The organism is Mycobacterium sp., assembly GCF_035633495.1.
Lineage (GTDB): Bacteria > Actinomycetota > Actinomycetes > Mycobacteriales > Mycobacteriaceae > Mycobacterium.
In genome coordinates this window covers 1-41108 of sequence record NZ_DASQEU010000191.1, presented here as the reverse complement: position 1 = coordinate 41108, position 41108 = coordinate 1, and the positions used below count along the sequence as shown (strand labels likewise).

Sequence of the window (41108 nt, the reverse complement as noted above, 5' to 3'; positions counted from 1 at the left end):
TCGACGACTCCTGCAGGCGTTCGCCGTTCAGGTCGAGACTGATGCCGATCGTGTCGGGAGCGCCGGCCTCGTCGATGGTGACCAGGGCGGGGCCGCAGGGAGCGGAGCCGTCGAAGACCTTGCCGGCCATCCACTGCGGCGTCAGGAACTGGAGGTCGCGCGCCGAGAGGTCGTTGAGCAGCGTGTAGCCGGCGATGTGGTCGATCGCCTCCTCGAGCGGTATCTCGGAGGCACGTTTGCCGATCACGAAAGCGACCTCGGCCTCGTAGTCGACCTTGCTGCTGGCAGCCGGAAGCTTCACGGTGCTGCCGTCCGCGACCAAGGCATTCTTGTACTTGCCGAAGATCGTCGGCGCCTTGGGGGTCTCCATGCCGGCCTCTTCGGCGTGGGCGCGGTAGTTGAGGCCGATGCAGATGATCTTTTCCGGGTCCGGGACCGGCGCAAGCAGCTCCAAACCGGCACGGTCGATGGCCTCACCGTTTCCTTCTTCGAGGGCGGCGGCAAGGTCGGCAAGCCGGTCGCGGGCGAGCAGGCCGCGCAGCCCGGAGTCGCCGTCTTCACCGAGCAGATCCCAGGCATCGATGATTCCGGATCCGGTCTCTACGCCGGCTCTGGGACCATTGCCGGCATCAAAGGTGACAAGGCGCATGGACGCCAGCTTACGCTGAAGAGCCGTCACCTGAAACAATGCCCGCCGGTCGTAAATACGGCCACTGCCTCACGGGGGCGTAGCTCAGTTGGTTAGAGCGCTGGCCTGTCACGCCAGAGGCCGCGGGTTCGAGTCCCGTCGCTCCCGTCTCTTTGATGTCTCGGGCGGTCCGCTGGCTGAACCAGCGGTCCGCCTGCGGCGTCGACGCTCAGGGCCTCGGGAACGCACCAAAGTGCGCCCCCTTCGGCGCCTTCGCTCACTCCTTGCAGGCAAACCGCTGGTTCTACCCAGCGAAGCGCCCTCAGTCAGGTTGTCAGCCCTGAAGGAACGTGGGGGCTATCTTGGTCGCGATGGACAACCAAGGAGATCTCATCGAAGCGTTAGGGGAGCTGTAAGCCTTCATCGATTCAGGCCCCTTGACGGACACGATTGCACAACTCGAGTTTGATCTCGACGGCTGCGATAAGGAGGGAGTCGGCCAGCGCCTGGATTCCAGGGGCGTTTCACCAAGCCTGTTGGAGGCCGCCTTCTTGGTCCGGAGTAAATTCGGTCGTATCAACGACATTGTCCACGCGGCATCGATCAGTTTGGCCTTGCCCGAATTGCTTGACGACGGGGAGATCCTCAAGAGACCATCGTTGGCTGCCGGCAACGATCCAACTAGACCTTTTGACGTAGAGACGGACCGGCGAGTTGCCGAATTCAAGCTAGCCCAGTGGCTCGGAAATGACACCGCCCGCAAGAACCAGTTGTTCAAAGACTTTGTACAACTAGCGGCCGCTCCACCCCATCTGAAAGCTGAGCTTTACGTACTGGGTGATCGACCTTCCAGATACTTGAAATCGAAGGTCGTCACCGTAGAAACGGCTCTCAGCAGCTTTCCTCAGGTTGCAGAACTCTTCTCAGAGCATTTTGGAAACTTGGATACTTCGATTTCCGATTTCGCCTTGGGTCCCGGCACCCGAGTTGAAGTCATAGATCTGCAAGTGCGGTTACCTCACCTATTCGCGACCCCGGCTCCGTGATCCGTCAATCGACGGAGGGACAAAGTCACCAGGGCGAAGGTTTGAAGTCCTTCAGGAAGACTCCGAAGATGTCATTTCCTTCTTCTCCCTGGATGATCGGGTCGTAGACCCTCGCTGCTCCGTCGACAAGGTCGAGGGGGGCGTGGAAGCCGTCATCGGCCAGGCGCTTCTTCATGGTGTGTGGTCTTTCGTCGGTGATCCAGCCGGTGTCGACGGCGGTCATCAGGATGCCGTCCTGCTCCAGCATCTCCGCCGAACTGGTCCGGGTCAGCATGTTCAGCGCAGCCTTGGCCATGTTGGTGTGTGGGTGTCCGGGACCCTTGTAGGCGCGGCTGAACTGACCCTCCATCGCCGACACGTTCACGACGTACTTGCGGCGGGCGCTCGAGGCGGCCATCACCGGGCGCAGGCGGCTCACCAGGATGAAAGGCGCCGTCTGGTTGCACAGCTGGACTTCGAGCAGCTCCATCGCGTCGACCTCGTGGACGCGTTGGGTCCAGCTGTTGACCGACGCGGTGTCGGGCAGCAGACCTCCGGCGTCGATGGCGGTGCCTGCCGCGATCCGGTCGGGCGATGCGCTGCGGGCGGTCAGCGCCAGCTCGGTCAGGGCGTGGGGCGTCTGATGCTCGGCGAGGCTACCGGCGAGCGCGGCCGGATGCGCGTCGCTGACGTGGTCGAACGTGATCACGTCGACGAGTTCGGGCGGGATGCTGCGCTCGGCCTCGACGAGCGCCGCGTAGGAACCGGGGGATCGGCGGACCGTCTGGGCGGCGTTGTTGATCAGGATGTCGAGGGGTCCCTGCGCGGCCACCGCGTCGGCGAGCGCGACGACCTGAGCCGGGTCGCGGAGGTCGATGCCCACCACCCGCAGGCGGTGCAGCCAGTCGGCGCTGTCGGGCATCGCGGCGAAGCGGCGCACGGCGTCGTTCGGAAAGCGGGTGGTGATGGTCGTGTGGGCGCCGTCGCGGAGCAGCCGCAGCGCGATGTACATGCCGATCTTGGCGCGGCCGCCGGTTAGCAGGGCGCGGCGGCCAGTCAGATCGGTGCGGGCCTCGCGCTTGGCTCTGTTGAGGGCGGCGCAGTCGGGGCAGAGTTGGTGATAGAAGGCGTCGACCACGGTGAAGTGGTTCTTGCACGCGTAGCAGGCCCGCGAGCGGAGCAGCGTGCCCGCGGTGGCGCCGGCCGCAGTCGAAACCAGGGGCAGACCTTGCGTCTCGTCGTCGATGCGGCCGGGCGCCCCGGTGGCGGTGGCCGCGATGACCGCGCGGTCGGCGGTCGCCACCGCGTCCCGTTTGGCGTGGCGGCGGGCCTGCTTCACGGCTTTGAAGATGCCCGCCGTGGCGCGACGGACGGCCACGGCATCGGGGTGTTCGGGAGGCAGCGACTCGATCTCGGACAGCACCCGAAGGCACGTCCTGAGCTTCTCCGGATCGATCGCGGTCACGGAGGAAGGGTACTGGCACGCTGCGTCGTAGCCGATTCCTACAGGTTGACGACGGTGCCCGCGGTCGGGTCGATCTTGCCGTCGAGGAGCTCGAGGTAGGCCTGGATGTCGTCCTCGGTGGAAACCGCCTCGACCCTCAGCCACCCGGCTGCCCACCGGGCGAACGGCAGCCAGGCCTCGGAGACGTTCTGGTCGAGTGTCGCGGTGCCCCAGTCCGCACCGCGCTTCTCGATCCGGTCCGGTGCGAAGAAGAAGACCGGACTCGGGCCCTCGAGTTCGGTTGACCCTGCGCCATCTGGGTCCAGTGGGTCATGCCGACCGCGGCGCTGTGGGCGAGGCGGTCGCCGTAGTGGGCGTGGACGTCGGTGCGGACCTTGCCGTCGCCGGACACGTCGACGTAGACGGCACGCTCGCCGGGAAGCCGAACCGGTCGACGACGTGGTCGGCGAGCACCCACTCGACGAGATCGCTGATCTGCATGGCGCACGCGTCGGCGATGTTGATCTCGCCGATCTTCGACGATCGCGCCGCCTCGGACAGCCGGGTGCCGTCGCACTTCGGGCAGACGGCGAACGTCACCGCCCGCTCCACGAAGGCCCGGACGTGCGGCTGGAGCGCGTCGATGTCCTTGGCCAGGTACGACTTCTGAATCTGCGGGATGAGACCCGCATAGGTCAGGGTTGTTGCCGTCGACCTGGATCTTGGTGGACTCCCGGTAGAAAAGGTCGTTCAGTTCCTTCCTGGTGAACTTCTTGATCGGCTTGTCCGGGTCGAAGTATCCGCAGCCGCGGTAGATGCGGCCGTACCAGCCGTCCATGCTGAAGCTGGGGATCGTGATCGCGGCGTCGTTGAGTGACTTCTCCGCGTCGTAGAGTGCGGTCAAGTCGATGTCGCTGACCGAGCCGCGGCCCTCGCACCGCGGGCACATGCCTCCGACGATGCTGAAGCTGCGCCTCTCCTTCGTCTCTCTAGCCGCGCTCGATGGTGACCGCGCCGGCTCCACTGATGGAGGCGACGCTGAACGAAAACGCCTGGGGCGAGCCGATGTGCGGCGTGCCGAGCCTGCTGAAGAGGATGCGCAGCATTGCGCCCGTGTCGGTCGCCGTGCCGACCGTGGAGCGCGGGTCGGCGCCAATTCGCTGTTGGTCGATGATGATCGCGGTCGTCAACCCGGCCAGGAGATCGACCTCCGGCCGCGCCAGCGTCGGCATGAAGCCCTGGACGAAAGCGCGGTAGGTCTCGTTGATAGTCCGCTGCGACTCGGCGGCGATCGTGTGGAACACCAGCGAGCTCTTGCCCGAGCCGGAGACGCCCGTGAACACCGTCGGCCGGCGTTTCGGGAGCTCGACGCTGACGTCCTTGAGGTTGTTCTCCCGCGCACCCTGCACACGGATCACGTCTTGGCCGTCGGCTGCGTGCGTGCTCAGCGCAACTCCTGAATCTTGATCATGTTGCCCGCGGGATCCCGCACGGAGCAGTCCCGCACCCGGTACGGCTGCTCGGTGGGCTCCTCGACGATCGCCGCACCGCCCGCCTGAAGCTTCGCGAAGGCGCCTTCGAGATCCTTGGTGGCCAGCATCAGCATGGCGTAGGTGCTTCGTGCCAGATCATCCTGCGATCGAGGCGTCGTAGATCGACTGAATCGCCGCGTCGAGTGTTGCGTTGAACTGTTGATCGGACTGCTGGACGGACAAGCCCTCGGTCAGGGCGCGGCTGAAGCTTGCGACGAGACCGGTGTTCTTGGCGAGCAACGCGTCGGCCTCGTGCCGCGAGTATCCACCGGAGAGCGCGACCACGCGCATCACCTTCGGGTGCTCCAGCAGTGGTAGATAGTGGTTGGGCACTGTCGGCAGCGAAAGCTTCAGCATCACCTGCTGGTCGTCAGGGACGCCGTCGAGCTGGGCCGCGATCGCGTCCCGCAGGAGGTCCTCTGCCTGCGTCTTGTCGGGGATCGTGATGGTGACCTCGGGTTCGAGGATCGGGATCAATCCGTACGAAAGCACCTGGTGGGCAACATCGAACTGCTGCGTGACGATGTCGGCGATGCCCTTGGCATCCGCCCGGCCGATCACGGATCGCTCCTTGGTGCCGAAGATGCCCTTGGCGACCGCGCGGGTCAGGAGGTCATCGAGATCCGGGATGGGCTTCATCAATTGCACACCGTCGGTGGCGTCGGCCAACCCCTTGTCGATCTTCAGCAACGGCACCACGCCCTTGTCGTCCCAGAGGTAGCTCGCCGAGGGTTTGCCGCCAATGTCGCGGTTCATGGTCTCTTCGAACAGGATGGCGCCCAGTACGCGATCCCCGCCGAAGACCGGTGACGTCACGATTCTCGCGCGCATCGCGTGAATGAGATCGAACATCTCGGCATCGGAGGAGTAGGCGCCATCCTCGATTCCGTACAGGCGCAATGCCTTTGGCGTCGATCCACCACTCTGATCGAGCGCGGCGATGAAGCCCTTGCCCGACGTCATCCGGTCCGCCTGCGTCTGATTGGTCATCTCGCCGTCCCTCGTGGCGTTCGCTCGTGCCGCCGACACGAGCATATTCCTCAGGGGAGGAAGATGGTGTCGATGTACGTGCCCAACCACTTCGCACCCGACGACGATGCAGTCCACGCACTGCTGTCGCGTCATGGCGCGGCGGATCTCGTCACCGCGGGACCCCACGGTCTCGAGGCGACGATGTTGCCGTTCATGTATGACCCCGAACGCGGAACGCTGCAGGGACATTTCGCGCGCAGCAACGATCATTGGCGCCACGTCGACGGTCGGGAAGCGCTGGTGATCGTCCGCGGGCCGGACTCCTACGTCACGCCGAGCTGGTATGCGTCCAAGGCCGAGCACGGGCGGGTCGTACCGACGTGGAACTACGTAGTCGCTCACGTCCACGGCACGGTGACCACCCACGACGACCCCGCCTGGCTCGGCGACCTCGTCCGCCGACTCACCGACCATCACGAGGGACGACGATCGGCGCCGTGGTCGGTCGATGATGCGCCGGAACGGTTCGTCGCCGGGCAGTTGCGCGCGATCGTCGGGATCGAGGTGGCGATCAACCGCATCGAGGCCAAGTTCAAACTCAGCCAGAACCGCCCGGTGGCCGACGTCGACGGCGTCATCGAGGGCCTGCGAGCCGACGGCGACGAGCGTGGCGCCGCCGCGGTGGAGGCGCACCGGCCGTCCGAGATTGGGTAGCGCGACTGCCATCGATCGTCACACCCGAGAAACATGAACGGTATGCCGTTTGGTCATCGCCAGGCGAAGTACGACCTCGCGCTGTTCTCGTACCTGCAACTGCCAGCATCCATGATGCGCGACGCGCTGGACACGGTGGCGGTGCTGCGTCGCGTCTGACAGCGCCTCGGGGCTGCCGGCTCAGTCGCCTGGCTGGCCCGGCAGGTTGGCGTGGATGAACGCGATGACGTCACCGAGAACCTCATCGAGGTTCGTCTCGTTCCCGAGCTGGGTCGCGATGTCGGCCCAGGCCAACCCGCTCACCCTGGCTCGGCGCACGCGCCGCGGCGAGGGCGGCTCGCGGGTCCTCGTCGCCGGTCACCTGCGCCAACCTCATCACGTCACCCACCTCCATGTCGGCCAACCTCCACTCACTGTCAACCGGGGTCGATACGTCAACCTTGATTGACACCCAAGTGCGATCTCCAGGACCACGTCAACGGAGGTTGACGACACGGAATCTCGGTGAGGCGGCGGCCACCAGGCCGGTCGACGTTCTAAGCTCGCCGCATGTTGATCATCGGCCTGATCCTCTTCGGCATGCTCGTCGGCGCGGCTGCCCAGCTCATCCTCGGCAAGGGATCGAAGGGCATCGACTGGACGATGGCCATCGTCGCAGGCCTCGTCGGTTCGTTCGTGGGTGGGCTGTTGGCCAGCCTCCTCGCCGGTGACGGCCTCGCGTTCCGACCCAGTGGGGTCGTCGGCTCGATCGTCGGCGCGGTCATCGTCACGGGTGTCTGGCGCTGGAACGCCAACCGGCAGCTGCGCTGACTCAGCGTGGCTCGAGCGTTGCTTCAGCGCTGACGCGGAACAATCGGGTCGCGTTCAACTCGGTGCGGCCGCGACACTGACGGCATGACTCTCGAGCTGTCGCACGCGACCATGAACGCGCGCAACGCCCACGTACAGTCGGTGTGGTGGGCCGATCTGCTCGGCTACCGCGAGGACCCCGAAGATCCGAACCTGCCCGGTCACGAGGAGTGCATGATCTTCTCGGCCGACGACTCGCACCGCATCCTGTTCATCGAGGTGTGGATTTGCGGGACGAGGCCCGCATAGGTCAGGTTGATGCCGTCGACCTGGATCTTGGTGGGCTCCCGGTAGAGCAGCTCGTTCAGTTCCTTCTTGGTGAACTTGTTGATCGGCTTGTCCGGGTCGAAGTATCCGCCGCGTCCCCCTCCGGGAGGCCGTGCCGTGGCTGGAGCGCGATGGTTTCGTGCACTCCCGGCTTCGGCGGGGAGAGGTGGTGCAACATTGGGACGCCAGGGCGATCGACGACCTCTTCGACGTGCGGCTGTCCCTCGAGGTGGGGGCGGCCCGCTATGCGGCGCGGCAGGTCGCAATGGGCGGTCCGATGGAGGTGTTGAACCACGCGCTGGACGAGGCGCAGCGGACGGTGGTCGGTGGTCGGTGGTGACGCGTACGCCATCGCCACGACGAGCACGGCTTTTCACGAGGCCGTCATCGAGACATCCGCGAACGAACTGATGGTCAGGTTGATGAAGTCGATCTCCGGCCGCATCACCTGGCTGTTCTGCCTCACCAGTGGGCTGCCCGCCGATGAGGCGTTCCACGACCACGTGCTGCTGCGCGAAGCGATCGCGTCGGGAAACGAGCGCGTCGCCGAGTCGGTGGCCTACGCGCACATCGAGCGGGACCGGCAGCCCACGTTCGAGGCGATGCGCGACAAGATGGACGTGTGAACGCCGAGACCTCTACGGCGTAGCAGCCGAGGCCAATTCGTTGGTCGCGTGGGCTGTCGGGTCCGACGGCTCCTGGCTTGGCGCCGTGGGCGGCTCGGGTGTGGGAGTCGTAGCACTCTGGGACGACTGGCCCGTCGTTGTTTTCGGGGGCAAGAAGTGGCGCAGCAGGTCACCGGGCTTCCAGCCGCCCTTCGAGACGCGCGGCGGCTCGAATTTCATCGGAGTCGAGTTCGGGGCATCGGGTGGGTCTGGCTGCTGCGTTAGTTTTGAGTCGACGTCGACGTCGAGCTTCTGCGAGACGATCGCGCTCCGATTGCTCCCCACGTGGTTGGCGACGACGGGGCCCGGCGGAGTGATCAACCCCGTCACGTTCTGACCGGTCTGTGCAGCACCCGCGGCGACCGATTGTGCGTCCGAGATCCAGCGGGTCGGGGGTGGCAACAGTTGGAACGGGACGGGCTCAGACGGAAACGAACCCGGCCCGACGGGCCGGTCGTAGCCAGTCTCGATGACGGCCCGCAGGAACGGATCAAGTGCCTCGACAACGGATCTCGGCACACCGAGTTGCAGCAGCGGCATGGTCAACGGCAGTTCACCGACGGGTGCCTTGATGAGCACGTCGGTGATTCTGCCGTCGGCACTGGTCGAGATGATGCGGTCGTCCGCGGGCACCGTGCTCGGATCGATGGTCTTGTAGTAGCCGGGGTGCAGGTAGTAGTAGCCCATCACGGCGTTCACATCGGCAACGACGTTGAACACGTACGTCGGTGCATCCGCCACACCGTCGTACTGCTTGCTCACCTGCAACAACTTGGTGTTTTGACTCTGAGAGCTGGTGCCGTCGCCAAACGTGACACCGAGGACCGGCACGTAGACGCCCTTCGGAAGCCGCGTCAGAATGCCGCCATCGTTGCGCCGGGGATCAGCCGCCAAGACGAACTCGACGTTCTTGGTGTAGTCGACGCCGTCCGTTTGGCTGTCGGCCTCGAGTTGCGTGATCGCCTGCGATGCGGCGCCTGCACCCTGCGAATAACCGACGACATAGATCGTCGCGTTGGGACCGTTTGCCGTTCGAGCTGCCTTCACCGCGGCCACCGTCTTGGCCGTGGCCTCGCCCTCGGACGCGTCGTAGGTGGGATCGCCGAGGCCCGTGAGGAGGCCGAGGCTGCGTGGATAGACGACGAACTCGTTGTTGTTCGGGTCAACCGAGGACTGGTCGTAGGCACCCCCGAGCGAACCCGTCATCCGATACGGCGAGATCCCCTCCTCGTTGCCGGTCATTGATTTCGTCCCGTCGACGAAGATCGAGGTGGTTGCCGTCAGGAGGGGATTCAGCGCGACGTGACTGTCGGTCGCGTAGGTGAACGCGAACAGCGTCGCGGCCTCCAGTGCGATCCCGGTGGTGACATACGGTCCCCACTTCGTCGTCGCCGACTTCCGATGCCTACCCACGATCAAGCCCCCGGCTGTGTAGCTGCCTCTTTCGCGGCACACGCCGCAAATTGTTCGCCAGGATAGGGGTGCCAGTGACGGAACGGAAGCCTTTGCGCCCAGCCGCGGAGATTTGCTGATGGCTAACGTCAATGGGCCGCGACGGCCAGCCGCACCCGTACGCGACGAACCGCGGGAAGACGTCTGCGACACCTGCTGTCAGTGCCAGGGTCGAACCGTGGACCGGCACCCCGATCCCGGCCCGGCGTTGATCGCTTCGAAGCGCCACCAACGTGTGCTCGCTTGAAGCGCCGATCAGAGCGCGAGTTTGCCAGATCGCTACCGTGCGTCGTCGACGGGTGCATCTGCGTCGAACGGGTAAACGCTTCCCGCAACATCGCTGTCATCAACTGGGATTCCGCACGGAGAGAAGACAATGCGACAACCAGTGGCCGTCATTGCCGCCGTGATCGCAGTTCTCCTGGCCGTCTCCTGCTCACCTGCCGAGCGCGTCGACCTCGGCCAGGGGTCGGGCAACTTCATCGCCGCCATCGAAGGCGCGGGTCCTCGAGCTAATGGCTGACCTGCAACGTCGGCTCGGTTTACCTACCTCGTCGTCGGATACGACCTGGCGGTCCAGCAGGTTAGCCATGACGTGCTCGTCATGCGTGACGGAGAGGCCGTCGAATACCGTCCCACCGCCGAACTGTTCGCCGCGCCGCAGCAGGAGTACACCCGCGCCCTGCTCGCGGCCGTGCCACCGGCCCGTCCGCGGGTGTAACGAATCCGTCCGCAAACCGATGTTCCGTAGGAATGACACTGTGAGGCCGCTGGTCCGCGACCAGTGTCGGGGGATTGGATCGAAGGAGTCGATGCACGATGGGTGCACCGTTGGAGATTTGTCGCAAGCGAACCGTGTGCGCCGTGCTGGCGTCCGGAGTGGTCATTTCATTGACCGCGCTCACGGGAGGTGTCGCGCCCGCCTTCGCCGAGCCGGGCACCGAACCGGTCGTTCCCACGACCACGATCACGCCCGTGCCGGCCGTCGAGGCGACCGAGGCTCCCGTCGAGAAGACCACGGCGGCGGACATCCCGTCACCCGTCGCGACACCGATTCCCGTCGTCGGGCCCACGGTGCCGCCGACCGTCGAGCCGCCGCCTCAGACCCGTGCCCCCGCGCCCATCGCGCCCACCACGGCGGCCACCACTGCGGCACCGTCCAGTACGCCACCCCCCGTGACGTCGACGACGAACAGCCCGACGATGTCCAGCCCGGTGACCACGAGCGGCTCGACGGCGCCACCGCCGTCGCCGGGGCTGGTCGCCCCGACCTCGAGTGCGAGCGCGACGTCGGGGACGAGCAGTAGCGCGCCCTCCTCACCGAGTGGAGCGTCCGAGTCGTCGTCGTCTTCTTCATCTTCGTCCTCGTCATCGGCGGAGTCGGAGTCGGCCGACTCGTCGGCGGCGGAGGCGACGCCGCGGGTGATCGAGAAGGTCGCACCGCAGACGCTCGTAGCACCCGACGCGGACGTCCAGATCGCCAAGGCCGCGAAGATCGTCGAAGAGAAGCCCGCCGAGGCGCCCAAGCAGGAGATCGCGGAGATCTCCCGCATCATCGACCTGCCGAACCGGGACCGCAATCCGTTCGACCAGAACGGGCAGCGCAACGACGATCAGGTGCGCCTCGCCGGCAACTGGGACCGCAACGTGCGTCAGTGGCGCCCGGACTGGGTCGAGTACGACCAGTACTACCGCCCGGTGCTGAGCAACCCGTACCGCGACCCGGTGCGGATCGTCTACGTCTATCGGAACGCTCCCCGCGTGGTGTGGATCCCGCCGCTGGCGAGGATCGTCCTCGAGGTCGCCCAGTACGCCGCGTACAGCTTCACCGCCATCGTCACCAACACGATCGACCAGGCGGTCAACGTCGCGGTCGGCAGCTTCTTCGGAGGTGGGTTCTTCCCAGGGGTCGGGCTGCCGTTGCCGCTGCCTCCGCCGCCGCTGTTGAACTTTGCCAACGTGCCCGTCCAGGTGCGCTATCCCAACGCCACCTATGAGCCCTTCCGGGTCTCGAAGATCGTCGACGTGGGCCGCGACCCGCAGTTCGGCGAGCAGAAGGTGCTACTCGACGGCGTCACGCCCGCGTGGGGCGAATGGAAGCAGAGTCCCTCCGGCGAGCGCAGTTTCGAGGTGCACAAGACTCAGCAGTTCCCGGGCCTCGATGATCCGCAGCCGGGACCGCTGCCGGGCGACTACCAGCTGACGCTGGCGTCCGACGAGTCACCGTCGGGCATGAACAAGCGGGACGTCTACCTGATCGCGGTAGCCGTGGCATGCGGCGCGCTGAGCATCGGCGCCGTCGTCCTGGCCGTCTTCATGGGTCGAAGGCGGCGTCCGCTGCACTAGCGCGCGACGGGCCAGGCCCAGACGGACATGTCGCCGGGCGCGTAGTTCATGCAGACGTCGGTCGCCTTGGCCACCACGCCCTTGTTGTTGAAGAACACCTTCGCCCAGTTGCCCCAGCGCGTGGCCACCTGCTCGTAGTAGACGTTGGTGGCGGTGTCCTCGGAGTACTGGCGGCGAGCGGCGGCGTCGAGCGAGAAGAACCAGTGGATGCGGTCCTCCGCCATCTGTTGGATGTCGGTGGGCCGGTTGCTCTTGTCGATCATGTACCGCTCGAAGTACACCGGGCTGGTGTCACGCGCCGCGGCCAGGTACTGCTCGGTATCGCACGTGGTGACGATCATGCGATGGGGGATCGGGAAGTCGTCCGTCGCATCGGCCGCGGCCGTACCGGCCAAAGTCGTTGCGGCGAAACCGCATGCGGCGGCCGCCAAACCACTACGAATCGCGATGTTGCGCAAGGCCTTCATCATGAACTGTCTCCTCAGGCTGTCGGGGCGGGTTCGGATTCCTTTGCCGGACTCGGCCATGGTTCGGGCTTGGGTCGCTGCCTCACGTGCGTCGGCCACCAGAACCACCTGCCGAGCATTGCCGCGATGGCGGGTGTCATGAACGACCGGATCACCAAGGTGTCGAACAGCAGACCCAAACCGATCGTGGTGCCGACCTGCCCAATGACGGTCAGACTGCTCACCGCCATCGACATCATGGTGAAGGCGAACACCAGGCCGGCCGAGGTCACCACGGACCCCGTACCGCCCATGGATCTGATGATGCCGGTGTTGATACCCGCGTGTATCTCTTCCTTGAATCGAGACACCAGAAGCAGGTTGTAGTCGGCGCCGACCGCCAACAGGATGATCACGGACATCGCCATCACCATCCAGTGCAGCGGGGTGGCGAGGATGTGCTGCCAGATGAGCACCGACAACCCGAAGGAGGCGCCGAGAGACAACACCACCGTGCCCACGATCACGGCGGACGCCACCACGGCCCGCGTGATGAGCAACATGATGATGAAGATCAGGGCCAGCGAAGCGATGCCGGCGATGATCAGGTCGAACGTGTTCGCGTCGGACATGTCCTTGAACGTCGCCGCGGTGCCCGCGAGATAGATCTTGGAGCCCTCCAGCGGCGTGCCCTTGATCGCTTCCTTGGCCGCCTGCTTGATCGCGTCGATGTGCGAGATGCCCTCTGCGCTCATCGGATCGCCCTCGTGGCTGATGATGAATCGCACCGAGTGACCGTCGGGCGAGATGAAGTTCTTCATGCCCTTCTTGAACTCGGCATTGTCGAAGATCTCGGGGGGTAGGTAGAACGAGTCGTCGTTCTTCGAGGCGTCGAAGGCCTCACCCATGGCGGTCGAGTTCTCCTGCATCGCCGCCATCTGGTCTGACATGCCCTTTTGGGTCTGGTACATCGTCAGCATCATGGTCTTCATCGACTTCATGGTCGCGAGCATCGGTGGCAGTGACGCACTCAACTGCGGCATGAGTTTGTCCAGCTCGTCCAGGTTCACGACGAGGCCGCCCAGCTGATCACTCAGGGCGTCGATGCCGTCCAGGGTGTCGAAGATCGACCGCGTCGCCCAGCACAGCGGGATGTCGTAGCAGTGCGGCTCCCAGTAGAGATAGGAACGAATCGGCCGGAAGAAGTCGTCGAAGTCCGCGATGTGGTCGCGCAATTCGTTTGTGGTGGCCACCGTCTCCTTGGTCTTGGCCGTCAAGTCATGGGTCACTGCGTTGAGTTGGTCCATCAGCACCAACATGCGCTCGAGGTTCTCGATCATGCCCTGCATCTCGTCGGCCTGCTTGAGCATGCTGGCGAACGAATCCTGCTGGTACTTCAGGTTCATCTGCTGAGTGGTGCCCTGCATGCTGATCTGGAACGGGATCGAGGTGTGCTCGATTGGGGTTCCCAGGGGCCTGGTGATCGCCTGGACCCGCCCGATTCCCGGTGTCTTGAAGACCGCCTTGGCGATCTTGTCGATGACCAGGAAGTCGGCCGAGTTTCGGAGGTCGTGATCGCTCTCGATCATCATCAGCTCGGGGTTCATCCGGGCCTGCGAGAAGTGTCGATCCGCGGCGGCGTAGCCCTCGTTGGCGGGAAGGGACTCGGGCAGGTAGTGGCGGTCGTTGTAGTCGGTCTTGTACCCGGGCAGGGTGAGCAGGCCGATCAGGGACAGCGCGATCGTCGCGACCAGGATCGGACCTGGCCAGCGCACGACCAGGGCGCCGATCTTGCGCCACCCGCGGGTGCGCAGCGCCCGCTTGGGCTCCAGCAACCCGAAGCGGCTGGCGATCGTTACGACCGCGGGCCCGAGGGTCAACGCGCAGAGCACGACGATGAACATCCCGATCGCCAGCGGGACGCCGAGGGTCTGGAAGTAGGGCAATCGCGTAAAGCTCAGGCAGAAGGTCGCACCTGCGATCGTCAGACCAGAACCCAGCACCACGTGGGCGGTGCCGTTGAACATGGTGAAGTAGGCGTCTTCCCTACTCTCGCCCAGACTTCGTGCTTCCTGATATCGGCCCAACAGAAAGATGGCGTAATCCGTCGCCGCGGCTATCGCGAGGGTGACGAGCAGGTTGGTCGCGAAGGTGGAGAGTCCGATGATCTCCTGGAAGCCGAGGAAGGCGACGATGCCACGGGCTGCCGCCAGTTCGAGCACCACCATGACGAGCACGATGAGCAAGGTGATGATCGATCGGTAGACCAGCAGCAGCATGATGATGATCACCGTGAACGTCACCGTCTCGATGAGCTGCATGCTGTCGTCGCTGGCGATGTGCTGATCGGCGGCGAGCGCAGCGGGCCCCGTCACGTAGGCCTTGACCCCGTCCGGTGGCATCATGCCGTCGACGATCTTCTGCACGGCCTCGACGGAGTCGTTGGCCAGTGCCTCGCCCTGATTGCCCGCGAGGTACACCTGGAAGTACATGGCCTTGCCGTCGTTGCTCTGCGAGCCCGCCGCGGTCAGGGGGTCACTCCACATGTCGTTGACGTGTTCGACGTGGGTGGTGTCGGCCTCGAGCTTCTTGACCAACTCGTCGTAGAAGTCGTGCGAGTCTTGACCGAGCTTGTCCTGGCCCTCCAGCACGATCATGACGGAGCTGTTGGACTTGAACTCCTTGAACGTCGCTCCGATGTGCTGCATCGAGATCACCGACGGCGCGTCGTTGGGGCTCATCGATACCGACCGGAGTTTGCCGACCTCCTCGAGCTGCGGCGTGACCTGAGGGATGTTCATCACGGCGATGATGACGATCCAGCCGAGGATGACCGGAAGCGCCAGAGTGCGGATCAGCCGGGGGAGCCGGTGGCGGACCGGTTCCGCGTAATGCTTCGCGGTTGGGATGGTGTCGGGCGTGCGGTTGTCGGGCGGAGTCATGCGTTCTTCACCAGGCAGAAGGTCTGGGCGTTCACACCGTCGGTGGTCCTCTCGTCCTTGACCTCGTCGTCGACGGTGATGCGGCAGGAGATGGCACTGCCGTCGCCCTGCGCCACGATGTTCGGAAGGACCGATGGTGCGGTGGTGCTCAACGTCAGCGACCACGGCAGGGCGGCGCCGTCCACCCGGACCGGCTTGGAGTCCAGGTCGAGATAGTTGATGTCGGCGTAGCTGCCCGACCCGAAGACCTCGTACTTGACGACCTTGGGGTTGAAGGGTTCGGCGTCATCGGCGAAGTTCTTGGGGGTGACCATGATTCCCTCGGCGCCGAAGAAGGTCCGCACGCGATGCACGGTGAAGCCGGCGACCACGAGCACGATGATGATCACGATGGGGATCCATGCTCTTCGCAAGACCTTGGTCATAACCCCTACCCAAACCGGCTACCTGAGATTGAAATGAGAGATTAGCCCATATAACTGTATTGTGGATAACCGCGGCGTGCGGCCAAACGACCGAATGGGCGCGACGTCGAGCACAACCGCTTCACCGTGTGACTCAGCCGACTCGGGTCACCTACTCGCGCAACACCTTTGAGATCGACGATAGGATCCGGCCATGAAGGCTCTGATGCGAACTGGACTCGCTGCGGCAATTGCCGCCTTCGCGCTGGCTGCGGTCGCGGCGGGGCCGGCCCATGCGGATCCAGACAGCGATTTCGCCAACGAGTTGCACTCGTACAGCATTTACGGACCCAAGGACTTCAACGCGTGGATCGGCAAGATCCAGTGCAAGCGCCTGCGCACCGGTCTGGACGCCAACGCGGCCGAAGCCGCGGTGTTCCTCAAGACGAACCTGCAGCGCGGCACCTCCGAGCAGCAGATCTACCAGTTTCTCTCGGCGGGCATCAACTACTACTGCCCCGACCAGCGGTTCGTGGTGGACAGCCTGGCCGGACAGCCCCAGGCGGGATCTCAGCCCGTAGGCGAGCCACTTCCCGCCGAGCAGGGATGACACGCGCCGTCGCGGCATCCTTGATGGGTGCCGCGCTCGCGCTGTTCACCGTCCCCGGCCAGTCCGCCGCCGAACCGATCGACGCAACCGCCTACGCCATCGGAAAGTGCTTCTCCCGCGGTGACGTGCCCCAGGTCAAACCCGCCCGGTTCGCCTACAACTGCGACGAGACGGGCGTCATGCAGGACATGACCTGGTCGGCGTGGGGTTCGGACGGGGCACACGGCACGGGCACCGACAACGCGATCGAGTGTCAGCCCAACTGCGCAGAAGGCGCCCGGCTGATCAACCCCATCGTCGTGCACGCGTGGAACCCGCAGGTGCCCACGACGCCGGGGTGCCCGCCCGGTGTGGAGTTCTACGCGGACATGACCATTGCCTACCCGGAGGGCGCGCCGCCCTGGATCGATCCGGGCACGACGTGGGACACCGGCACCGACTTCACGACCGTGGACGACATGCCCGCAGTGCACTACTCCGGGCTGACGCCCGTCTGCTCCTGACCGTCAGAGCTCGACGGTAACGGGCCCCACGTTCCAGATGTCGTCGCAGTACTCGGTGATGGCGCGATCGGACGAGAACCTTCCGCTGCGCGCGGTATTGAGGATCGACATCCGCGACCAAGCGTCCCTGTCCTGCCACGCCGCCGCCACCTCGTCCTGGCAGTCCACGTAGGACTTGTAGTCCGCCAGGACGAGGAAGGGATCGTCGTGCAGCAGTTTGTCCACCAGGGGGCGGAACACCTCGGTGTCCCCGTGGGAGAACTGCCCGGAGGAGATCAGCCCGAGCACGGCCTTCAGCTCGTCGTTGTCGTCGACGTAGTCGGCGGGCCGGTATCCGTCACAATTGAGCCGTTCGACCTCGGACTCGGTCAAACCGAACAGGAAGAAGTTCTCGGGCCCGGCATTTTCGCGAATCTCGACGTTGGCGCCGTCCAGCGTGCCGATGGTCAGCGCGCCGTTGAAGCATGAACTTCATGTTCCCGGTGCCCGACGCCTCTTTGCCCGCGGTCGAGATCTGCTCGGATAGATTCGCCGCCGGATAGATGAGGTGCGCGTTCTGCACGTTGAAGTTCGGCACGAAGACGACCTTCATGAACTTGTTGACGTCGGGGTCGTTGTTCACCATCTCGCCGACCGCGTTGATCAGCTTGATGATGCGCTTGGCGATGAAGTAGCCGGGTGCCGCCTTTCCGCCGAAGACGTAGGCGCGCGGCGCGACCTCGAGTGCGGGATCCATCTTCAGCCGGAAGTACTGCCTGATGATGTGCAGGACCGACAGATGCTGGCGCTTGTACTAGTGGATGCGCTTGACCTGGATGTCGAACATCCAGGTCGGGTCCAACTCCACGCCAGTGGTGGTGTGGAGGAAATCGGATAGCCGAGACTTGTTGGCGCGCTTGACGTCCCGCCACTTCTGCCGAAACTCGGGGTCGTCGACATTGGCCTCGAGTCCGCGTAACCGGTCCAGGTCGGTCAGCCAGCCGTCGCCAATCGTGCTGTCGAGGAGCTCGCGCAGGCCCGGGTTGGACAGGGCCAGGAACCGTCGCGGCGTGACGCCGTTGGTCTTGTTCGAGAAGCGCTCGGGCCACAGCTCGTAGAAGTCCTTGAGCACGCTGGCCTTCAGTAGATCCGAGTGCAGCGCCGCGACGCCGTTGATCGCGTGACTGCCCACCGTGGCGAGGTAGGCCATGCGCACGGTCTGGCCGCCGATCAGCGGCTTCGTTCCAGTCGAGTCGACGTTCGTCGACGAGGATCCGCATCAGCTCGGCAACGCCGATCGACGGGTGGGTGTCGTTGAGCTGCAACGCAAATCGCTTGGGGAGCTCGTGCAGCGACATGTCGGCGAGGTCGTCCATGATGTGCACGACGTGTTGCAGCGAGCACGAGACGAAGAAGTACTGCTGCAGAAGCCGAAGCCGCTTGCCTGCCTCGGGTTCGTCATTCGGATACAGCACCTTGGTGATCGTCTCGGAGGTGACTTCCTCTTCGACCGCCTTGTAGTAGTCGCCGGCGTTGAAGGCGTCCAACGCAAACGACTCGACGGCCCGGGCGCTCCACAACGTCAGCACGTTGCACGTGTGTACGCCGTACCCCTGGATCGGCGTGTCGTAGGCGACTCCCTTGATCACCTGTTTCGGCACCCACCGGATGCGGGAGGCGCCGGCGTCGTCGATGTAGTGCTCGGTGTGACCACCCCAGTTGACGAGGTAGTTCACGTCGGGATTGGCGATCTCCCATGGGTTTCCAGTGGCCAGCCAGTTGTCGGTCAGCTCGATCTGCCAACCGTCGGAGAACTCCTGCTTGAAGATGCCGAACTCGTAGCGGATGCCGTAACCGATGGCCGGTCGCTCGAGGGTGGCCAGCGAGTCCAGGTAACACGCGGCGAGCCTGCCGAGACCACCGTTGCCGAGACCCGGCTCCTGTTCGCAGGCGAGCACCTCGTCGTAGTCCTGGCCGAGTGAGTCGAGCGCAGCGCGTGCCGCATCCTCGATCTGGAGGTTCAGGAGGTTGTTGCCGAGTTGCGGGCCCATCAGGAATTCGGCGGACAGATAGCAGGTGACCTTGCTGCCGAGATCGAGAGACGTCTGAGTGGAGGCGACGCGGTTGTCCTGCATACGGTCCCGCACCGCAAGGGCGAGCGCCCGGTAGTAGTGATCGGGCCCCAACGCAGCTGCCGGACGGCCGATCGAGTACCGCAGGTGATCGGTGATCGCTTCCCGCAGGTCGACCGCATCCAATCCGGAGCGGAGGTGCGGGGCTTCTGCGGCTGCTGAATTCACGGCGTCGGTCACCGCGCGATTGTGGCAGCTAGGCGTGCACGGCGCACTCGCAGCGGACATCGACTCGGTGAATGCCCCGCCACTGGTGTGTGACGGCGCCCTCGATCACCCTGCGCCCTTGCCGTTGTCGACGCGAATCACCGCACCGTGGATCGCCGCGGCGTCGGCACTGGCCAAGAACGCGATGGCCTTGGCGACGTCGGCGGTGTCCATGAATCCGCGGGGCGACGCGATCCGCATGATCAGATCCCAGTCGGCGTTCTCCGGCGCCTGGAACTCGGTGGCCTGCGCGGTGGGCATGCCGCCCGGGCAGACCACGTTGACCCGCAGGGTGTCCTTGGTGAACTCGACGGCCAGCGCCCGGGTGAGCCCGACCAGGCCGTGCTTGGCGGCGCAGTACCCCGCCGAGTACACCTCGCCCTCGACCCCCGCGATGGAAGCGACGTTGACGATGTTGCCGCCCGCTTCCAGCAGATGCGGCAACGCCGCGCGACACAGGTAGAACGGGCCGTTCAGGTTGACCGCCAGGTCGCGTTCCCAGTCCTCGTCGGACATGTTCGGCGTGTGGCGCATCTGATGAAAGCCCGCGACGTTCACCAGGACGTCGAGCCTGCCGAACGCCGAGACACAGTCGGCCACGGCCTGTTTGCAGGCGGCGGGCGTGGTGATGTCCACCGACGCGTACTTCCCGTCGGGCACCTCGGCGAACACCTCGGCCATCCGGTCGGCGTCGCGCGCGATCCCGAACACCGAGGCGCCACGCTCGGCGAATATTCGTGCCGTGGCGGCCCCGAGCCCCGCCGACGTCCCGGTGATCAACGCGACCTTCCCCTCCAGTGCAGTCATCGATCGACCCTCTCACGGCGCGGAGCCTCGGCCGCCGCCGCGTCGGCAAACCCGTGACTTCGGGCCGACGGCACTGCGATACTCGGGGCATGACGATCGCCCGAGTGCTCGCCGTCGCCGCGGTCTTGACGAGTTCAATCCTCGGGTTCTCGGGTCCGGCCCACGCGGAACAGGCCATGCAGGGCATCTACGGCTACGACCAGGGGGACGTCCACGCCGAGTGGACCATCTACCCGAGCTGCGTTCCCACCGTCGGCGACCTGCGCGACAACCTCGAACTGCCCGTCGCGTGCCGGCTGCACGTCGCGCCGTCCTCACTCCAGGTCAGCGGCGGCGACGCCCGCCTCACCGGCGGGCTGTGGACGTTCTCCACCAACATCAAGGACGGCATGACGTGCCCGGACGGCAGTACGGGGCCCATCCAGGAGACCTACGAATTCGACGACGTGGCGATGACCGGGACGCGGTCGGTGAGCAACAGCAACGTGTGCAACGGCCAGGTCACCGCGAAGGTCGTCAAGTCGCCGTTCACCCTCGCGTTCGCCAGGCCGCTGCCCATCCCGGTCCAGCAGTATCCGCTCTACTGCGAGCCCGGCGGCCTGAAGCGATGCTTCTGACATGACCAAACGCGTGGTGGTCTGGGGCACTGGCTTCGTCGGCAGGATGGTGATCGCCGAGATCGTCAAGCACCCGGCATTCGAGCTCGTCGGCGTCGGCGTGAGCAGCCCCGAGAAGGTGGGCCGCGACGTCGGCGAAATCTGCGGGCTCGGTGCCCCGATCGGCCTGACCGCCACCGACGACGTCGACGCGCTCATCGCGCTCAAGCCCGATGCGGTGGTCCACTACGGGCCGACGGCCGCGCAGGCCGACGACAACATCGCGCTCATCACGCGGCTCCTCCGGGCGGGCATCGACGTGTGCTCGACCTCGATGACGCCGTGGGTGTGGCCCGCGATGCACCTCAACCCGCCGACGTGGATCCAGCCGATCACCGACGCCTGCGAGGCGGGCCGGTCGTCGTGCTTCACGACGGGCATCGACCCCGGATTCGCCAACGACCTGTTCCCGATGACGTTGATGGGCCTGTGTTCGGAGATCCGCACGGTGCGGGCGTCCGAACTGCTCGACTACACCAACTACGAAGGCGACTACGAGTTCGAGATGGGCATCGGCAAACCGCCCGAGCACCGTCCGCTCCTGGAGACGCCGGACATCCTCATCTTCGCCTGGGGCGCAACGGTTCCGATGATCGCGCACGCCGCAGGCATCAAGCTCGACGAAATCACCACCACGTGGGAAAAATGGGTCACGCCCGACGAGCGCAAGACGGTCAAGGGCGTCATCGCCCCGGGCAACGTCGCCGCCGTCCGGTTCACCATCAACGGCGTCTTCAAAGGCGAGACCCGCATCCAACTGGAGCACGTCAACAGGATCGGACCCGACGCCGCCCCGGACTGGCCGTCGGGCAATGACAACGACGTCTACCGGGTCGACATCGAGGGCACGCCGAGCATCTCCCAGGAGACCGCGTTCCGGTTCACCGACGGTTCGGGGCGCGACGCCGCGGCGGCGGGCTGCCTCGCCACGGGACTGCGCGCGCTCAACGCGGTGCCCGCCGTCAACGACCTCCCGCCGGGCTGGGTGACCCCTCTGGATCTACCGCTGATTGCTGGGCAGGGCACAATTCGATGACGTGGCAGACGGAATAGGACTCTCGGTCGGTGCTACCGCTTTGCGGGCGGTGGCGGTCGGCCGGTCCGCGGTGACCCGATCGCCGGTGCTGACTCTCTATCCGCACCGGCCCGCCGAGGTGGGCGTACCCAGCGAGAATCCGAACCTGGCCGAGCGCGGGCTGATCATCACCGACTTCGTGGACCGCGTCGGCGATCCGGTGGCCATCGTCGCTGCAGACGGCTCGTCGCACCGCGCCGAAGCCCTCCTCGCCGACGCGCTGCGTTCGCTGCTGTACGCATTGACCGGCGGTCGACCGCCCACCGAGCCGGTCGCGGTCACGCATCCGGCCCACTGGCGTCCGTCCGCCGTCGACGCGTTGCGCGGCGCACTTGCCGCCCAACCCGAGCTCCGTGGGGCGCAGCTCACTTCTGACGCCGTCGCCTCGCTCACCGCGCTGCAGGATGATCCCGGCGTACCGTCGCGGGGAATCATCGCCCTCTGCGACGTCGGCGGAACCGGCGCCAGCGTCACCCTGGCCGACGCCGCCCGCGGATTCCAGCCGATGGGTCCGACCGTTCGACATTCCGACTTCTCGGGCGACCTCGTCGATCAGGCCCTTCTGAGCCGGGTGGTCGGTGATCTGGCCGCCTCGGATTCAGTGGATCTGACGGGTACGTCGGCCATCGGGTCCTTGAGTCGACTGCGCGGCCAGTGCCGGGCGGCCAAGGAACGCTTGTCGACGTCGTCCGTCACGTCGTTCGCCGTCGAACTGCCGGGTCATCGCACCGAGGTGAGAGTCACGCGCACCGAGCTCGACGAGGCGATCCGCCAGCCGCTGGACGGCCTCATCGAGGTCGTGCGGGACACCTTGCAGCGCAGCGGGATCCGGCCGAGTGACCTCGTCGCCGTGGCCGCAGTCGGGGGAGGGGCGCGCATCCCGATCCTCGTCACGTCGCTGTCAGAGCATCTGCGGGTCCCCGTCATCACCTCCGCGCAGCCGGAGTTGGCAGCCGCGATCGGCGGCGGACTGAAGGCCGTTCGCGGTCTGGTGCCCGACGGTGCGACCTCGCTGGCGCCCGCGGTCGTCGCCCCCGTCGTCCCGCTGCCTCCCGTCGATCAGGGTGCACCGGCGTCGTCGACGTTTCGGGCCCTAGCGTGGTCGGACGCGGACGACCTTCCCGAGCCGGCGCCCGCAGACCCCAGCTATGACGACACCGGGTACGAGCCGTACGACCCCCGGCCGGAGATCGCGTTCGCCGACCACGAGGTCGACGCCGAGGCGGCCGATGCGCCCGTGCCGTGGTATCGCCGCCCCGTCGGAATCCTCGCGATCGGCGCGATTGCGGTGTTGCTGGCGATCGGCGCTGCCCTGCTCTACGCGCTGCGCAGCGACGAGTCGCCACCGCCGTCACCGTCGTCGCCCCCGGTGACGACCACCACGACAGCGCCTCCGGCCTCCGTGGTTCCGCAGTCCCCGCCGGAGGCTCCGCCGCCGGTCACGCAGGCTCCGGATCAGACCACCGACCGACAGGCGCCGCCTCCGCCCGTCGTCACGCTGACCCAGGAACCGCCACCGCCACCCGCGTCGGAGACGCCACCGCCGGCGACGGAGGCGCCACCGCCCCCGACGACCGCGCCTCCGACGGTGACGGAGCCGCCGCCCTCGTCGACGGCACCGCCGCCGGTCATCCCGACGCTGCCGTACCAGACCATCCCGGGTCTGCCGTTCGTTCCGGCACCGATCCAGCCGGCACAGCCCTAGGCTCGTGGCCATGAACGAGACCGACGGCCTGCTCTTCGATCCGAATACCTACGACCCGGAGGAATTCGACGTCGAGACGCGGCGACTACTCCGCGCCACAATCGACTTCTTCGAGGATCAGGGCAAGAAACGGATCCTGGACGACGACCTGAAGGCGCAGTGGCCCGCCGACTTCGTCGACTTCGTCAAGCGGGAGAAGCTGTTCGCCACCTTCCTCACCCCGGCCGAGTTCGCCGACGGCAACCCCGACAAGCGCTGGGACGGCGCACGCAACGCCGCGCTGGCCGAGATCCTCGGTTTCTACGGGTTGACGTACTGGTACACCGAGCAGGTCACGATCCTCGGCCTCGGGCCGGTCTGGCAGAGCGAGAACAAGGACGCCAAACTCAGGGCCGCCGACGACCTCGAGGCCGGCGAGGTGATGGCGTTCGGACTGTCCGAGCGCGAACACGGCGCGGACGTCTACAGCACCGACATGGTGCTGACGCTGGCGAGCGAGGAGGACCAGGCCAACGGCATCCTGTACCGCGCGTCGGGGGAGAAGTACTACATCGGCAACGGCAACGTCGCCAGCCTCGTGTCGGTGTTCGGCAGGCGCGGGGACGTGGAGGGCCAGGACGGGTACGTCTTCTTCGCAGCGGACAGTCGGCACGAGAACTACCACCTGATCGACAACGTCGTGCACATGCAGATCTACGTGAGCACGTTCCGCCTGGAGAATTACCCGGTGCGGGCTGAGGACATCCTGCACACTGGCGTGGAAGCCTTTGCTGCAGCACTGAATACGGTCAACGTCGGGAAGTTCAACCTGTGCTCGTCGTCGATCGGCATGTGTGAGCACGCCTTCTACGAGGCGATCACCCACGCGCAGAACCGCATCCTCTACGGCAACCCGGTCACCGACTTCGGTCACGTCCGGGTGAACTTCGTCGACGCCTATTCGCGCATGATCGCGATGAAGGCGTTCAGTCGACGTGCGATCGACTACTTCCGCAGCGCCAGCCTGGAGGATCGGCGCTACCTGCTGTTCAATCCCATGACCAAGGCCAAGGTGACGATGGAGGGCGAGACGGTGATGCGCTCGCTACACGACGTGATCGCGGCCAAGGGTTACGAGAAGAACACCATGTTCCGGGAGGTTGCCCAGCTGATCGGCTGCCTGCCCCGGCTCGAGGGCACGGTGCACGTCAACGTCGGCCTGGTCCTGAAGTTCATGCCGAACTACATGCTCAATCCGAGGGAATATCCGGAGATTCCCACCCGCACCGACGCCGCTGACGACGCGTTCTTCTGGAACCAGGGACCGACCCGCGGCGCGGGCGCGATCCAGTTCGCCGACTGGACTCCGGTCTACGAGAGCCACACCCGGATCCCGAACGTGGCGCGGTTCTACGAGCAGGCGCAGGCGTTCCGGGAGCTGCTGGTGACGGCCGCGCCCGACGCCGAGCAAGCGAAGGACCTGGACTTCCTGCTGAACGTCGGGCACCTGTTCTCGTTGATCGTGTACGGCCAGCTGATCCTCGAGCAGGCTGCACTCACCGGACTCGACGACGACGTCGTCGATCAGATCTTCGGCTTTCAGATCAGCGACTTCAATACCTATGCCATTGCGCTGCAAGGCAAGCCGACCTCCACGCAAGCACAGCAGGATTGGGCACTCGCGGCGGTCCGCAAACCGGTGCCCGACGCCGCGCGCTTCGCCCGGGTATGGGAACGCGTCAAGGCCTACGACGGCGCCTACGAGATGGCGCCCTGACGGTCAGTGGTGCGCTTCCCGCGCGTCTAGGCCATCTCGGGGACTCGCAGGTGGGCGATCGTCAACTCGAAGTCGTGCTCATCGAGGACCTGGGCGTCCGCATCCCTGGATGCCGACGCTCTGAGCGCATCCAATCGGTCTTGGTTGCGCTCCATCGCCTCGACGCTGTCCCACGCCGCCGACGAGACCGCACGACCTGACGCGCGATCGACCAACAAGCTTGCGCTGCAAAGACCTTCGAGTTCTTCGAGGGCGGGCAGGACGGTCGTCTTGAACATCTCGATACCCGGATCGACCTGGGCCGGATCGACCTTGACCCACGTGACCCGGACGCAGGCGCCATCACCCGCAGCGTGTTCACGGTGCAGCACCGCGATCTCCCATTCGTCGACGGTCGGACTGCCGCCCATGATCTCCGCAGCGCGGCTGCGCAACGACTGAACGGCCTCGGTACTGGCGCGCATCGCCTCCTCTGATTCCCATGCGCTGGTGGTGATGCAGCGGCCAGACGACCGGTCGGCCAACACGGATATGCCGATGTGGCCTTCGAGGCCTTCGAGCTTGGGCATCACTGCATCGCGGACGTAGGCGATGCCTGCATCTACGGACGAGGGCATGGCCCCGATGGTGGTTGTTCGTGCATACATGATCTGCCTCCTCTGGACGGGGCAGCGTCTAGACGGCGCCGCCGTCGGGATTCATCGTCCTCCGCACGAGGGCGGGTGGCAATGGGCGCGGGGGCCGGGTCAAGGCTGCGCGCGTTGCTGCTTCTCGATGACGACCAGCGCCAACGGAATCTGCACCTCGGCAGGTGATGCGGCCAACCGTTCTGCGACACCCGAGGAGAGCGCGTCGAGGAAGCCGGCGCGGCGGTCTGCGGGCAGAGCGGCGGCCAGGGTCGGGAACGCCGCCGCGCGCAGGAATGCCGCCCATCTGTCACCGAGTGCGTCGGACTTCCCGTCGATCCGGTACTGCGCCCAGAACCGGTCCTCGGCGTCGAACACCTCGAGATGTTCGACCGTCAGCTTCTCGAAGGTGCCCGACGGGGCGAAGGGCGACGAGAAGTCGCGAGCGCGACGCCCGACAATCGGAAGCGTCATCCCGTGCAGTTCGTCGTCGGTCAGCAGTTCCTGCGCCACCAGGTCGGTCAACGTCTCGGAGATGGCGTCAAGCAGGGGCCGGTAGCCGAAGCCGCCGTCCTCGGCGAGTGCCATCGTCATCACGACCAGCCGCCCACCGGGGCTCAGTTCGCGGCCGCGGAACGCGACGAACTCGTGCCAGTCATGCGCCGCCTGCCTTGCGTATGCGGTGCGGACCTCCTCGTCGCGGCTGTGCGCCACCAGGACGTGATCGGGGACGGGCATCGGCGTGCGCGCCAGCCACTGGATCGACCAGGCCGACCAGGCCAGGTTCACGCTGTTGGACGGCACGATCTGGGAGTAGAAGGACCGTCCGACCGCAGACGCGAACGACGCGTGGTCCTTCTTGAGGTACGTGTCGGGGTCATCGCTCAGGGTGCGAAAGAGCTCGGTGAAGTCGTTCTCGGGTACGTCGGTGTGCGTTACCAGCACGGAGTGCTCGGGCCGGGTCCGCTTGCGCAACACGGCGATTGCCGCGCCGATGGGCAGAAGGGAGTTGTGCCCGGTCGCCGCGCCGTAGTCCGCGATCACGATGGGCCGTGGCGGCCGGGGGATGGGGACCGCCTCGGCGGCTTGTTCGAAAAGCGTTATCGCCCGCTGCAATCCGGCTGCCTGCAGCCGAGACGAGGCGGTGTACGAGCCGCTGTCCAAGGGCTCCGGTTGCACCACGACACTTGACTGGGGCATACCGCAAACGGTAACCCGTCAAGCGCGCCGACGTGACAGACTGCGGTCCATGAAGAGCCGGACGGGGCCGCGGCTCCTGACGTTCGTGGCGGTGTTCACGATGGTCGCCGCGGCGATCGGGTTCGTCGTCACGTTGATTCTCAACGCCTTCGTGTTCGACGAGTACGACGCCTACGGCGAGGTCCCCATCCCGGGGTCGAGCAGCCTGCAGCTACCCGCGGGCGAGGAGGTGACGGTCACCTTTCACACGGTGCTCGTCGGCGGCAGCGGAAGCGGCCTGCCCGTGCCGCCCCTGAAGTACCGCATCACCGGGCCGGGGGGCGTCGATGCGCAGCTGACGGAGGACTACGGCAGCACGACGACGGTGAACAACGATGCACGCGTCCGCATCGGGTACCTCGACGTCCCGGTCGAGGGCGCCTACGGCATCGAGGTCGACGGCAACGTCAGCGCGTATCTCAACCCGACGCTCACGTTCGGGCACGGCAGCAGCTACGGACATCTCCCGTGGATCCTCGCGGCGGTCTTCGGGTTCGCCGTCGTCGACCTGATCATCGCGCGGGTCTGGGCGGCCCGGGTCAGACGCAGTGAGCACCTGGCACCGACATGGGCCACAAGCGACGGGATCCCGCCGCCGATCCAGGCCGTCCCGAGCGATCAGGGCATCCGCGTTCAGACACTCAATACGCTTGCCCGGCTGCGTGATTCGGGTGCGTTGACCGAGGACGAATACGAGACCGAGAAGAAGCGGGTGCTCGACGGCCTCTAGTCGCCTCAGTGTCCCCGGGCGACCCACTCGTCGTAGTTGACGATCTCGTCGCCGATGGTGGTGGTATCACCGTGGCCGGTGTAGACGACCGTCGGGCCGGGCAGCCTGCCGAGGCGTCCTGAGATGGACTCCAGGATGGTGGGGAAGTCGGAGTAGGACCGTCCCGTCGCGCCGGGGCCACCGCTGAACAGGGTGTCGCCGCTGAACACGGCGCCCAGTTCGGGGGCGTACCAGCAGACCGAGCCCGGGGAGTGGCCCGGAGTGTGCAGCGCACGCAGTTCCACCTCACCCGCCTGAAGGACCAGTCCGTCGTCGACGCCGTGGAAGTCGTCGTCCGGGTGGGTCATGCGCCACAGCACGTCGTCGGCGGGATGCAGCAGGACCGGCGCGTCGAGGGCCTTGCCGAGTTCGGGGGCGACGGTGACGTGGTCGTTGTGGCCGTGGGTGCAGACAATGGCGACCACGTTGCGACCGGCGACGGCCTCGATGATGGGTTCGGCGGTGTGGGCGGCGTCGAACACCACGACGTCCTTGTCGTCACCGACGATCCAGATGTTGTTGTCGACGTCCCAGCTGCCGCCGTCGAGCTCGAAGGTGCCGCTGGTGACCAGTCGCTGGATGTTGGTAGCCACTAGAGCATCACCACGGAGCGCAGGACCTCACCGGCGTGCATCTTGTGGAAGGCGTCCTCGATGCCGTCCAAACCGATGCGTTCGGAGACGAATTTCTCCAGTGGCAGGCGGCCCTGGCGGTAGAGGCTGATCAGGGCGGGGAAGTCGCGTTCGGGTAGGCAGTCGCCGTACCAGGAGGACTTCAGGGAGCCGCCGCGGGAGAAGAAGTCGACCAGCGGCATCTCCAGGGTCATGTCGGGGGTTGGGACCCCGACCAGGACGACGGTGCCGGCCAGGTCGCGGGCGTAGAAGGCCTGCTTCCAGGTCTCGGGGCGTCCGACCGCGTCGATGACGACGTCGACGCCGTTGCCGTCGGTGAGGTCCTGGATGGTCTCGACGACGTCGAATTCCTTGGCGTTGATGGTGTGGGTGGCCCCGAACTCCCGCGCCCAGTCCAGCTTCTGGTTGTCCATGTCGACGGCGATGATCTGCTTGGCGCCGACCAGGGCGGCGCCCGCGATGGCGGCGTCCCCGACGCCGCCGCAGCCGATGACCGCGACGGTGTCGTTGCGGCCCACGTTTCCGGTGTTGATCACGGCTCCGATGCCTGCCATCACGCCGCAGCCGAGCAGGCCGGCGACGGCGGGGTCGGCCTCGGGGTCGACCTTGGTGCACTGGCCTTCGTGGACCAGGGTCTTGTCGGCGAAGGCCCCCACACCCAGGGCGGGGGTGAGTTCGGTGCCGTCGGTGAGGGTCATCTTCTGGGTGGCGTTGTGGGTGTCGAAGCAGTACCAGGGGCGCCCGCGCTTGCAGGCCCGGCACTGCCCGCAGACCGCGCGCCAGTTGAGGATGACGAAGTCGCCGGGTGCCACGTTGGTGACGCCGTCGCCGACGGATTCCACGCAGCCCGCGGCCTCGTGGCCGAGCAGGAACGGATAGTCGTCGTTGATGCCGCCTTCGCGGTACGTCAGGTCGGTGTGGCACACCCCGCACGCGATGACGTCGACGACCACCTCACCGGGACCGGGGTCCGGGATGACGATGTCGACCAACTCGACAGGCTGCTTCTTGGAACGAGAAATGACACCACGCACCGTCTGACTCATGGCATACAACCTAGCGGCCGAGGTGAGAAACTTGGTCGGTGATCCCCGCCCTGTTCCTGTCTCACGGCGCACCGCCGCTCGTCGACGACGAGAGGTGGGTGTCCGAGCTGGCCGGGTGGTCGGCGCGGCTACCGCGGCCCGACGCGATTCTGGTGGTGTCCGCGCACTGGGAGGCGGCGCCGCTGACCATCGGCTCGACGACCACGAAAACTCCACTGACGTATGACTTCTGGGGATTCCCGCCGCACTACTACGACGTCACCTACGACGCTCCGGGGGCGCCCGACCTGGCTGCCCGCGTCGAGGCCTTGATGCCCGACGGTGAGACCGTCGCACACGACCCGGACCGCAGGCTGGACCACGGTGCCTACGTGCCGCTCACGGTGATGTACCCCGACGCGTCGACCCCGGTGCTGCAGCTGTCGATGCCGACGCTCGACCCGCAACGACTCTTGGACCTCGGGGCGCGACTGCGGCCGTTGCGTGACGAAGGCGTGCTGATCATCGGGTCGGGTTTCACCACGCACGGACTGCCGTTCCTGACCGATCCGACCCCGAACGCCGCCGCGCCGGGCTGGTCGCGGGAGTTCGACGCGTGGGCGGCGGAGCGTTTCGCCGCGGGCGACCTCGACGCGCTGATCGACTTCCGCGCCAAGGCGCCCGGGATGCCCCACGCCCATCCCACCATCGAGCACTTCGCGCCGTTGTTCGTCGCGCTCGGCGCATCGCAGGATCCCGAACGGGTGCCGGAACAGGTCGTCGACGGGTTCTGGATGGGTTTGGCGAAGAGGTCCCTCGAACTGGTCTGAGCGATACGTTGGACGTGATCGACATGGAACTCAACCAGCGGCGGCAGTTGCCCCAACTCGCGGGCGATCAGATGTTCGTCACCGATGGGGGCCTGGAGACCGATCTCGTCTTCCATCACGGCATCGAGCTGCCGTGCTTCGCGGCCTTTCCCCTTCTCGAGGAGCCCGACACTCGAGACGCGCTCCGTCGCTATTACGCGGGCTACCTCGACATCGCCCGCGAGCACGAAACGGGCTTCGTCGTGGAGGCGGCGACCTGGCGTGCCAATTCCGATTGGGCGGCGCGACTTGGGTTCTCACCCGAACGACTGGACGCGGTCAACCGGGAGGCCATCGAAGTCGCCGAGGAGGTTCGCGCGGCGGCGGCTCTCGACGGCATCACCGCGGTCGTCAGCGGCTGCATCGGGCCACGCGAGGAGTCGATGACCGCCGCGGAAGCCGAGCGCTACCACTCCGTTCAGATCGCCACCTTCGCCGGGACCACCGCAGATCAGGTCACTGCAGTGACCATGAACAACGTCGCGGAGGCCATCGGAATCGTGAAGGCCGCCGCGGCGGCAGACATTCCCGCAGCGATCTCGTTCACGGTGGAGACCGACGGACGGCTTGCCACCGGGCAGTCGTTGCGAGAGGCCATCGAGCAGGTAGACGCCGCGACGGACCAGAGCGCGGCCTACTTCATGGTCAACTGTGCGCACCCGACCCATCTCGCGACGAGCTTCGACGAGGAGGGCCCGTGGCTTCGACGGGTGATCGGCCTGAGGTTGAACGCCTCGACGAGGAGTCATGCCGAACTGGACGAGGCGGAGGAACTCGACGAGGGCGACCCCGACGACTTCGGCGCTGGAACGGCTGCACTGCGCGAACGCCTGCCCGCGGCGACGGTCTTCGGTGGCTGCTGTGGCACCGACGCGCGCCACGTGGCGGCGATCTGGCGCCGACTGAGGTCCCACTAGGCTCCATCGGCATGTCCGCTCTCGAAGTCGTCGCAGACTGGCCGGTCCCGACGGCCGCAGCCGCCGTGGTGGGGCCATCGGGCGTGCTCGCCGAATTCGGTGAGAACAATCGGCGGTTCGCTCTCGCATCGGTCACGAAGCTGTTGGTTGCCCGCGCCGTTCAGGTCGCGGTGGAGGAGGGTGTCGTCGAACTCGACACTCCGGCCGGGCCGCCGGGGTCGACGGTGCGCCACCTGCTCGCCCACGCCTCGGGTCTGTCGATGCGGTCACCCGACGTCATCGCCGAGCCGGGCGAACGGCGCGTCTACTCGAACGAGGGCTTCGGCGTCCTCGCCGCCGTGGTGGAACGGGCGTCGGAGATCCCGTTCGACCGGTACCTGACCGAGGCGGTCTTCGAACCGCTCGGCATGGGCGCGTCATCGTTGGTGGGCGGTGCCGCTGCCGCCGGGTTCAGCGGTCAGTCGACGGTGGCGGACCTCGCACTGTTCGCCGCCGAGCTGTTGCGGCCCGTGTTGGTGTCGCCGCAGATGCACTCCGACGCCGTCTCGGTGCAGTTTCCCGGGCTGTCGGGGGTTCTGCCGGGGTACGGCGCGCAACGGCCGAACGACTGGGGTCTGGGATTCGAGATCCGCGACGGCAAGTCACCGCACTGGACGGGTTCGCTGAACTCGGGCCGAACGTTTGGGCACTTCGGTCAGTCGGGCACGTTCCTCTGGGTGGATCCCGCCGCTGAACTGGCGTTGGTGGCACTCACCGACCGAGACTTCGGCGACTGGGCGCATCCGCTGTGGCCGGCGCTCTCTGATGGAGTGCTGAGAGAATTCGGCACAGACTAGCGCAACAGTGGCCCCACAGGGCACAATAGACACGCACGAAACAACTGCATCTTCTTGGCATGCACCAGGTCGTCGGGGAAGACGTCCCTTTTGGAGCCGAAGGAGCAGATGATGCGTGCATCGAACCAGTTCGCCGACACGGCCACCGGTGTGGTGTATGTCCACGCCTCGCCCGCGGCGGTATGTCCACACGTGGAGTGGGCGCTTTCGTCGACCCTGTCGGCGAAGGCCAACCTCAAGTGGACGCCTCAGCCCGCGATGCCTGGGCAGCTTCGTGCTGTCACCAACTGGGTGGGCCCGGTCGGCACCGGCGCCGCCCTGGCGAACGCGTTGCGGTCGTGGTCGGTGCTTCGCTTCGAGGTCACCGAAGACCCGAGCGAAGGCGTGGACGGCCATCGTTGGTGCCACACCCCGCAACTCGGACTGTGGAGCGGCGTGATGAGTGCCAACGGCGACGTGATGGTCGGTGAGTTGCGCCTGCGCGGACTCATGTCGTCCGGCGCCGACGCCCTGGCCGCCGAATTGGACACGGTGCTCGGCACCGCCTGGGACGAGGCCCTCGAGGTCTACCGCGGTGGCGGCGACACGGGTGAAGTCACCTGGCTCAACAGGGGCGTCGGGTAGCCGGTCCCCGTTTCAGAACGGTGGCGGTTCCGGCTCCTTCGTGAAGGTGTCCTCGTATTCGATGTCTTCGTCGCAGCGGAACTCGGGTGTGGCTGGGGTGGTGCGCATGTCGTGGTTGTGTTGGCGTTCGGCGGTGATGGCCGCGGCGCGTTTCTTGGTCTCGGGTGCGTCGGCGGCGGGGCATCACGACAGTGCGCGATCATGGTCGGTGAACGGCCTTCTCTGAAGCCACGATGCAGGTCTCCGAAGCCGTCGTGATCTCCACCGTCGAGGGGGGACCCTTTGACTAAGGACCTCGCGACCTGATCGGGCCCGACCAGCCCTATGAGATCAGCGAGCAAAATCTCGCCACGATCGCACACGCCCTCAAGCTGGCCCTGGCCTAACGGAGACGCGGCGAGACACGTTCCGCTGGCGGGGCCTACGACCGCGACCAGCACCGAACGGCCGAAGGCGCGGGTTCTGCCTGTTGCCTATATACTAAATTCATTAACTAATGGATTGCAGAGATCGAAGAACCCTCGAAGGAGGTGCGCGTTGGCGGAGTCACTAGACGCACTCAAGGCGGAGTTCTTCCGGTCGATGGCACATCCTGCACGGATTCGGATCCTTGAGCTGCTGGTCACCCAGGACCGCGCGGTGACCGAATTACTACCCGCGGTGGGCCTGGAAGCCTCGAACCTGTCGCAGCAGCTCACCGTGTTGCGTAGGGCCGGAATCGTGAATGCTCGCCGACAAGGCAACGCGGTGACCTACTCGGTCGCTTCGCCCCACATCGCCGAACTGCTGACGGTGGCGCGCACGGTGCTCTCCGGGTTGCTGGACGAACAGGTTGACGCTCTCGGGTCTTCGGCGGTCGATGCGTCGTGAGGGACTGGATCGCCAAGATCGTCAAAGTTGGCCGGGTCACGGAACCGGCCGGCGAGGCGCCGCCGATGGCAGTCGATACACCCACCGGGATAGCGGGGTCGCTGCAGGTGCGCCACGTCGACGCCGGGTCGTGCAACGGCTGCGAGGTCGAGATCTCCGGCGCATTCGGACCCGTCTACGACGCGGAACGCTTCGGCGCCCGCCTGGTCGCTTCGCCACGGCACGCCGACGCACTGCTGGTGACCGGCGTCGTGACCCGCAACATGGCGCAGCCGCTGCGCAACACCCTTGACGCGACACCGGCGCCGCGAGTCGTGATCGCTTGCGGTGACTGCGCTCTGAACCGCGGCGTGTTCGCCGACGCCTACGGGGTGATCGGCGCCGTCGGGGAGGTGGTGCGTGTCGACGTCGAGATCCCGGGGTGCCCGCCGACCCCCGCCCAGATCGTGGCCGCACTGCGGTCGGTGACCGGACGGTGACCCTCGCCATCGAACCGGCGCCTGAGGGAGCGCCGGCCACGATGCGGCACAACGGTTTCCGAACGGCTGGTTCCGGAGTCGCGACCTCCGTGCTGGGTGTGGCCGGGGTTGGGATCGGGCTGGCCGGGGTGCTGGGGCCGCCGCGCTCGGTGCAGATCGGCTGGTTGATCCCGTTGATCGGCGTGGCAGTCCAACTCGATCCGCTCGGTGGATTCTTCATGGCGTTGACCGGTGCGGTCGCGGTCCCGGTCGGGGTCTATGCGATCGGCTACGCCCGCCGCGAGCGCCTGGGCCGCGTGCCGCTGGCCGTGCTGCCCTTGTTCGTCGCTGCGATGCTGTTGGTGCCCGGCGCAGCGTCGGTGTCGACGTTCCTGCTGGCCTGGGAACTGATGGCGGTGGCGTCGCTCATCCTGGTGGCCGCTGAGCACACCCAACCCGCGGTGCGCTCGGCCGCGGTGTTCTACGCGGTGATGACCCAGCTCGGGTTCGTCGCGATCCTGCTCGGCCTGATGCTGATGTCCGCGGCAGGCGGGGCCGACCGCTTCGCCGACCTGTCCGCGGTGCCCCCCGGTGCCCGCACCGCGATATTCGTGCTGACGCTGGCCGGTTTCGGCTCCAAGGCCGGGCTGCTGCCGCTGCACGCCTGGTTGCCGCGCGCGCACCCCGAAGCGCCCAGCCCGGTCTCGGCGTTGATGAGCGCCGCCATGGTCAACCTCGGCATCTACGGCATCATCCGCATCGACCTGCAACTGCTCGGACCCGGCCCCCGCTGGTGGGGAGTGACGCTGCTGGCGATCGGCGCAGTGTCCGCGATCTACGGGGTGCTGCAGGCATCAGTGGCCACCGACCTCAAACGACTCCTGGCCTACTCCACCATCGAGAACACGGGGTTGATCACCGTGGCGTTGGGTGCCGCCACCTTGCTGGCCGACTCCGGCGCCGCGGCGGCGGCCACGGTGGCGATGGCCGCGGCGCTGCTGCACCTGGTGGCCCATGCCGCGTTCAAATGCCTCGGTTTCCTGGCCGCCGGATCGGTGCTGGTCGGGACCGGGCTGCGCGATCTGGACCGCCTCGGTGGTCTGGCCCGACCCATGCCCGCCACCACGATACTGTTTGGAGTCGCCGCGCTGGGCGCCTCCGGTCTGCCGCTGGGGGCGGGGTTCGTCAGCGAGTGGCTGCTCGTGCAGTCACTGATTCACGCTGCACCCGACCCCAACACCGTGGTCGCCCTGGCCACCCCGCTCGCGGTCGGCGCCGTCGCGCTGACCACTGGCCTCGGGGTGGCGGCGATGGTGAAGGCGTTTGGCATCGGATTCCTGGCCCGTCCCCGCTCCGATGCTGCCGCCGACGCCCGGGAGGCGCCCGCCAGCATGCTCACCGGCATGGTCGCCGCGGCCGTTGCATGCGTGGTTCTCGCGGTCGCGCCGTTCGTGCTCGCCACCCCGCTGCGGCGGGTGATGGCAGTACTGCCCGCCTCAGCGCACGCCGACATGTCGGGCCTGGGCACGGTGCTGCATCTTCCCGGTCTGGCTGGGTCGATCGCCCCAGGCCTCATCGCTGTGTTCCTGGTCATCGCAGTGCTGGTCGCGGTCATCGCGTCCCGGTGGGGGTCGCGGCGGCGCCCGGCACCGACGGCGTTACCACTGTGGGCGTGTGGCGCTGATGACCTCACCGCACGCATGCAGTACACGGCCACCTCGTTCGCCGAACCGCTGCAACGGGTGTTCGATGACGTGCTGCGCCCCGATACCGATGTCGAGGTCACCCCGTTCACGGAATCGCAGTTCCTGGTTGCCAAGGTCGCCTATCGCGCCCGGATCAGCGACGCGGTGCAGGACCTGCTCTACACCCCGGTGATCCGGGCGGTCGCGTTGTGCGCCAACGGTGTTCGCCGCGCGCATACCGGCAGTGTCCATCTCTACGTCGCCTACGGCGCTATCGGCGTCCTGATCGTCCTGCTGGTGGCGCGATGAACGCGATCGCGTATCTGGCCGGGGTCGCGCAGATCAGTGGGGTCGCCCTTGGCGCTCCGGTGGTGATCGGAATGACGCGCCAGGTCCGGGCCCGACTGGAAGGCCGCGTCGGCGGCGGGGTGCTGCAGCCGTGGCGCGATCTGCGCAAACAGCTCCGCAAACAGCAGATCACTCCGCACGGCACCACCATGGTGTTCACCGCGGCGCCCGCCATCCTTGCCGGAACCACCCTGTTCATCGTCGCCGTGCTGCCCCTGGTGGCGACCGGTTCACCGCTGGACCCCGTCGCCGACCTGTTCGCCGTCGTCGGCCTGTTGTTTCTAGGCACGGTCGCGTTGACCTTGGGCGGCATCGACACCGGGACCTCATTCGGCGGGATGGGCTCCAGCCGCGAGATCACCATCGCCGCCCTGGTGGAACCCACCATCTTGCTCGCGGTGTTTGCGCTGTCCATCCCGACCGGGTCGTCCAACCTCGGCGCCATCGTGGCGCACACCGTCAACGACCCCGCCCAGTCGGTGTCACTGCCCGGGGTGCTCGCCTGCGTGGCGCTGGTCGTGGTGATCATCGCCGAAACCGGCCGCCTTCCCGTCGACAACCCCGCCACGCACCTGGAGTTGACGATGGTGCACGAGGCGATGGTCCTCGAATACGCCGGACCCCGCCTCGCGGTAGTCGAATGGGCCTCCGGCATGCGACTGACCGTGCTGCTCGCGCTGCTGGCGAACCTGTTCATCCCATGGGGCATCGCCGGTGCCGATCCCGGCGCCCTGGACGTCGCGGTCGGCATCCTCGCGATCGCCGCGAAGGTCTCGGTCCTGGCGATCCTGCTCGCCGGCGCCGAGGTGTTTCTCGCCAAGCTACGACTGTTCCGGGTGCCCGAACTGCTCGCCGGGTCCTTCCTGCTGGCGCTGCTCGCAGTGACCGCCGCCAACTTCTTCAGCGCCCGGGCATGAGGGCTACACCGTGACCGACACCGCCTTCGCCAGCATGATCGACCTCGCCGCTGGCGCACTGGTTCTGGCCGCCGTCCTGATCGTGTGGCGCCGCGACCTGGCATCCATCATCCGGCTGCTCGCCTGGCAGGGTGCCGCGCTGGCCGCGATCCTCTTCATCCGCGGCGCACACGAGGGCGATGCAGCATTAGTCGGGGTCGGCGCCGCCATCGCGGTGCTGCGCGTGGTCCTGCTGCCGTGGCTGCTGTCGCGCGCGCTCGGCGCCGAAGAACGCGGACAGCGCGAGGCCACCCCACTGGTGAACACCACCGCCTCCCTGCTGATCGCGGCTTTACTGACGGTCATCGCATTTGGCGTCACCCGCCCCGTGGTGAACCTCGAGCCCGGACCGGCCACCGGCGCGGTGCCCGCCGCATTCGCCGTGGTGCTGATTGCATTGTTCGTCATGGCAACCCGACGCCACGCCATCTCGCAGGCGGCGGGATTCCTCATGCTGGACAACGGGATTGCCGCGACCGCGTTCCTGCTCACCGCCGGTGTACCGGTAATCGTAGAATTCGGCGCATCCCTGGACGTACTCTTCGCGGTCATCGTGATCGGCGTCCTCACCGGCCGAATGCGACGCAAATTCGGCGGCGCGGACCTCGACGCACTCCAGGAGCTGCACGACTGATGACTCTCCTGGTGCTCATACCGGTGCTGGTGCCACTGTGCGCCGCGGCGATCACTGCTGCGGCCGGCTGGCGGCTCTGGACTGCCACCCTCACCATGCTGGGCGCACTGAGCATCCTGGGCTGCGGGGCCGCGCTCGCTTTCCGCGTGGGATCGGCTCCGCATGTGCTGGCCGGTGGGCTGCTGCGGGCCGACGCCTTGTCGGTGGTGATGCTGATCGTCATCGGCGCGGTAGGCACGCTGAGCACTGGGGCCGGCATCGGCTACATCAACGCCGAACTCGACAACGGGCACACCGACTCCGCGGGTGCCCGCCTGTACGGCGTGCTCACCCCGGGTTTCATGGCTGCGATGGTCGTGGCGGTGTCGGCCAACAACATTGGTGTCATCTGGGTCGCAATCGAAGCCACTACTGTGATCACCGCGTTTCTGGTCGGGCACCGGCGAACCCGCACCGCGCTGGAAGCCACCTGGAAGTACGTGATCATCTGCTCGGTGGGGATCGCGATGGCGTTCCTGGGCACGATTCTGCTGTACTTCGCGGCGCGGCACGTCGGCGCTGATAGCGGTCACGCCCTGGACCTCGACGTCCTGGTCGCCCACGCCAGCGGCCTGGATCCCGGGGTGACCCGTCTCGCCGGGGGGCTGCTGCTGATCGGCTACGGCGCCAAGGTCGGCCTGGTCCCCTTCCACACCTGGCTCGCCGACGCGCACAGCCAGGCACCGGCTCCAGTTTCGGCGCTGATGAGCGGAGTGCTGCTCTCGGTCGCCTTCTCGGTGCTGCTGCGTATCAAACCGATCATCGACGCCGCGGTCGGAACAGGCTTCCTGCGCTGGGGTCTGCTCGCGGTGGGGCTGGCCACCGTCGGTGTCGCGGCGATGCTGCTGACCGTGACCAGCGACTTGAAACGAATGCTGGCCTACTCCTCGATGGAGAACATGGGACTCATCGCAGTCGCGGCCGCGGCCGGCACGAAGCTGGCGATCGCCGCGCTGCTGCTGCACGTGCTGGCGCACGGCATCGGCAAGACCGTGCTATTCCTCGCCAGCGGCCAGCTGCAGGCCGCCCATGACTCCACCGCGATCCCCGCCATCACCGCGGTGTTCCGCCGTTCCCGCCTGATCGGCGCCTCGTTCGCGATCGGCGTGCTGGTGCTGCTCGGGTTGCCGCCGTTCGCGATGTTCGCCAGCGAACTGACCATGGCCCGCGCACTGGCTGATGCACGCCTGGGCTGGGCGCTGGCCGCCGTTCTGCTGCTGATCGTGATCGCCTTCGCCGCCCTGGTGCGCAATTCAGCAAAGATGCTGCTCGGAGACCCGGTAGCGGGATCACCGTCGATCGGGGTGCCGGTCACAGTCGCCAGTTCACTGCTGATCGGGGTGACGGCCTGCTTCGCGCTGGGTGTCACCGCCGGTCCGTTGACCGCGCTGTTCAACACCGCCGCAGAGCAACTCGGGGTGCCACGGTGAACGCGCACCGCAACGCTCGCAGGGTGAGCGCCGAGGAACGACCCGGCGCGACCGAGGAACTGCTCGCGGCCGGCTATCGGCTGGGCCTGGTCGCCGCCCACGACGACGGGGACGCAATCCGGATTGTGTCGCTGTTTCTTGCCGGCAATCCCGATCGCCGCGTGGAACTCACCCTCACCATCCCCACCGATGGCCTCGGGTTGCGGTCCCTGGCCCACCTGTCCTTCCCTGCCGGGCGGTTCGAGCGGGAGATGATGGACCTCTTCGGTATTGAACTGATCGGGCATCCACGACCGCGCCGAATGGTCCGCCACGCGCACTGGCCCCAGGACTGGCATCCGATGCGCACCGACGCCGGGCCCCCGCCCGATTTCGCGGCCAGTGGCCACTTTCCGTTTCTCACCGTCGACGGCGACGGAGTCTACGAGATCCCTGTCGGCCCGGTTCACGCCGGGCTGATCGAGCCCGGGCACTTCCGGTTCTCCGTCGTCGGGGAAACCGTTCTGCGGCTGAAGATCCGACTCTGGTTCGTCCATCGGGGCATCGAGAAACTCTTCCAGGGCCGCGCCGCGACCAACGCCATCGACATCGCCGAAAGGATCAGCGGGGACACCTCCGCGGGTCACGCCCTGGCGCACAGCCTGGCCGTCGAGGACGCCCTCGGCATCACCGTGCCCGATGAGGTCCACCGACTACGGGCGCTGCTGATCGAACTGGAACGCCTCTACAATCACGCCACCGATCTGGGCGCCCTGGCCAACGACGTCGGCTTCGCCCTGGCCAACTCCCACGCCCAACGAATCCGCGAACAACTTCTCCGGATCAACGACACCGTCACCGGGCACCGACTGCTTCGCGGCGCCATCGAGCCCGGCGGGATTCGATTGCTGGCGTTGCCCAACCCCCGCGAGCTCACCGCGATCGGAGCGGACCTCGCCGAAGTCGCCGCGCTGACCCTGGGCAATGCCGGGATCTACGACCGGTTCGCCGGCACCGCCACACTGAGCAAGGAGCAAGCAACCGAACTCGGCTGTCTAGGCTACGTCGCACGCGCCAGCGGCGTGGACGTCGACGCCCGCATCGACCACCCCACCACCTCGCTGCCGGTCACCGCGATCCGCGCGACCGCCGGAGACGTGCTGGCCCGCTACACGGTGCGCCGCGACGAATTCGCGGCATCGATCAGCCTGGCCCGGCACCTCGTCGATGCCGCCGACATGCGTCTGGACTACATCGCCGCCCCACCACCTCCCGATGCGGCAGCCAGCGGCGTCGGCATCGTCGAAGGCTGGCGGGGGACCATCGTGCACCGCGTCGAACTCGACGCTGCCGGGACGATCACCCGAGCCAAGATCGTCGACCCGTCCTGGTTCAACTGGCCGGCCCTGCCGGTCGCGATGGCCAACACGATCGTCCCGGACTTCCCGCTGGCCAACAAGAGCTTCAACCAGTCCTACGCGGGCAACGACCTCTGACCCGCAGCCGCTCGGACTCGGCCCGTCATCGGACAGCGACGAGATAATGCAGACAGCATTCATGCGGTTGAGCTGTGTTTATGCTAGATTGCTAAGGTACGCAAGTAATGCATTCGGCCCGGCGTGGGTGAAATGCCGGCGCGCATGCCAGCACGTTTCAAGATACCGGAGGAGAGTCCGTGGTAGAGGGATCGCGCGAGCCGCTATACCGGATGAAGGCGGACTTCTTCAAGACTCTGGGCCATCCCGCCCGCATCCGCGTCCTGGAACTGCTCAGCGAACGCGAGCACGCCGTGTCGGAGATGGTGCCCGAGATCGGCATCGAACCAGCGAACCTCTCCCAGCAGTTGTCGATCCTGCGCCGGGCCGGCCTGGTCGTCGCCCGCCGTGACGGCCTGTCGGTGTCGTACGCGCTGACCTCGCCGCGGGTCGCCGAACTGCTGGCGACGGCGCGGGCGATCCTGACCGGCGTGGTCGCCGGGCAAGCCGAGACGCTCGAAGACCGGCCTGCGCCTGAACTGGTCAGCGGCACCAAGAGCTGACCGGACCGGCGAACGAAC

General features: G+C 66.6%; 42 protein-coding genes, 1 tRNA gene and 4 pseudogenes. 29 read left to right on the top strand and 18 right to left on the bottom strand.

Features of this window, described 5'->3' with window-relative positions; all coding sequences use genetic code 11:
* A partial coding sequence (locus VET27_RS26995; protein ID WP_526523181.1) for a fumarylacetoacetate hydrolase family protein occupies nt 1-649 on the bottom strand: 649 nt, incomplete at its 3' end.
* A 73-nt stretch (nt 650-722) separates the two neighbouring features.
* Between VET27_RS26995 and VET27_RS26990 the strand changes: the two genes are divergently transcribed.
* Nucleotides 723-796: transfer RNA gene (locus tag VET27_RS26990), tRNA-Asp, on the top strand.
* 269 nt (nt 797-1065) lie between these two features.
* Nucleotides 1066-1674: a hypothetical protein gene (locus VET27_RS26985; protein ID WP_526523179.1), complete on the top strand. Its 609-nt coding sequence runs from the start codon at nt 1066-1068 to the stop codon at nt 1672-1674.
* 25 nt (nt 1675-1699) lie between these two features.
* On the opposite strand, the gene VET27_RS26980 is transcribed toward VET27_RS26985, so the two are convergent.
* The 5 genes and pseudogenes from VET27_RS26980 to VET27_RS26960 form a co-directional block, all read right to left on the bottom strand.
* The gene (locus VET27_RS26980) at nt 1700-3118 is read right to left on the bottom strand and encodes an SDR family NAD(P)-dependent oxidoreductase (protein WP_526523177.1); all 1419 of its coding nucleotides are present in this window, start codon (nt 3116-3118) and stop codon (nt 1700-1702) included.
* A gap of 38 nt (nt 3119-3156) precedes the next feature.
* Nucleotides 3157-3351: a hypothetical protein gene (locus tag VET27_RS26975; RefSeq protein ID WP_526523195.1), complete on the bottom strand. Its 195-nt coding sequence runs from the start codon at nt 3349-3351 to the stop codon at nt 3157-3159.
* A gap of 217 nt (nt 3352-3568) precedes the next feature.
* A pseudogene (locus VET27_RS26970) lies at nt 3569-4545 on the bottom strand (excinuclease ABC subunit UvrA); the annotation flags it as partial.
* Nucleotides 4542-4724: pseudogene (locus tag VET27_RS26965) on the bottom strand (VOC family protein); the annotation flags it as partial. The pseudogenes VET27_RS26970 and VET27_RS26965, both read right to left, overlap by 4 nt.
* A gap of 1 nt (nt 4725) precedes the next feature.
* Entirely contained in the window at nt 4726-5619 is an 894-nt protein-coding gene (locus VET27_RS26960) for a fructose bisphosphate aldolase (RefSeq protein WP_526523175.1), read from the bottom strand.
* 72 nt (nt 5620-5691) lie between these two features.
* On the opposite strand from VET27_RS26960, the gene VET27_RS26955 reads away from it, so the two are divergent.
* Nucleotides 5692-6315 carry an FMN-binding negative transcriptional regulator gene (locus VET27_RS26955; protein ID WP_526523193.1) on the top strand — a complete coding sequence of 208 codons (624 nt, stop codon included), beginning with the start codon at nt 5692-5694 and terminating at the stop codon, nt 6313-6315.
* Between the two features lie 180 nt (nt 6316-6495).
* Here VET27_RS26955 and VET27_RS26950 read toward each other — a convergent pair whose 3' ends face one another.
* Nucleotides 6496-6618: a hypothetical protein gene (locus tag VET27_RS26950; protein ID WP_526523173.1), complete on the bottom strand. Its 123-nt coding sequence runs from the start codon at nt 6616-6618 to the stop codon at nt 6496-6498.
* 246 nt (nt 6619-6864) lie between these two features.
* Here VET27_RS26950 and VET27_RS26945 point away from each other — a divergent pair, with 246 nt between their 5' ends.
* The 4 genes from VET27_RS26945 (at nt 6865) to VET27_RS26930 (ending at nt 8057) form a co-directional block, all read left to right on the top strand.
* On the top strand, nt 6865-7125 hold the full coding sequence (locus VET27_RS26945) for a GlsB/YeaQ/YmgE family stress response membrane protein (RefSeq protein WP_526523171.1): 261 nt from the start codon (nt 6865-6867) through the stop codon (nt 7123-7125).
* An 84-nt stretch (nt 7126-7209) separates the two neighbouring features.
* Nucleotides 7210-7413: a hypothetical protein gene (locus tag VET27_RS26940; RefSeq protein ID WP_526523199.1), complete on the top strand. Its 204-nt coding sequence runs from the start codon at nt 7210-7212 to the stop codon at nt 7411-7413.
* A 187-nt stretch (nt 7414-7600) separates the two neighbouring features.
* The gene (locus VET27_RS26935; RefSeq protein WP_526523197.1) at nt 7601-7771 is read left to right on the top strand and encodes a hypothetical protein; all 171 of its coding nucleotides are present in this window, start codon (nt 7601-7603) and stop codon (nt 7769-7771) included.
* Nucleotides 7758-8057, top strand: coding sequence for an FCD domain-containing protein (locus VET27_RS26930; RefSeq protein ID WP_526523169.1), 300 nt, complete (start codon nt 7758-7760; stop codon nt 8055-8057). Before VET27_RS26935 ends, VET27_RS26930 begins: the two co-directional genes overlap by 14 nt.
* Nucleotides 8058-8069: 12 nt before the next feature.
* Here the strand turns inward: VET27_RS26930 and VET27_RS26925 are convergent, their stop codons facing one another.
* Nucleotides 8070-9509, bottom strand: coding sequence for a PE-PPE domain-containing protein (locus tag VET27_RS26925; protein WP_526523167.1), 1440 nt, complete (start codon nt 9507-9509; stop codon nt 8070-8072).
* Between the two features lie 415 nt (nt 9510-9924).
* Here VET27_RS26925 and VET27_RS26920 point away from each other — a divergent pair, with 415 nt between their 5' ends.
* Both VET27_RS26920 and VET27_RS26915 read left to right on the top strand, forming a co-directional pair.
* On the top strand, nt 9925-10071 hold the full coding sequence (locus VET27_RS26920; protein ID WP_526523165.1) for a hypothetical protein: 147 nt from the start codon (nt 9925-9927) through the stop codon (nt 10069-10071).
* A pseudogene (locus VET27_RS26915) lies at nt 10043-10269 on the top strand (glutathione ABC transporter ATP-binding protein); the annotation flags it as partial. The gene VET27_RS26920 and the pseudogene VET27_RS26915, both read left to right, overlap by 29 nt.
* Before the next feature lie 379 nt (nt 10270-10648).
* Here VET27_RS26915 and VET27_RS26910 read toward each other — a convergent pair.
* Nucleotides 10649-11032, bottom strand: coding sequence for a hypothetical protein (locus VET27_RS26910; RefSeq protein ID WP_526523163.1), 384 nt, complete (start codon nt 11030-11032; stop codon nt 10649-10651).
* Here VET27_RS26910 and VET27_RS26905 point away from each other — a divergent pair.
* On the top strand, nt 10971-11894 hold the full coding sequence (locus VET27_RS26905) for a hypothetical protein (RefSeq protein WP_526523161.1): 924 nt from the start codon (nt 10971-10973) through the stop codon (nt 11892-11894). The genes VET27_RS26910 and VET27_RS26905 overlap by 62 nt on opposite strands.
* Here VET27_RS26905 and VET27_RS26900 read toward each other — a convergent pair.
* The 3 genes from VET27_RS26900 to VET27_RS26890 are packed head-to-tail and all read right to left on the bottom strand — an operon-like array spanning nt 11891 to nt 15707.
* Complete coding sequence (locus tag VET27_RS26900; protein WP_526523191.1) at nt 11891-12379, bottom strand: DUF5078 domain-containing protein; 489 nt, start codon at nt 12377-12379, stop codon at nt 11891-11893. The two genes, VET27_RS26905 and VET27_RS26900, sit on opposite strands and share 4 nt — an antisense overlap.
* Nucleotides 12376-15282, bottom strand: coding sequence for an MMPL/RND family transporter (locus VET27_RS26895; RefSeq protein ID WP_526523159.1), 2907 nt, complete (start codon nt 15280-15282; stop codon nt 12376-12378). Before VET27_RS26895 ends, VET27_RS26900 begins: the two co-directional genes overlap by 4 nt.
* A complete protein-coding gene (locus VET27_RS26890) occupies nt 15279-15707 on the bottom strand; it encodes an MmpS family transport accessory protein (RefSeq protein ID WP_526523157.1) in 429 nt (142 codons plus the stop codon). The genes VET27_RS26895 and VET27_RS26890 overlap by 4 nt, the downstream gene beginning before the upstream one ends.
* 193 nt (nt 15708-15900) lie before the next feature.
* Between VET27_RS26890 and VET27_RS26885 the strand changes: the two genes are divergently transcribed.
* Both VET27_RS26885 and VET27_RS26880 read left to right on the top strand, forming a co-directional pair.
* Nucleotides 15901-16296, top strand: coding sequence for a DUF732 domain-containing protein (locus VET27_RS26885; protein ID WP_526523155.1), 396 nt, complete (start codon nt 15901-15903; stop codon nt 16294-16296).
* Nucleotides 16293-16799 (top strand): hypothetical protein, encoded by a 507-nt coding sequence (locus VET27_RS26880; RefSeq protein WP_526523153.1) that lies wholly within the window; start codon nt 16293-16295, stop codon nt 16797-16799. The genes VET27_RS26885 and VET27_RS26880 overlap by 4 nt, the downstream gene beginning before the upstream one ends.
* 3 nt (nt 16800-16802) lie before the next feature.
* Here VET27_RS26880 and VET27_RS26875 read toward each other — a convergent pair.
* Nucleotides 16803-19138: pseudogene (locus VET27_RS26875) on the bottom strand (glycogen/starch/alpha-glucan phosphorylase).
* 45 nt (nt 19139-19183) lie between these two features.
* On the bottom strand, nt 19184-19924 hold the full coding sequence (locus tag VET27_RS26870) for an SDR family NAD(P)-dependent oxidoreductase (protein ID WP_526523151.1): 741 nt from the start codon (nt 19922-19924) through the stop codon (nt 19184-19186).
* Nucleotides 19925-20013: 89 nt separating this feature from the next.
* Between VET27_RS26870 and VET27_RS26865 the strand changes: the two genes are divergently transcribed.
* From VET27_RS26865 to VET27_RS26850, 4 genes are read left to right on the top strand one after another with little or no spacing between them, the layout of a single operon-like run.
* The gene (locus tag VET27_RS26865; protein WP_526523149.1) at nt 20014-20541 is read left to right on the top strand and encodes a hypothetical protein; all 528 of its coding nucleotides are present in this window, start codon (nt 20014-20016) and stop codon (nt 20539-20541) included.
* Nucleotide 20542: 1 nt separating this feature from the next.
* A complete protein-coding gene (locus VET27_RS26860) occupies nt 20543-21616 on the top strand; it encodes an NAD(P)H-dependent amine dehydrogenase family protein (protein WP_526523147.1) in 1074 nt (357 codons plus the stop codon).
* A 1-nt stretch (nt 21617) separates the two neighbouring features.
* Nucleotides 21618-23360 (top strand): Hsp70 family protein, encoded by a 1743-nt coding sequence (locus VET27_RS26855; RefSeq protein ID WP_526523146.1) that lies wholly within the window; start codon nt 21618-21620, stop codon nt 23358-23360.
* 10 nt (nt 23361-23370) lie between these two features.
* A complete protein-coding gene (locus VET27_RS26850; RefSeq protein ID WP_526523144.1) occupies nt 23371-25116 on the top strand; it encodes an acyl-CoA dehydrogenase family protein in 1746 nt (581 codons plus the stop codon).
* 26 nt (nt 25117-25142) lie between these two features.
* Here the strand turns inward: VET27_RS26850 and VET27_RS26845 are convergent, their stop codons facing one another.
* Entirely contained in the window at nt 25143-25763 is a 621-nt protein-coding gene (locus tag VET27_RS26845; RefSeq protein WP_526523142.1) for a hypothetical protein, read from the bottom strand.
* 99 nt (nt 25764-25862) lie between these two features.
* Nucleotides 25863-26942 carry a class I SAM-dependent methyltransferase gene (locus tag VET27_RS26840; protein WP_526523140.1) on the bottom strand — a complete coding sequence of 360 codons (1080 nt, stop codon included), beginning with the start codon at nt 26940-26942 and terminating at the stop codon, nt 25863-25865.
* A gap of 49 nt (nt 26943-26991) precedes the next feature.
* Between VET27_RS26840 and VET27_RS26835 the strand changes: the two genes are divergently transcribed.
* On the top strand, nt 26992-27711 hold the full coding sequence (locus tag VET27_RS26835; protein ID WP_526523138.1) for an SHOCT domain-containing protein: 720 nt from the start codon (nt 26992-26994) through the stop codon (nt 27709-27711).
* A gap of 5 nt (nt 27712-27716) precedes the next feature.
* Here VET27_RS26835 and VET27_RS26830 read toward each other — a convergent pair whose 3' ends face one another.
* A complete protein-coding gene (locus tag VET27_RS26830; RefSeq protein WP_526523136.1) occupies nt 27717-28343 on the bottom strand; it encodes an MBL fold metallo-hydrolase in 627 nt (208 codons plus the stop codon).
* Nucleotides 28343-29428 (bottom strand): S-(hydroxymethyl)mycothiol dehydrogenase, encoded by a 1086-nt coding sequence (locus VET27_RS26825; protein WP_526523134.1) that lies wholly within the window; start codon nt 29426-29428, stop codon nt 28343-28345. The genes VET27_RS26830 and VET27_RS26825 overlap by 1 nt, the downstream gene beginning before the upstream one ends.
* 41 nt (nt 29429-29469) lie before the next feature.
* On the opposite strand from VET27_RS26825, the gene VET27_RS26820 reads away from it, so the two are divergent.
* The 12 genes from VET27_RS26820 to VET27_RS26765 all read left to right on the top strand — a co-directional run bounded on the left by VET27_RS26820 (nt 29470) and on the right by VET27_RS26765 (nt 41090).
* Nucleotides 29470-30237 (top strand): dioxygenase family protein, encoded by a 768-nt coding sequence (locus VET27_RS26820; RefSeq protein WP_526523189.1) that lies wholly within the window; start codon nt 29470-29472, stop codon nt 30235-30237.
* Nucleotides 30238-30260: 23 nt separating this feature from the next.
* Nucleotides 30261-31193, top strand: a complete 933-nt coding sequence (locus VET27_RS26815; RefSeq protein ID WP_526523132.1) for a homocysteine S-methyltransferase family protein — start codon at nt 30261-30263, stop codon at nt 31191-31193.
* An 11-nt stretch (nt 31194-31204) separates the two neighbouring features.
* Nucleotides 31205-32029, top strand: a complete 825-nt coding sequence (locus VET27_RS26810) for a serine hydrolase domain-containing protein (protein ID WP_526523130.1) — start codon at nt 31205-31207, stop codon at nt 32027-32029.
* Nucleotides 32030-32140: 111 nt separating this feature from the next.
* Nucleotides 32141-32653: a DUF3145 family protein gene (locus VET27_RS26805; protein WP_526523128.1), complete on the top strand. Its 513-nt coding sequence runs from the start codon at nt 32141-32143 to the stop codon at nt 32651-32653.
* Nucleotides 32654-33190: 537 nt separating this feature from the next.
* Nucleotides 33191-33523, top strand: coding sequence for an ArsR/SmtB family transcription factor (locus VET27_RS26800; RefSeq protein ID WP_526523126.1), 333 nt, complete (start codon nt 33191-33193; stop codon nt 33521-33523).
* Nucleotides 33520-34002, top strand: coding sequence for an NADH-quinone oxidoreductase subunit B family protein (locus tag VET27_RS26795; protein WP_526523124.1), 483 nt, complete (start codon nt 33520-33522; stop codon nt 34000-34002). Before VET27_RS26800 ends, VET27_RS26795 begins: the two co-directional genes overlap by 4 nt.
* A 41-nt stretch (nt 34003-34043) precedes the next feature.
* Nucleotides 34044-35975, top strand: coding sequence for a complex I subunit 5 family protein (locus VET27_RS26790; RefSeq protein ID WP_526523122.1), 1932 nt, complete (start codon nt 34044-34046; stop codon nt 35973-35975).
* A 5-nt stretch (nt 35976-35980) separates the two neighbouring features.
* A complete protein-coding gene (locus VET27_RS26785; RefSeq protein ID WP_526523187.1) occupies nt 35981-36931 on the top strand; it encodes a respiratory chain complex I subunit 1 family protein in 951 nt (316 codons plus the stop codon).
* Between the two features lie 34 nt (nt 36932-36965).
* Nucleotides 36966-37604, top strand: a complete 639-nt coding sequence (locus VET27_RS26780) for a hypothetical protein (RefSeq protein ID WP_526523185.1) — start codon at nt 36966-36968, stop codon at nt 37602-37604.
* Nucleotides 37604-39073 (top strand): complex I subunit 5 family protein, encoded by a 1470-nt coding sequence (locus tag VET27_RS26775; RefSeq protein ID WP_526523120.1) that lies wholly within the window; start codon nt 37604-37606, stop codon nt 39071-39073. The genes VET27_RS26780 and VET27_RS26775 overlap by 1 nt, the downstream gene beginning before the upstream one ends.
* On the top strand, nt 39070-40548 hold the full coding sequence (locus tag VET27_RS26770) for a hydrogenase large subunit (protein ID WP_526523118.1): 1479 nt from the start codon (nt 39070-39072) through the stop codon (nt 40546-40548). Before VET27_RS26775 ends, VET27_RS26770 begins: the two co-directional genes overlap by 4 nt.
* Before the next feature lie 212 nt (nt 40549-40760).
* On the top strand, nt 40761-41090 hold the full coding sequence (locus VET27_RS26765; protein ID WP_526523183.1) for an ArsR/SmtB family transcription factor: 330 nt from the start codon (nt 40761-40763) through the stop codon (nt 41088-41090).
* The last annotated feature ends 18 nt before the right edge of the window (nt 41091-41108 follow it).

Bases quoted from the DNA above. Each gene is read 5' to 3' on its own strand.
- VET27_RS26960 (WP_526523175.1), bottom strand. From the start codon at position 5,619: ATGACCAATCAGACGCAGGCGGACCGGATGACGTCGGGCAAGGGCTTC.
- VET27_RS26955 (WP_526523193.1), top strand. From the start codon at position 5,692: ATGTACGTGCCCAACCACTTCGCACCCGACGACGATGCAGTCCACGCA.
- VET27_RS26945 (WP_526523171.1), top strand. From the start codon at position 6,865: ATGTTGATCATCGGCCTGATCCTCTTCGGCATGCTCGTCGGCGCGGCT.
- VET27_RS26940 (WP_526523199.1), top strand. From the start codon at position 7,210: ATGACTCTCGAGCTGTCGCACGCGACCATGAACGCGCGCAACGCCCAC.
- VET27_RS26920 (WP_526523165.1), top strand. From the start codon at position 9,925: ATGCGACAACCAGTGGCCGTCATTGCCGCCGTGATCGCAGTTCTCCTG.
- VET27_RS26895 (WP_526523159.1), bottom strand. From the start codon at position 15,282: ATGACTCCGCCCGACAACCGCACGCCCGACACCATCCCAACCGCGAAG.
- VET27_RS26890 (WP_526523157.1), bottom strand. From the start codon at position 15,707: ATGACCAAGGTCTTGCGAAGAGCATGGATCCCCATCGTGATCATCATC.
- VET27_RS26885 (WP_526523155.1), top strand. From the start codon at position 15,901: ATGAAGGCTCTGATGCGAACTGGACTCGCTGCGGCAATTGCCGCCTTC.
- VET27_RS26880 (WP_526523153.1), top strand. From the start codon at position 16,293: ATGACACGCGCCGTCGCGGCATCCTTGATGGGTGCCGCGCTCGCGCTG.
- VET27_RS26870 (WP_526523151.1), bottom strand. From the start codon at position 19,924: ATGACTGCACTGGAGGGGAAGGTCGCGTTGATCACCGGGACGTCGGCG.
- VET27_RS26865 (WP_526523149.1), top strand. From the start codon at position 20,014: ATGACGATCGCCCGAGTGCTCGCCGTCGCCGCGGTCTTGACGAGTTCA.
- VET27_RS26860 (WP_526523147.1), top strand. From the start codon at position 20,543: ATGACCAAACGCGTGGTGGTCTGGGGCACTGGCTTCGTCGGCAGGATG.
- VET27_RS26850 (WP_526523144.1), top strand. From the start codon at position 23,371: ATGAACGAGACCGACGGCCTGCTCTTCGATCCGAATACCTACGACCCG.
- VET27_RS26845 (WP_526523142.1), bottom strand. From the start codon at position 25,763: ATGTATGCACGAACAACCACCATCGGGGCCATGCCCTCGTCCGTAGAT.
- VET27_RS26840 (WP_526523140.1), bottom strand. From the start codon at position 26,942: ATGCCCCAGTCAAGTGTCGTGGTGCAACCGGAGCCCTTGGACAGCGGC.
- VET27_RS26835 (WP_526523138.1), top strand. From the start codon at position 26,992: ATGAAGAGCCGGACGGGGCCGCGGCTCCTGACGTTCGTGGCGGTGTTC.
- VET27_RS26825 (WP_526523134.1), bottom strand. From the start codon at position 29,428: ATGAGTCAGACGGTGCGTGGTGTCATTTCTCGTTCCAAGAAGCAGCCT.
- VET27_RS26815 (WP_526523132.1), top strand. From the start codon at position 30,261: ATGGAACTCAACCAGCGGCGGCAGTTGCCCCAACTCGCGGGCGATCAG.
- VET27_RS26810 (WP_526523130.1), top strand. From the start codon at position 31,205: ATGTCCGCTCTCGAAGTCGTCGCAGACTGGCCGGTCCCGACGGCCGCA.
- VET27_RS26805 (WP_526523128.1), top strand. From the start codon at position 32,141: ATGCGTGCATCGAACCAGTTCGCCGACACGGCCACCGGTGTGGTGTAT.
- VET27_RS26790 (WP_526523122.1), top strand. From the start codon at position 34,044: ATGCGGCACAACGGTTTCCGAACGGCTGGTTCCGGAGTCGCGACCTCC.
- VET27_RS26780 (WP_526523185.1), top strand. From the start codon at position 36,966: ATGATCGACCTCGCCGCTGGCGCACTGGTTCTGGCCGCCGTCCTGATC.
- VET27_RS26775 (WP_526523120.1), top strand. From the start codon at position 37,604: ATGACTCTCCTGGTGCTCATACCGGTGCTGGTGCCACTGTGCGCCGCG.
- VET27_RS26765 (WP_526523183.1), top strand. From the start codon at position 40,761: ATGAAGGCGGACTTCTTCAAGACTCTGGGCCATCCCGCCCGCATCCGC.